This window comes from Variovorax sp. N23 (assembly GCF_025486315.1).
Classification (GTDB): Bacteria; Pseudomonadota; Gammaproteobacteria; order Burkholderiales; family Burkholderiaceae_C; genus Variovorax.
Genome location: NZ_JAOOPY010000005.1, coordinates 55319 through 107931, shown reverse-complemented (window position 1 = coordinate 107931; position 52613 = coordinate 55319). Strand labels below are relative to the sequence as shown.

Below are 52613 nucleotides of genomic sequence, written 5' to 3'. Positions count from 1 at the left end.
GCCGTCGACCTCGACACGGAGCCGCAGCCGTGAAGCGCCGCCAGCCCCGCCTCAGCCTGATCGAGCGCGCCCTGGTGGAGCGCGACTGGCACCAGACCGCTGTCACTGCGCAGATCCAGGCGCTGTACGGCGACAACTCCGAAGGCATGGTCGACGCCGCCGGCCGCGTCATGTACGTGGTGCTCGGCGCAGCACTGGAGGAGGGCGTCAGCCACGACCTGCCCGAGATCCGTGTGATCCGCGGCGCCGTGAATGCCGTGCATGACCAGGCCGGCGAGGAAGCGATCCCCGATGCGCGCCGCCAGTCCATCGTCAGCGGCCTGGAGGCGTGCGAGCGGCTGATCCCGGCGCTCGAGCGGCGCTCCCTGATCAACGCCGCCTGCGACCTGAAGCTGCGCATGAAGACCCAGCACATCCACCTCAGCGACTTCCTGGCGCTGATCCCCGCATCCCCATCCACCCAAGGAGCACCTGCAGCATGAAAACCGACACCGCACTCGACGACATCCTCAAGCCCATCGCCGGCCTGGTCCTGGTGGTTCCCGGCGTGATCCTACTGATCGCGGCATCCGCGACCTGGCGCGGCTACGTGCTCTCCATCCTGTGGGGATGGTTCATGGTCCCAGCATTCGGGCTGCCCGGCCTCACGGTGCCGCTGGCGATCGGCCTCGCGCTCGTTATCGGCTTCCTCACCGAACGTTCAGCGAAGAAAAAAGAGGATTTCGACTGGGGGATAGCGATCGCTCAATTGATCTTTTCGCCGGCCATCGCGCTGCTCATCGGCTGGATCGTCACCCGTTTCATGTGAAGGAGCCCGAGATGAACAACCTCACCAAAATCGCAGCCCTCCCCACTGGAGGCGGCTGCCAATCCGCGCTGCGGCCGGAGGACAGGGGAGCGGAGCAGAAGCGGCGCATGGAACGGCTTCAGCTGTGCGGCGGGTTCATGGAGGTGTTGGCGCTGCCCGGCGATCAGATGGAAGCCGTGAGTGTCGAGCCCGGCGAATGGGCCAGCATCGGCGCTCGTCCCATGCTGACGGTGAACTTCCACGGCATTCCAATTGAGTTCGACGCGGAGCAGTTCAGAAGAGACTGGTGCGCGGATAACGAAAACCTGGTCGTCACGGCGCGGGCCTGGCCCGAGCTGTGCCGCGCCGATCTGAAAGGCGGTGGAGCTTGAAAATCATCGACCGCTACGCCAGCGCCATCCGTGCGTCGAGCCTCAAGCACGACGAGCGCAGCAGCCACGCCCCGACGGACGTCCTCGGCGCCTTCGGCATGGCCGACAAGCGGCTCTGCGAGAGGGATGAGGAACTGTCGGTCCCGCTCACGCGCCTGTTCTTGGGCGACAAAGCGGCATCGAAGGACGTCGTTCGCACCCTGACCAAGATGGCGCGCGGCAAGGCCCCGGCGCTGCGCACGCACATCACCACCGTCCAAGCCGAGGACATGGCCCGCGCCTGCCTGGCCTGGCACCGCGACAACGTCTGCAAGCCGTGCGGCGGGCACGGCCAGATGGTGATCAAGGGCAGCACCACCATCGGCGGCGCCATCTGCAAGGCCTGCCGCGGCACCGGCCAGATCCCGTTCGAGAAGCTGTTTCGCCACGACTGGCGCGAGCTGGCGCGCTGGCTGGTGTCCGAGATGGAGCGAGAGCAGGCGAAGGCCGGGCCGGCGGCGATGAAGGCGCTCGGGGCCAGCTTCAATCTCGAAGCCACTGGATGAATACCACTGGAACAACCAGAAACGTTGTGCTACAGTGCCGCCCACCTGTACAAAGTCGCTGTGTTGGCGACCAAGAAATATCGCAGGCCCGCCCTTGATGGCGGAGCCGACGCCGCAAGCCGCCCACCGAGGCGGCTTTTTCGCATCTGCGTGGTGGGGAAGCCTGGTCGTTCCCGTCGGGCTCATAACCCGAAGATCGCTGGTTCAAATCCAGCCCTCGCAACCACTTTCGGTGACAGCCGGCCGGGTGATGTCGAAGCGCTTCAACGCGCCGGGTCAGCGCTTAAAATAAGCGAGCCCACAGCGCTCTAGGAAAGCGGTGCGGGCTCTAACCAATCCGACTGAACTGGAGTCATCATGGCTAAGAGCGATCTTACCGCCGCGCGCCTGCGCGAGCTTCTTCACTACGACCCGGAAACCGGCGTCTTCACCCGGGCGTCTGGTGGGCCAGGTATTCGTATTGGCGATGTCGCCGGCTCGCTCCATGCCGACGGCTATGTTGCGATCATGCTCAAGGGATCGCTATATCAAGCACATCGACTGGCGATGCTGTACGTGAATGGGCAGTGGCCAGATGGAGAGGTGGACCATCGGAATGGAAATCGGTCTGACAACAGAATCGATAACTTGCGGAACACAACGGCCACAGTAAATCAGCAGAATCGCCAGCGCGCCACGGTTAAAAATAAAGTTGGACTGTTGGGTGTGACTGTGAGACGCGAGAAGTTTCGAGCCTCCATCACGGTTGCAGGTAAGACGCGCTATTTGGGAGATTTCGATACTCCGGAGTTGGCGCATCAGGCCTATCTTGAAGAAAAGCGTCGGGTGCATCCCGGTTGCACCATCTGAGTTCGCCGGTCCGGCCAACACCTCACGGCAACAGCCAACAGGCCGCGACCCGGCAACTATCTCGCGCACCTGCGCGCCCCCACTCGCATGCACGGAATCGGAGCCCGGCATATCGCCTGGACCGGACGTCCGAGCGCGCCAGTAGAAGGCAACACAGCCATGACCACCGTACGAGCCAAGTTCAAGGTGCAGAGCGTCACCGAGTCCGAGGGCGGCCTGAAGACCGCCAACCTCACGCCCGTCACCAGCGGCAGCCCCGAGAACGAGAAGTTCTTCAAGTGGACGCCCGGCGGACAAATCCAGCTGGGGACCATCAACCCGGGCGCGGCGGAAGAGTTCCGGCCTGGTCGCGAGTTCTACATCGACTTCACGCCTGCCGATGAGGCCGCCCAGCGCGCGGCTACCGGCGGCGGCTAAACGCTGGCAGGGCCCGCGCCAGCGCTCCATGCGTCTGTCGTGGCTAAGTGGGCAGAAGCCCAGCCTGGCCGGCTCCTTTTTCCGATAGGCGGCTTACGGCGGAATTGCCCCTGCGCGGGGAGCCGGTAGCAGCGGGATTGGCGCCCTGCGAACGCATCAGTAGCCTTAAGCACCACCGCCGCCTCAGATCGCTTCGTGCATCGGGCCTGACTCGGGCGACATGCCGCCGGATCGCGTAACCGGCACCTTTTACCGAGCGCCTCCATCGGCATGCAGCCGTCTCTTCCTGGCTGCCGTCTGCCGATAGCTCAACGCCAGCGCTTACCCGTGCGTCAACGGTGCGCCCCCGACCGCCGCCGGCTACACCACCCTGTTTTTCTCCAGGGATGCCGGCGGCGTGCCGGGCCTCCTTCAAGGATTCCCCCGATGAGCTACTTCGCCGCCTCGCCCATTCGCGAAACGACTGTCGAGGCCCGGGTGATCCGCGCCGACGGCACCGTCGAGGAGCTGGGGACGATCGCCTACTGGCATCGGTCGTGGTTCAAGCGCGCCGCCTGGCGCATCAAGCAACTCGCGCGCGGCCGGAAGCCGGGGCGCATCAAAGGAGCGCAGCAATGAGCACGCCTGAAGACACCACCGCACGCCGCGACGCTTTCACCGAGCGATTCGAGGCCGACAGCACCTTCCTGCGCGCCATTGGCGCGGCACTGGAAGCCGAGGTCGTTCGTCGCCGCAATGCCGATCCGCGCGAGCCGGCGCTGACGGCGGAAGAGGCTGCCTCCATCGTCGCGGCGATCACCACTCAAGGAGCCTGAGATGGCCTTCGGAACAGCTACCGTAACGACCTCGAGCGGAAAAGCCATTGCCGCCAAGCGGCACATTGGCACCACGCCTGCCCAGGCGGAGCCCAACTACATCGGCATCGGCACGGGCGCAACCGGCGCCGCGCGCACCGCCGTCGCGGCCGACACTGCGCTGAGTACCGCGGTCGAGTCGCGCGTCGCCGGCACCAGCAGCAACGTGACCACCACGGTGACGAACGACACCTACCAGACGGTGGGCACGATCACGGCGAGCGCCACGCGCTCTGTGGACGAAGCGGGCACGTTCGATGCATCGACGGCCGGAAACATGGACATCAGCGCCACCTTCGCCGTGGTGAACCTGGCCTCTGGCGATTCTCTCCAGCTGACTTTCAAGAAAAGTTTTTCGTGATCTCGTAGGCCGCGTCGGCGCCTGATGGCCCTCGTACAAACTTCGAGCCCGCTACGCACGCAAGGCGCGCTGGGCACGATCTCGCTGCCAAGCGTCGCCGCCGGCAATGCGATCTTCGTCACCTGTAGCAACTTCGGCAGCGGGTTCACGTCGGTCACCGGGAGCGTCAACGGCGCGTTCACGAAGGCAGTCGGGATCATCGACAACGGCAACAATGCCGTCGAGATTTGGTACAGGCTCAACACCTCGTCGGGGTCGGAGACGATTTCGTTCGGCGTCACCAGCGCCACCGGCGACACCTACATCAGCGCGGTCGCGCAGGAGTGGAGCGGCGTCGCAACTACCAGTGCGCTCGACCGCACCGGCACCGGCACCGATTCGCTGACGGCGACCGCATCGGCGGCCAACACGCAGGCAGCCGTGCTGGTGATTCATGCGACGGTGTGTGACACCGGTAGTTCGGCCCTTGGGTGGGGCACGCCGAGTGGCTACACGCTGATCGACCGCGAGGCCGATTCCAACAACTTCACCGGCTATCAGGCCGCCTACAAGACCGTCTCGGCGACGGAAACCAGCACCGGGACCGCGACCAGCAGCGCCCTGGCCGGATCGAACTTCGACAGCATCATCGCGACGTTCAAGCTGTCCGGTGGGTCGACGACCAATCTGACGCTGACGGCGTCGCTCACGGCCACGGCGGTGAGGACACTGGCTGGCCGGGCCATCCGATCCGCGGCGACCACCGCCTCGGCGACGGTGGCCCGGCAGGTGCGGGTGGTACGGGAAGCGGCAATCAGCGCTGGAGCGACGGCTGTGCGTGCTGCGCGGCTGGTGCGCACGGCCAGCTCGAGCGCCGGCGCCACGCTGGCCACCCTGAAATCCAAGCTGCTGACGCTCACCGCATCGGTGACGGGCAGCGCAACAGTTCTGCGGTCGGTCGGAGCGCTCCGGTCGGCCACCACCACCACTGCGGCAGCATCGGCAAAGGTGATCGGCGCCATCCGCGCGGCGACGTCGACCACTGCGGCAACGGCTTCGGCCATCAAGACGAAGCTGCTCACGCTGAGCGCTGGCGTGACGACTGCGGCGGCGATGGTTCTGACGGTGGGCGCGATGAAGGCGGCCACGGCGGCAGCGAGCGCCGCGGCAGCCAAGCGTGCGCAGGCGATCAGGTCGGCAACGACGGCAGGCGCGGCAACGGTGCGGCGCGCAGTCAACGCGACAAGGTCGGCCAGCACTACGGCCACCGCAACGCTCGCAGCGCTCAAAGCGCGCTTCATGACCCTGACCGCCACGGTGACGGCATCACCCTCCCTGGTGCGCTCGGTTCAAGCTGTACGCTCAGCCGCGACGGCCGGATCGGCTGCTGTGGTGAAGCGGGTGAGCCAAGTGCGGTCGGCTGCGACGACGGCAACAGCAACGCTGGCGACGGTCAAGGCCAAGCTGCTGACGCTGTCGGCGACGGTTTCGAGTACCGCGGCGGTGACGCGCTCGGTCAGAGTGGTTCGGCTGGCCAGTTCCGCCTCGAGCGCGGCGCTGGCGAAGAGGGTCAATGCAATGCGCGCGGCCGCGCTGAGCCCGGTCGGCGCGCTGCAGAAGCTGGTGAGTGCCAAGCGCAGTGCGACCGTGACAGCGACGGGCGTGCTCAGTGCAGTCAAGGCGAAGATCCTGGTGCTAGTGGCCACGGTTTCCGGCTCGGCGCTGGTGACGAAGACGGTGTCGGCATACCGCACGGCGGCGTCGAGCACGATCGCCAGCCTGCTCCTGCAGGCCAGCGCGTCGACATTCGCGATGCTGGGCCCGCTGTGGAGGCTGAGCGAGCGTCTCGCCCTATGGCTGGTGGGCCAGCGCAGCGCGGTGATGCGCACCGACGCACGATCGACCCTCTGGGTTGTAGGAGGGCATGGGACGATGACGAACGTATGCGACAAGCGCACGACGGAAGATCTGACGTACACGATCGACTGCACGTCGTTGCTCGACGCCGGCGAGACGATCCTCTCGGTGATCGGCATCACGGCGGATGAGGGAGACCTGGTGCTCTCCTCGGCCGCCAAGAACGCGCTGCCGGTCACCACCAAGGACGGCCGCACCATCGCCGCCGGAAAGGCGCTGCAGGTGCAGATCTCCGGGGGCGTCATCCCAACTGGCCGGCCGTGGCAGATGTGCTACGTGCGCCCGCAGTTCTCCACGACCCTGGATGGCTCGGCCACCTACAACCCGAAGCGCGAGGCGACGGTCGTGCTGCGGCTGATCGACAACCCGCCGACCTGATGGTCGCCGAAATCTCGGTCCAGACGAACCTCAAGGAGTTCGAGAAGGGCCTGTCCACCTTCGCCTATCGGCAGCTTCCCTTCGCCACGTCGCTGGCCCTCAACTCCATCGCCGGCATCGTGCAGCGCGAGGAGAAGGCGGCACTGCACTCGGTCTTCGACCGCCCCACGCCCTTCACGGTCAACTCGGTGGCGGTCAAGCCCGCGCGCAAGGACAACCTCCAGGCGATGGTCTACGTCAAGGACATCGCTTCCGCCTACCTCCAGCCCTACGAGTTCGGCGGCACCAACAAGCTCAACAGTCGCGCGCTCCTGAAGCCCGTGGGCGCCACGCTGAACCAGTACGGCAACCTGTCCAAGTCCAAGCTGGCGCAACTCAAGGCCAGGGGCGACACCTTCGTCGGTTCCGTCAAAGGCAAGAACGGCGAGGAGATCAAGGGCGTATGGCAGCGCACCAAGGCATCCAAGGGCAAGCCCGCTGGGATGAAGCTGCTAATCCGCTTCGCCGATGCGCACAAGGCAACGCAGCATTGGGACTACCGCACGAGGGCCGAGCAGATCGTCCAGGGCAGCTTCAACTTCGAGATGAGTGCAGCCCTGGCCAAGGCGATGGCTACCGCGCGGTGAGGGCAGCATGCAAGAGATCACCTGCACAGGGTGCGGCCTGAGCAAGCCTCAGGCCGGCTTCTACATGGACAAGCGGCTTGGGAAGCCTCGCACGCGCTGCATCGAGTGCTGTAAGGCTACGCCACGAGGAGCGGTTTCCAAAAGGACTCCCGCGCAACGGGCTGAGTATCGGAGGCGGAAAGGGGAGACCACCGCGGAGTATCTGGGTATTCGAACGGGTCCTTCTGGGGGTCTTTTTTGCATCGAGGGCATTGCGCGCCGCGATGTTCCCGCACCTACAAGTTTCAAAATTTGGTTAACACATGACGGTTTGCTCGCTCACTGACTACGCCAAGCGCCACGGTGTCTCGAAGCCGGCGGTGACGAAGTGGAAGGCGCGCGGCTGGGTGGTTTTCATTGGGGAAGACGTCGACGTCGAGGCATCGGACGCGATGTTGGCGAAGTACCGCAAGACGCCGCCGTCAGGGCCACGGAAGGCTGTTAACCGTGGTGTTAACCGCAGTCTGGTTAACACCACGGTTAACACCGTGCAGTTAACAGTCGAAGAGGGCGACTCGCCCGAAGTTGCAGCCGCCAAGATCATCGCCTTCACCGGCGCCGAGATGACCTTCGACGAGGCGCGGCGGGTGAAGGAGAACTACCTCGCGCTACTGAACAAGCTGCAGTTCGAGGAGAAGGACGGGGCGCTGGTCGACCTGGCGCTGGCCGAGCAGGTGCTGTTCGAGGGTGCGCGTGCGGCGCGGGATGCCTGGCTGAACTTCTCGTCAAAGATCGGCCCGCAACTGGCCGCCGACCTCGGCCTTGAGGCCGACAAGGTAACCGAGGCGCTCACGGCCTATGTCCACAAACAGATCGCTGAGCTCGGAGAGCCAGAAGCCGACTTTGCCGCTCGGTAAGCAGCAGAGGCTGGCCAAGGCCTTCCGCCTGGCTTGGACTCCGCCGCCGCGAATCAGCGTCCCGGACTGGGCGGATCGATACAGGAAGCTCGCGAAGGAGGCGGGCAGCACGTCGGGGAACTGGTCGACCGCGACCGTGGAGATCGCGCGCGGACCGATGATGGCCGTGACTGAGCCGGGCGTGCACGTGCTCACCACAATGGTCAGCACGCAGCTGCTCAAGACGGCGCTGCTCGAGAACGTCTTCGGGTACTTCGCACACCTCGACCCCTGCCCGATCCTGCTTTTGCAGCCCAAGGAAGAGGCCGCGCTGCAGTTCAGCAAGGAGCGCATCTCGCCCCTGTTGCGGGTGACCCCGGTGCTGCGGCAGCTGGTAGGCACGAGCAAGACGCGGAACGCGGACGAGACGCTGCTGTTCAAGGCGTTCCCCGGCGGCTTCCTGGCGCTGGCGGGCGCTGGCAGCCCCGACAACCTGGCGCGGCGCCCGATCCGCGTGCTGCTGGCCGACGAGGTGGATAAGTACCCGATCACCCGAGAAGGTGATCCGATCGCGCTGGCCGAAGAGCGGACGGCGACCTTCGGTGTGAACTGGCTATCGGTGCGCGCCTGCTCGCCGACGGTTGAGGACGAGAGCCGGATCGCGAAAAGCTACGCTGACTCGGACCAACGCCGCGCCTCGCTGGCTTGCCCTCATTGTGGGCACCGGATGTTTCCGGACTTCTTCAAGCACGTCCACTGGGACAAGGAAGGCGACAAGCACCTGCCGAAGACCGCGCGCATTGCTTGCGAATCCTGCGGCGCAGTGTGGTCCGAAGGGGACCGGCTCAATGCGCTGAAGACGGCGCGCTGGCACCAGGCCCGGGTCTTCGAGCACTGCGGTGCCCGGCACTCCCCGCTCGACGAGTACGAGGCAGCGTGGCGCGATGGCCAGGACGCCGTCGAGAAGGTGTGGGATTGGTGGGAATCTGGCCGGCATGCGGTGTACCGCGCGAAGTGCCCCGACTGCGGAGCCTGGGCGGTCGACAACGAGCATGCTGGATTCCAGGCATCGAAGCTGTTCAGCCCGTGGCAGAAGGACAAGCCGAGCGACATCGCGACGAAATGGATCGCGGCGAAGGGCGACCCGGACAAGGAGCAAGCGTGGTGGAACACGCAGATGGGCCTGCCCCACCGGCCGCACGCCGGCAAGGAACTGCGCATGGAGGCTCTGCTCGCGCGCTGCGAGTTGTGGCCGAACGAGATCCCCACCGGTGTCGGCGTAGCAACGGCCGGCATCGACGTGCAGGACTATCGGGTCGAAATCGAGGTGGTCGGCTGGGGTCGAAACGAGGAGTCGTGGTCGATCGACTACGAGGTAATCGACGGCGAGTTCTCCGACCCGAAGACGCAGGCGGCGCTGGATCGCTATCTACGCAAGATCTGGCGCGGCGATAACGGCCGGGCCTTCGAGGTCATGGCGGCCTGCATCGACTCCGGAGGCCACCACACACAGGCGGTGTACGAGTTCTGCAAGGCCAGGATTGGCCGGCGAGTCTGGGCGATCAAGGGCGAGTCAGCCCGCAATGGGCAGCGGTCCCCAGTGTGGCCGACGAAGCGGCCGAGTTCACGCAACAAGGCGACCTATCGGCCTGTGATCCTGGGCGTCAACGCGGCGAAGGACACGATCCGTGCGCGCCTGCTGCTGGATGCGCCGGGCTCGGGAGCATTCCCCGCCGGGTACATGCATTTCCCGGCCGACCGCGACATGAACTATTTCATGCAGCTGACGGCCGAGCGTTCGATCGTGAAGAGCGTGGCCGGATCGCGCTACCGGGTATGGGAGCAGATCCCCGGCCGCGCCAATGAGGCGCTGGACTGCCGCGTGTATGCGTATGGCGCGCTGTGCGGGCTGCTGCACTTCGGCCTGAAGTTGAACAAGCGCACGGATGCGGCGCTGCTGGCGCCTGTCGCAGCAGAACCGATCGAGATACCGACGGCGAGCGATGAACAGGCCGCCGGCACTGCGCCGGCGCAGGTCGCGCGACCCGCAACGAAGAAGAGCCTGATTTCCAGGCTCGCATGAAGGATTCACCATGATCATCTCTCGCAAAGTCGGGCACGCGACGTTTCACCACGACGACGAGTTCAAGGGCGAGGTCACCATCGAGAAGGGCGACCTGCGCGTCTCCGTCTCGATGGAGTCCCTTCGCGGCCTGGTGGCAGAGAGCATCCGCCACGAGCTGGCGAACCACATCGCCAAGATGAAGCCGGCTGACCTGCTGCGCCGGATCGCCTGATGACGTGCCGCACCAGCATCTTCGACGGCATGGACGTCGGGGTTCTCCGGGCACGCCTGGTCACCTTGCAGCAGGCGTACCTCGACCTGATGGCCGGGGGAAAGATCGTCTCGGTGTCGTACACCCAGGGCGACGGCGCGCGCTCGGTGACCTACTCGCAGGCCAACATCGCCGACCTCACGCAGGCCATCCTTGCGTTGCAGACGCAGATCGATCAACTGAGCGGTCTGCGCATCAACCGGCGGGCGCCGATGCGCCCGGTGTTCTGACATGAACGACGCCGTCCGAATCGTCGACGTGAACGGGAAGCCGATGAGCTCGGGGTTTCCGTCGCGTGCGCGGGCCAGCGGAGCTCCGCCGCTCATCACGATCCCCGGTGGCACCCAGTTCGCCTATGAGGCGTCGAACATCGCCAGCCAGGAGATGGGCAACTGGCAGCCGTGGATTCGCTCGCCCGACTCCGAGATCAACCCGTTCCGCGACCGCATGGTGGCGCGCACGCGCGACCAGGTCCGCAACGACGGATGGTCGACCGGCGGCGTCACGCGCATCCTGGACAACGTCGTCGGCACGCATCTGCGGCTGTCGGCCGCGCCGGACTACCGCGCGCTCAAGGCGCGGTTCCGTGGCGCCTTCGATGCGACGTGGGCCATGGAGTTTCAGCGCGCTGCCGAGGCGCTGTGGCGCGGGTATTCCGAGAGCCTGGGCCGCTGGAACGACGTCGAGCGAGCGCTGACCACCGGCCAGCAGTTCCGCCTGGCCATGCGCCACAAGCTCATCGACGGCGAGGGGCTGGCGCTGGCCTACTGGATGCCGGAGCGCGTCGGCCGCGGTGCCGCGAACTATGCGACCTGCATCCGGCTGATCGACCCCGATCGCCTGTCGAATCCCTACCAGGGCCCCGACACCAAGAACATGCGCGGCGGCATCGAGATCGACGAAGAGACGGGCGAGCGCGTCGCCGCGCACATCCGCCGCGCGCAGCAGAACGACTGGTATCTATCCGTCGAGGCCAACCAGTGGGAGCGCGTGCCCTTCGAGGACGACGACGGCTTCACGCGCATCATCCACGACTTCGACCGCGACCGCGCCGGCCAGCACCGCGGCATCAGCGCCTTCAGCCCGATCCTGTCGCACGCCCGCATGCTGGCGCGCTACTACGGGCTCGAGCTGCAGCAGGCCTCGCTGGCCGCGGCGCTGGGCACCTACGTCAAGAGCCCATACGACCCCGCGCTGGTGCAGGAAGCGCTGGGCGCCGACGATGCCGCCGCGCAGGAACTCAACGTCTACCAGAAGATGCGCGCCGATTGGTCGGATGAACGGCCGGCCTACTTCAACGGCGTCAAGGTTCCCACGCTCGCGCCCGGCGAAGACATCGTGTCGGTGGCCAGCCCGCACCCGCACTCCGGCTTCTCGGACTTCGCGCATGAAATGCTCGGCCTCTATTCGGCGGCCACCGGCCTGTCGCGCGAGCAGATCACCCAGGACTGGTCGCGCACCAACTACAGCAGCGCGCGCGCTGCGTTGATGGAAAGCTGGAAGACGCTGATGCGCCGGCGCGGCGAGTTCACGGCGAACTTCGCGACACCGGTCTACGCGCTCTGGCTGCGCGAGGCCATGGAGAACGGCGAGCTGCCGCTGCCGGCGGGTGCACCGAGCTTCCTGGATGCCCCGACCGACTACTCGCGTTGCCGCTGGCTCGGTCCGGCCCGCGGGTGGATCGATCCCGTGAAGGAGCCGGCCGGCAGCGTCCTGCGGATGGAGGCCGGCCTGGCCACGCTCGAGAGCGAAGGTGCCGAGCAGGGCGTCGACTGGGAAGAGGTCGCAGACCAGCGGCAGATCGAACAGAAGGCCTACGAGGACCGCGGGCTGCCGCCGCCCAAGTGGGCATCCATCCAGGGCGCTGGCGACTTCTTCAAGGACGACAGCGAGTCCAAGGCACAGACACCATGAAGCCATACCCGTTTTCCGCCTCGCGCATCTTCGGCGTGCCGCTGGCCATCCATCCCACGAAGGGCAAGGTGATCGCGCAGGCGCTCGCCGGCCGGCTCAACATCACCAGCGTGACCGTCCAGGGCGCCGAGGGCGCGAAGATGATGGAGGACTGGGACGACGAAGCCTACAGCGAGCCCGCCGAGGAGCGCGGCTACGAGGTGGTGAGCGGTGTCGCCGTCGTTCCGGTGTGCGGGACGCTGGTGCACAAGAGCTCGAGCCTGCGGCCCTACTCCGGGATGCTCGGCTACAACGCGATCCGGCACAACCTGATGATGGCGCTCAACGACGACAGCGCCCGCGCCATCGTGCTGGACTGCAACTCGCCGGGCGGCGAGGTCTCCGGATGCTTCGACCTGGTCGACGCCATCTACCAGGCGCGCGGCGACAAGCCGATCACGGCGATCTGCGACGACATGGCCTACAGCGCCTGCTACGCCATCGCCAGCGCCTGCGATTCCATCGTGCTGCCGCGCACCGGCGGCGTCGGCTCGATCGGCGTCATCACCATGCACGCCGAGTACTCGAGGGCGCTCAAGGGCGCCGGCGTCGAGGTTCGGATCTTCCAGTACGGCGACCGCAAGGCCGACGGCAATCCCTACAACCCGCTGACGAAAGAAGCGGCGCAGCGATTCCAGGCCGACATCGACGAGCTCGGCGAGCTCTTCGTCGACACCGTGGCGCGCAACCGCGGCCTGGCCGCCTCCAAAGTCAAGGCCACCCAGGCCGCAACCTACATGGGCGCCGCCGGCGTCGATGCGGGCCTCGCTGACGCTGTCATGGCGCCGGACGAGGCTTTCCGAGTCCTGCTCACCGAGCTGGGCTGAACACCACCACCACGAAAAGGAGCTGACATGAGTCTGCAAAAAGCGGTGGCGAACGCCCTCTCGTTCGCGCACCTGGGCGGCATCGGCCGCGGCAAGGCATCCAAGGCCGAGGAAGAAGAAGACAAGAAGGACGCCAAGGCCGAGGGCGGCGACGACGAGCCCGAGAAGGACGATGACGACAAGAAGCCGGCCGCGTCCGAAGACGACGGCGAGTACGCCGAGGACGACAAGCCCGACGAAAAGGACGACGACAAGAAATCCGGCAAGGCGAAGGGAAAGGCCGAGAGCGAAGACGACGACGAGGATAAGGATGATGAAATGCGCGGCAGTTCGGCCAGCGCGAAGGCGCGTGTCCGTGAACAGCGTCGCTGCGCCGCCATCTTCGCGTCGCCTGCTGCTGCTCGCAATCCGGTGCTGGCCGCCAACCTGGCGTTCAAGACCCGGCTGACGCGCACGGAAGCCCTCGCGACGCTGGAAGCCACGCCGGCCCCGGCATCGGCGAGTCACCTCAGCCGCGCCGCGCGCAACCCCAACGTCGGCGTCGACGGCACCAAGCAGTCTCCCCAACAGGTCGCGGCTGCCCGCTGGGACCACAACCTCCAGGCTGCAGCCAAGTCCGGCCGCCGCTGATCCCATCCACTCCCGAAAGGACCTGAATCATGGGCAACCCCACTTACACGCCGCTGCAGGAACTCCTGCATGACGGTGGCTTCATCGTCAGCGAATCGAACGGCCACCGCTCGCGCGATTCCGGCACGCTGCTGGCCGGCACCAAGTACCTGGCCGGCACGCTGCTCGGCCTGATCCTGACCGGCGCCACGGCCGCCGCCGCCGCGCTGGGCACCAACACCGGCAATGGCACCGTCGGCGCGGTCACGGTGAACACCGTGGCAACGCAGGTCGGCACCTACGCGCTGGTCTACACCACTGCGACGGCCTTCACGGTCACCGCACCGAACGGCGCAACCGCGGCCGGTACCAACGGCGTCGCCTTCAGCGCGCTGGGCATCGGCTTCACGATGTCCACGGGCGCGACGCCGATGGTGGCCGGCGACGGCTTCACCATCACCGTGACCGGTGTCGTCGGCAAGCCGACCGCCGCGTCGGTGGCGAACGTCGGCAACACCGGCAACTCGACCAGCAGCGCGGTGACCACCACCGGCTACGCCGCGATGCCGGGCGCCTACGTGGTGACCTTCATCAAGGCCAACACCAACCTCGGCACCTTCGAGGTGACCGACCCGACGGGCAAGACCATCGGGAAGGGTGTGGCCGGAACGGCGTTCACCGGCGGCGGCCTGACCTTCACGATCGCCGACGGCGCCACCGACTTCGCGGAAGGCGACCAGTTCACGATCACCGTGGCGGCGGGCTCGGGCAAGTACCGCGCCTGGGACCCGGCAAACGTGGACGGCTCGCAGACGGTGGCCGGCATCCTGTTCGCCACCAAGGAAGCCACCAGCGCCGACAAGCCGTGCCTGGTGTTCGCCCGTGACGGCGAGGTCAACCAGTCCGAGCTGATCTTCCCGACCGGCGCCAACGCTGCGGTGATCGCCGCAGGCGTCGCTGGCCTCAAGGCCCTGGGCCTCATCGTCCGCTGATCCACATCCTCCATTCCACCGCCAAAGGCCACCTCCGGGTGGCCTTTTTCATTCCCGAAAGGAACTGCCATGGCCGGCGAAATCATCGACATCTTCAACAGCGACGCATTCAGCGCGCTGACCTTGACCCAGGGCGTCCAACGCAACCCCTACCAGCCCGGGGCCCTGGGTCGCCTCAACATCTTCGATCCGAATCCGATCCGCACCACGGCGGTCTCGGTCGAAGAGCGCACCGGCGTGCTGAAGCTCATCGGCTTCAGCCAGCGCGGTGCGGAGGGCACGCAACGCACGACCGAAAAACGCAAGATGCGCTACTTCGACGTGCCGCGCCTGATGCACGACGACACGATCCACACGTATGAAATCCAGAACATCCGCGAGTTCCCGGAAGGCCCCACCGGCCAGATCGTGACCGTGCCGATGCAGCTGGAGCGTGAAGTCGCGCGCCGCCTCGCCGGCCCGACCGGCCTGCTGGCCAACGTCGAGTACACCAAGGAATACCTGCGACTCGCCGCGGTGCAGGGCCTGGTGCTCGATCCGAAGGACGGCTCCGTGATGTACAACTGGTTCGACGAGTTCCAGATCACGCAGGCGGCCGAGACGGCTTTCAACCTGTCGGCCGGCACCGCCAACAGCCTGCGGCCGATCATCAACGGCATCAAGCGCACGATGGCCCGCAAGGCACAAGGCGCGTTCACGCAGACCACTTCTGTGATGGCGCTCTGCGGCGATGCGTTCTACGACTCCTTCACGAACCACCCGGACGTGATCCGCACGTTCGTGAACTTCGAAGACGCACGGCGCCTGCGTGACGACACCTTTGGCGATGCCTTCAATGCGGTCGAATTCGACGGCATCACCTGGGTGAACTACCGCGGTTCCGACGACAACTCGACGGTCAAGATCGCCGACGACAAGGTGAAGTTCTTCCCGGTGAATGCCCCCGGCATCTTCCAGGAAGTCCTGGCCCCGGGTGAGTCCGCCGAGTTCATCAACCAGCCCGGCGCGCCGGTGTACGTGCTGCCGATCCCCGACCGCGATCGCCGCATGTGGTGGAAGATGGAGGCCTACAGCTACCCGCTGTACCTCTGCACCCGCCCCGAAGTGCTGCTCTCCGGTCGCGCAGGCGCCTGATGATCGACTGGGATTCGCTGGTGCTGGGGCCCGTGCACGCCGTCTTCGGCGAGCCGGTCACCTACCTGCCCGCCGTCGGCGCGCCGCTCGCGGTGCACGGCATCTTCGACGAGGCCTACCGCGAGGTGGACCTCACCGGGGGCATGGCGGTCACGACGGAGAGCCCTGTGCTCGGCATCCGCACCAGCGAGTTCCCGGTCCTTCCGCGCCAGGGCGACCAGATCGTAGTGCCGAGCCGGTCCAAGACCTACAGCATCCGTGAAGTGCAGATCGACGGCCACGGGGCCGCGAAGCTGCTGCTGAACGAGGCCGCGTGATGGACCCGACGAAGCAGCCAATGTCGGCGCGCCGGCAGATCCGGCTCGCGGTCATGCGGACGCTGCGCGGGATCGCCGATGTGACGACCGTTGCGTCGCCGGGCGACTGGCCGACACCTCCCGAGAAGCTGCCGGCGCTGCTGGTGAACGCTCCAACGGAATCGAAGCGATCGCTCAACAAGGGTATGGCGGCCTTCACGACGGCCGTGTCGATCGTCATCCAAGGTCAGGTGCAGTCCAAGACGGCCGAAGGCGCACAGGACGCGATCGAAGACCTGGTCTTCTGGGTCGAGAACGCGATCCTGACCAGCTACTGGCTGACCAGGATCATCGAGCAGTTCAGCTCCGTGCAGACAGAGGTCGAGTGCAAGGCTGACGGCAGCGCGCATCTCGCTGGCTTCCGCATGACGATCGTGGCCGAGACGTTCGAGTCCTTCGATGCAACCGCTGTGCCGCCTGATGAATCGGCCTGGCCGCCCGCTGACCCGACGATCGCGCCGCTCACCAGCGTGGGCATCCACCTCGACATGGCGGACCCTTTCGACGCCACCGGCACCTACGCCTCTCCGGCGTTCCCAGACGCAGTCCTGCCAGCGCCGCGCACCAGCGGGCCGGATGGCCGCGACGAGGGTGCGCTCGACATCCAGCTTCCTCAATAGGAGTCATCCATGTACGTGAAAGCAGCACCGGGCCTCATGATCCGCGACCCGATTTTCAAAGACCTGATCCCGGCCGAAGGGCGCGACGTGCCCGCCGACAGCGACTACTGGCAGCGCCGCCTCCGCGATGGCGATGTGGTGACCGCAGACCCGCCGGCCGAGCCCGTCGCCAAGCCCACCGGCAAGGCATCCAGTTCCGACTGAGCACCCGCACCACAACCCCGAAGCCCGCCTTGAGCGGGCTTTTCCATTTCTGGAGTCGCCATGACGCTTCCCTTCCAAAATCTCCCGGCCAACGTTCGGGTTCCCCTGTTCTACGCCGAGGTCAGCAACACGATGGCCAACAGCGGGACGCTGAACCAGCGCGCGCTGATCATTGGCCAGAAGACCGCGGCCGGAACCGGCGTGGCCAACGTGCCCGTCATCTCGCAGAGCGTTGCCGATGCCGCCCAGATCGGTGGCCCCGGTTCGATGCTGCACCTGATGACGCAGATGTACCGTGCGAACGATTCGTTCGGCGAGGTCTGGTATCTGCCGCTGAGCGATGATGCCGCAGGTGTCGCCGCCACGGGCACCTTCGCCGTCACGGCGGCGCCCACCGCAAACGGCGTGCTGTCCCTGTACATCGCCGGGGTGCGCATCAGCGTCCCAGTGCTGTCGACCCAGACCACCGCCCAGATCGCAACCGCTATCGCGGCAGCCGTCACGGCGACCGCGAATCTGCCGGTCACCGCCGCAGCCTCGACGTCGACGGTCACCTTCACGGCCATCAACAAGGGCCCGGCCGGCAACGACATCGACATCCGCGTGAACTACCTGGGCACCGCCGGACAGGAATACACGCCCACCGGCATGACGTTCACGATCACGGCGATGGCCAGCGGCGCGACCGCGCCCAGCCTGACCACCGGCCTGTCGAACCTGCTGGACAAGCCTTTCGACTTCATCGTGTGCCCGTACACGGACACCGCCAGCCTCGATGCGCTCAAGGCCTTCCTGAACGACTCGACGGGCCGCTGGAGCTGGTCGTCGCAGATCTACGGCCACTTCTTCGCCGCCTACCGCGGCACGCTCGGCGCTCTGACCACCTTCGGCGTCGGCCGCAACGACCAGCACGGCTCGATCATGGGCTTCAACGACAGCCCGACCCCCAGCTGGCTCTGGGCCGCGGCCTTCGCCGGCCAGGTGGCCGTCAGCGTGCGCGCCGACCCGGCACGTCCGGTGCAGACCCTGGCGCTGCAGAGCGTGCTGGCGCCCCCCCTGGAGTCGCGTTTCGCCCTCACCGATCGCAACACGCTGCTGTACGACGGCATCTCGACCTTCACGGTGGCCGACGACGGCACGGTGGCGATCGAGAACGCGATCACGACCTACCAGAAGAACTCCTTCGGGCAGCCGGACAACAGCTACCTTGAGGTCGAGACGCTGTTCACCCTGATGTTCGTGCTGCGCTTCCTGCGCACGCGCGTCACCAGCAAGTTCCCGCGCATGAAGCTGGCTGCCGACGGCACGCGCTTCGCCGCCGGCTCGGCGATCGTCACGCCCAGCATCATCAAGATGGACCAGATCGCGGCCTACCAGGAGCTGGAGAACGCCGGCCTGGTGCAGCGCGCCGACCTGTTCGCCCAGAACCTGATCGTCCAGCAGAACGCGCAGAACCCCAACCGCGTCGACGTTTTGTGGCCAGGTACATTAATCGCACAACTGCGCATCTTTGCCCTCTTGGCTCAGTTCAGACTGCAATAGAGCAGGCACAATAGGCAAGGCCCCATCGGTGTATCAGCACTGATGAGGCCTCTAACCACCATCACCTATTTCGGAGGTAACGATGGCTGCCGAGAATTGTGCCACCAAGATGTGCACGCGCTGCTTTTCTTCAAAGTCTGCTTCACTCGCGTTCTACGGGTATCGGAAAGAGGGAAAAGATCAGCTCAAGTCGATATGCAAAGAGTGCGAGGCTGCGCGCGCTCGCGAAAGGCGAGCAAACGATCCGGAGTGCCGTGCTAAACACGTGGCTGCAGTCACGAAATACCAGAAAAAACGCGCAGCTGACGATCCGGTTTTCAAGGCCGCTCAAGCTGAGTCGTTGCGGGAACGAAAGCTACGCTCACGCGCTGACCCAATAAGGCGGGAGCGGGAACTAGCCAAAGATCGCGCATGGCGAAAAGCAAACTGGGATCGCGTCAAGAAGTACAAGCACAAGACCGGCGCCTTGCAGGCCGCGCATGTCGCTCGCCGTCATGCCGCGAAATTGCGGGCAACGCCAGCTTGGTCTGAAACCGACAAGATCAAAGCGATGTACGAAGAGGCGCGGAGATTGGAGATCGAGACCGGCATTGAATACAACGTCGATCACATCGTGCCGCTTCGAGGCCGCAATGTCTGCGGCCTTCATGTGTTGGCAAATCTGCGAATCGTCACGTCATTCGTGAACAAGACCAAAGCAAACAAGCTCATCGAAGAGCTCTGCACCGCGTAGGCCGCCTGCGCTTCACATCAAGCCACCTCCGGGTGGCTTTTTCGTTTCAGACCGCCAGCAAGGCGGTTTTTTCGTTTCAAGGAATCACCATGGCAATCAACAGCAACGCCCTCGCGGGCAAGGCATATGTGTCGGTCGACGGGCAGACCCTCATGGCGGCGGGCGCGTTCGAGTACAGCCCCTCGAAGGTCACGCGCGAGACGCTCACCGGTCAGGATGCGGTCCACGGCTACAGCGAGAAGCCCATTGCCGGCCACATCTCCGGCACCATCCGCGACAGCGGCGACCTCAGTGTGGCTGGCCTGAACACCATGACGGACGTCACCGTCGTGCTCGAGCTGGCCAATGGCAAGTTCGTGACCGGCCGCAACATGTGGACGGTGGAAAGCCAGACGTCGAAGTCGGAAGACGGCACGATCGAAGTGAAGTGGGAAGGCCCTTCCGTCACCGAGCAGTGATCGGGATCGCGTAGCCCATGAGCACCCTCGGCAACATCCAGCGCGCTGTCGGCGCGGTCAAGTCGCTGTCCAGTCTGTTCCCATCCGCACTCGGGGGCGCCGGGGCCAGTTGGCGCGACCAGCTGCGGCCGGCTTCGTTCGGCGGCGTGCCATTCGGCGTGCTGGGTGGACAGATCCGCGTCGGCCGGCGCAATGCGGTGCACGAGTACCCATTCAAGGATCAGGTGTGGGTCGAAGACCTGGGCCGCGCCGCGCGCCGGATCACCCTGACCGGCTTCCTCGTCGAGAACGGCATCTACGGCGGCGGCAACGTCATCGCGCAGCGCGAGCGCCTGATCGCCGTGTGCGAGTCGGCCGGGAAGAGCACGCTGGTGCACCCGACCCTGGGCATGCTCAACGTCAGCCTGCTCGACTCAATGATGGAGGAGCGCTGGGACCGCGGCCGCGTCTTCGAGATCTCCTTCGCCTTCATCGAAGCCGGTGAGCGGGTCTTCCCTGAACTGACGGTCGACACCGGAGCCGAGGTCAGCATTGCTGCCAGCCTGGCCGACGCCGCCGGCATCTCGGACTTCGCGAGCAGCGTGACGTCATCCCTCGCACAGGGCGCCGCCGTCGTCAACATGGCGGTCAGCACGGCTTCGGCCTGGGCATCCAAAGCGGTCGGTCTGGCGAACAACGCCACCAACCTGATGAGCATGGTCGGATTGATGCCAGGTTCGTTCGGCAGGTTCGTCGGCGGTCGATCCAATCCGATCAGCGGCCTCAGCAAGATCGTCACAACGGCCACCTCGGTGTCTCAGCTGATCGCGCAAGGATCGGTTGCGCGCTCGGCAGTCTCCACAGCATCGAGCGCGCTCTCGAAAGCCGCCTCGCTGATCGCGCTATGAGTGGCATCACCGACTTCGCCACGCAAGCGCAAGCGCTCGCTGCGGCGCTTCTGGCTTCAACTACCGATCCGGCCGACGCCGTTCGGGTCTTGGCGAACCTTGCCGATTTCACGCCTTCGGAGCCCACGCTGTCGTCTGGCGTCGGCGATGCCATGGCAACCATGCAGGCGGGCTGCGGCGCCCTGTTCCGGCGGGTCGCCGTGGTGGCGCTGTGCCGGGCCTCCGCGCAATACCAGCCCGCATCGCTCGACGATGCCGTGTCGATCCGCACGCAGGTGTGCAACCTGCTCGACGCCGAGATCCTGATCGCCGGCAACACAGGGGCCGATGCCACGTTCAATGCGCTGCGCGTGCTCCGTGCGGCAGTGGTGAAGGACCTGACGCAGCGCGGTGCCAAGCTGGCGAGTCTCAAGACCATCTCCACGCCGAGCCCGATCCCGGCGACCGTTCTGGCGCAGCGCTTCTACCGCGATGCGGGCCGGGCTGACGAACTAGTGACGGAGGCGGATGCAGTCCACCCGGCGTTCATGCCGACCTCATTCCAGGCGCTGTCGAAGTAGGGCGCTTCAGTCCTGCCCGAGACCGCGCTGCGCCTTGATCGGCTTCATTACAGGAAGCCGCGGGGCCGAGCAAGTGCCGCGCAGGTAGCGCTTCGGCGTCCATAGGTATCCGTCGGAGTCGCCCTTCACGGATGCCACCTCGACCCACCCGGCGGGTGTGGCAACGCTTTCGACCCGGCCGACAGTGAGGCTCTGATTCTTCCCGTTGCGGCTGGTGTCTCCGCCGCACCCGGCCTGCCGAAGCAGTGCGTTGTGGTGCGACTGGCCCGCGGTCTTGAAGTCAGTCCCGTAGTTCACGAACGCAGCCGCTGCGGCCTGTGGCGAGCGGCAAACGATCGCTACGGGGTCATGGAACTGGCAGGGCGTTTCCGACGCCAACGCGGCAGCCGAAATCAATAGGGCTGCGGCGAAAAACAGTGGATTTCTCATCGCTTTCTCCTTGGGGCGGCCGTCATTTGACGCCGCGCCCGTCCTCATATCAACCAGGAGCCTTTCATGGACCTCGAAAAAACCATCACTCTGCGCAAACCCGTCACGATCGGTGACATGCCCTTCACGACGATCAGCCTGCGCGAGCCCACCGCCGGCGAGCTGGAGCAGTCGCAGAGCGCGTCGACTGGCATGGGCATCGTCATCAACCTGATTTCCATCGTCGCGAAGGTTCCCCGCGGCGTCGCCGAGCGGCTGTGCCAGCGCGACTTCAAGGAGGCGGCCGATTTTTTGAACAGTTTCGACGAGGCCGACCTGACAACTGGCTCGACGTCGTCGCAGAGCTGACCAAGTTCTACGGGTGGGGGCCGCACGACGCGTGGTCCCTGCCGTGGAGCCGGCTCGACTGGTGGAACAAGCAGGCTGAACGCATGGCGTCGAGGGATTCCTGATGGCTCAAGACTTCAACATCCGGATTACGGCGGTCGACAAAGCCACCAAGGTCGTCAACAAGGTGAACGAGAGCGTCGGGAAGATGTTCCGGCCCTACGAGTCTGCCAAGAAGTCGACGGCATCGTTCTTCAACGCGCTCGGCAAGAACGACCTGGTGGCGAAACCGCTGTGGGCGCTGCAGAAGATCGGCGGCGGCCTTAGTTCGGTGGCCACGTCGTTCGGCATCGCCGAGAACTCGGTGATCGGCGGCAGCGCGCGCATGGCGGCATCGCTCGGCGCCATCGGGGGGCCGATCGGCGCGTTTGTGGGGGGCGCGGCCGTGATCGTCGGCGCGACGACAGCGGTTGCAGTGCGCATGGGCCAGCTGGGATTCGGCATCCAGCGCACCGCGAAGAACCTGAACGTCACGACGGACCACCTGCAGGAATACCGCGGCGCGGCCAAGCTGGCTGGGCTCGAGACGGAGACCATGGACTCGTCCATGGGAGCGCTGGGCACCACGCTGCAGGACGCGCTGGCCGGTCGCAACCTCCAGGCCGCCACGCTGCTGAGCCAGATGGGCATCAGCATCAAGAAGACGAAGGACGGTGCCGTCGACACCGTGCAGGCGCTGCGCGACATCTCGGACGTGGTGAGCCGCGTCAAGGACCAGAACATGGCGCGCAAGATCAGCGACATGCTCGGTGTCGGCGAACTGCTGCCCATGCTGCGCGAAGGCACGAAGCAGCTGGATGACTGGATCGCGCAGGTGCGCCGCGCTGGCGGCGTCATGAGTACCGACCTCGTCGATGCCAACAAGAAGCAGGCGGACTCGTGGAACCAGACCAAGGCCGCGATCGATGGCATGGGGACATCGCTGGGCAACCTGCTCGCGCAGTACGTGCACCTCGATGACTTCGCCTCTGGCGTGTCGAAGATCGCCTCCTCCACCAAGGAATGGGCCGACAAGAAGACGTCAACCGACAAGGGTGGCGACAAGCCAAGCGTGGTGCGCTCCAGCATGGTCGGCGGCCTGCTGAGCGGCCCCGTCGGTGCTGGTGCTGGCGCGCTGTTCGGGCTCATCTCGAAATTTGGCGCCAAGGCGACGCCGCAGGGTTCTCGCTCGTTCAGCGGGTCCATCACGAATGCGGACGGCACCACCGTCAGCGACAACTCGGCCGGCGCGGGCCGTGGGCGGGCGCAGGTGCCTGCGGCGGACGCATCCGCGCCGCGCGGCATCCGCAACAACAACCCGGGGAACCTGAACTACGCCGGCCAGGCCGGCGCGTCGAAGGAGGGCGGGCCCGGCGGCCGGTTCGCGGTATTCGCGACGCCTGAGGCTGGCATCACCGCGGCAGCCAAGAACCTGATGGCCTACCAGGACAAGTACGGCATCAACACGATCGAGAAGATCATCAAGCGCTGGGCGCCGTCCACCGAGAACGACACCAGCGCGTACATCTCGACGGTGTCGAAGCAGACCGGTATCAAGTCCGACCAGCCGCTCGATCTGCGGGACCCGAAGATCCTGGCGCCGCTGATCTCGTCGATCATCAAGCACGAGAACGGCCAGAACCCCTACGACGCCGAGACCATCGCCAAGGCTGCCGCCGCTGCGGTGCGTGAGTCGCAAGGCAACGGGAGCGGCGAGGGCGGCCAAGAGCGCCCGATTCGGCTCGAGGTGATAGGCCTGCCGCCCGGCATGTCGATCAAGGCCGTGCGGGGCCTCGGTCAAACGCCCGTCGGCATGACGATGCAGCCAGGGGGCACCTCGTGAGCGGGCCCGACGAGCTGGTCATCAGGGTCGGAGGCCAGGAGATCTCCGGCTGGGAAGAGGTGCGCGTCACCCGCGGCGTCGAGCGCGTCGTCAGCGACTTCGAGGTAGCGATGACCGAGCACTATCCAGGCGCCGACCGCGTCGTGGTGCGGCCCGGCCAGCCCTGCGAGATCATGCTCGGCGGCGACCTGGTGACGACGGGCTACGTCGATCGCTACATCCCGGAGTTCTCGGCGCGCAGTCACACGGTGCGCGTCGCCGGCCGCAGCAAGACGCAGGACATCGTCGATTGCTCGGCAGTATGGCCGGGCGGCCAGCTGATGAACGGGACCGTGCTGTCCATCGCGAAGACGCTGTGCGATCCCTTCGGTATCACGGTAAGCGCGCTGGATGATGTGGGTGCGGCGATCCCGCAGACGAACCTGAACGTCGGCGACACGCCTTTCGACGTGATCGAGCCGATGGCTCGCTTCCGCGGCCTGCTGATGTACGACGACGCGCAGGGGAACCTGGTGTTCTCCCGCGTCGGCAAGGAGCATGCGGCCAGCGGCTTCACCGAGGGCGACAACGTCGAGGCGGCCGGCATCGCGTACACAATGGATCAGCGCTTCAGCGATTACGGAGCGTTTCGCGTGAAGCTCATGGCACTGGCCGATGCGGGCAACGAGGCGAACCTGATCACGGACATCCAGGATACGCAGGTGCCGCGATACCGGCCGAAGTTCCTGGTCGCCGAGACGAACGACGGCGGCTTCGACATCGCGGTGGCGCGTGCGAAGTGGGAGATGGTCCGGCGCATCGGACGCTCGGCGGCTGTGCATGTGGTGGCCGACAGCTGGCGCGACCGCGCCGGCAAGCTGTGGACGCCGAACACGCTGGCACCGGTGAGCCTGCCGAGCCTGAAGCTCGAGTCGGTGTCCTGGCTGATCAGCGAGGTGACCTACATCCGCAACGCCGGCGGCACGCATGCGCGGCTGGTGCTGATGCACCCGGACTCGTTCATCCCGCAGCCCTTCAACTACCAGCCGTTCCCGACCGATGTCGCGAACGCGCTCGCGGACGCACGCCGATGACCGATCAAGCAACCCGCGGCCTCGAGAAGATCTGGCGCCGCCTGCAGATGGCGATCGGCCGCGGGCGAGTGACCACGGGGGACGACGGCGGAAACGTGCAGATGCTGCAGGTCCAGATGCCCGGCGAGGATGTGCGCGACAACACGCCGCGCGTCGCCGAGTACGGCTTCTCCTCGATGCCTCTGCCGGGCTGCCAGGCGATCGTGATCTTCGTGGCCGGCGAGCGCTCGAACGGCGTGGTGATCGGCACGAACGATGAATCTACCCGACCGACAGGGCTGGCGCCTGGCGAGGTGAAGGTCTACACGGACCTCGGCCAGTCGCTCTACTTCAGTCGGGCCGGCACCGTGATCGATTGCGCCGGCCTGCCGCTGACCATTCTCAATGCGCCGAGCGTCAAGCACGACGGCGTGGAGATCGGCAAGACGCATCGCCATGGCGGCGTGCAGTCGGGCGGATCGAACACAGGAACCCCGGTATGAGCGACACGACAACCGTATGGGTGCCCGCGCTCGGCCGCGGCGACTGGGTCCTTTCCGGCGCTGACCTGCAGACGGGCCGCGACCTGGTGACCGCGGTGCTCATCAGCATCTTTACCGACCGCGTGGCCGGGGACGACGACGAGATCCCCGACGGCAGCGGCGACCCGCGCGGCTGGTGGGCGGATGCCGATGAGCGCTACCCGATCGGATCGCGCCTGTGGCTGTTGTCGCGCGCCAAGCAGACGGCCGAGACCCAGGCGCGCGCGCAGGACTACCTGACCGAATGCGTGCAGTGGTTGATCGACGACGGCGTGGTCGCCAGCTTCGACATCGAGACGGCATGGATCGCCATGAGCTCACTCGGCGCCAGGGTCACGGCCAACAAGAGCGACGGAACCACCGTCGTCATGAACTTCGATGCCATCTGGCAAGGACTGAACTGATGCCCTACGCACGCCCCACACTCAGCGAGCTGCAGAGCCAGGTAGCGAACGACATCTCGTCGTCGTTGCCGGGCTCCGACGCGCTGCTGCGATTCTCGAACCTCGGCATCACGGGCAAGGCCCAGGCCAACCTCACGCACCTGCACTACGGGTATCTCGACTGGATCGCAAAGCAGGCCGTGCCGTACACAGCCGAGGGTGAGTTCCTGGAGGCATGGGCGGCCCTGAAAGACGTGTTCCGCAAGAGCGCTTCCGTGGCGTCTGGTGTCGTGTCCTTCCCGGCCACCAGCGGCACGGTGCCGAGTGGGACATCGATCATCCGCGGGGATGGCCAGGCGTTCGTCTCTACGGCGGACGCCACGGCGAGCGCTGGAACGGTCCTGGTCCCGGCGTCTGCTGTCGCCGACCCGACCGGCCAGACCGGCGCGGTTGGGAACACCGATGTCGGAACGGCGATGACGCTTGGCCAGGCCATCGCCGGCGTGCAGTCGAACGGCACGGTGACCACGGCATTCACCGGCGGCGCCGACATCGAGGACGACGACAGCCTGCGCAGCCGCATGCTGACGGCCTACCGGTCGCCGGCTCAGGGCGGCGCGGTGGGCGACTACATCCAGTGGGCGCTCGAGGTGCCTGGTGTCACGCGAGCCTGGTGCAATCCGAATGGCGCCGGCGCTGGCACCGTCGTGGTCTACACGATGTGGGATCAGGCCGAAGCGGTGCATGGAGGATTCCCGCAAGGCACCGACGGCGTGGCGACCGACGAGCCGCGAGCTGCTGCTGCCACCGGCGACCAGCTGATCGTCGCCGACCACATCTTCCCGCTTCGCCCTGCGACGGCGCTGGTCTTCTCCGTGGCACCGATCGCGTCGCCGAACAACTTCACTATCACCGGGCTCAGCGGTGCGAGCCTGGCCACGCGCGCGCTGGTCGAGGCGGCCATCACCGGCGTGTTCTACCTCTACGGCACGGCCACCGGCGGCACCGTGGCGCTGTCGCTCATCGAGTCGGCCATCGCGGCCATCTCCGGCACGCAGGGCTTCGTGATCACCACGCCCAGCGGAAACATCGCGACCACGCTCGGCCATCTGCCCACGCTGGGCACCGTTTCCTACGCGTAGCCATGAGTGCACCGCAATACAGCGCCGCAGACTATCTGGCGGCGCTTCAGTCGTTGTTGCCGCGCGGGCGCGTCTGGCCGCGTGATCCGGATGCCATCCAGACCAAGACGCTCGCCGGCTTGGCGCCGAGCTTTGAAAGGCAGAACGCGCGCGCCAACCAGCTGCTGGTCGATGCATTCCCAGCCTCGACCTTCGAACTGCTGCCTGAGTGGGAGTCGACGCTCGGCCTCCCAGATCCTTGCGCTGGCACATCGCCAACGGTGGCCGCGCGACGCGCGCAGGTGGTGGCACGCCTGAAGGCCATCGGCGGCCAGTCGGTTCCTTACTTCATCGCCTACGCGCTTGCGCTGGGCTACGTGATCACGATCACCGAGTTCGCGCCGGCGCGCGTTGGCGTGCTGCGCGCAGGCGATCCGCTCTACGGAGACGACTGGGCGCACGCCTGGCAGATCAACGCCCAACTCAACACCGTTCAGTACATGCAGGTTGGCACCGGGGTGGCCGGCGACGCGCTCGCGTACTGGAGCAATGCCGTTCTCGAGTGCCAACTGCGCGAGGTCATGCCCGCACACACGGTGCTCATCTTTTCCTACGTTTGACAAGGAGCCCTGATGTTTCCGATCGATGACCCAACTGCAGCAACAACGCTGCCAACGCCCGAGGCCGCGGGCACCCCAGGTTTCTGGACGGAGGGAAACCCAACCCTCGGCGTGCCGGCGACACGTGTTCGCGCGTCATTCCTGAACATGCTCATGCAGGAGCTGCTGAACATTCTGGTTGCGGCCGGCATCACGCCGAGCAAGACGACCTACAACCAGATCGCGCAGGCGATTCCGATTCTGACCCCCGGGCGACAGATCGGGCATCGCGTCTTCACCAGTTCGACCACTTACACGCCGACGCCGGGGACGGCCTTTGTTGAAATTGAGGTCGTTGGTGCCGGCGCTGCAGGCGGCGGGGTGCCCACGACGACGGCGGGACAGGTCGCAGTAGGTGCAGGCGGAACCTCTGGCGCGCGCGCCATCGGACGCTTTGCGGTCGCCGCCGTCACCGGGCAGACGATCACGGTCGGTGCCGCAGGCGTCGGCGCACTGAACGCGACGGGCGGCAACGGTGGCGCGTCGAGCGTCGGCTCTCTCATCGTCGCAAATGGCGGAACGGGGGGATCGGCTGGCACGGCATCCGGCAGTTCCATCGCGCTCGGCAACACGACGCAGGCGGCCGCCACTGGCGGAAACATCTTCAACGAGACAGGGCGAATCGCGCGGCTGGCCGTTGTCGTCTTCGGTTCGCTCGCCTACGGTGGGGATGGTGGCGATAGCGCGCACGGCGCTGGCGGATCCGGCTTCGCGTCGCCGCTCGGCACGCTGTCCGGGAACGGCTTGGCTGCCACCGGCTACGGCGCCGGCGGCGGTGGCGCGCTCGCAACAACCAGCAACGCAAGCACGCGCTCGGGCGGTAACGCCTCGCCTGGTGTCGTCGTCATCAAGGAGTTCGCATGATCCGCTGGGCAGTAATCAAGGACGGCATCGTCGTCAACGTGATCCTCTGGGACGGCGCTGATGCGTCGTTCGCCGACCAACTCGAAGGAGCAGCGCTCCAAGAACTCCCCGACGATTCGCCAGTGGGTCCTGGCTGGACATACGTCGAGGGCGAGTTCGTTTCGCCGCCGGCGGTAGAGCCGCCAGTCATGCCGGGTTGATGCCATGAAATACCTCGCACAAGCGGCCTGGGCGTGGCTCATCGACTGGATCGTGCCCAAGTGGCAGGCGCTGCGGCAGGGCCTGACGTGGGCCTCGCTGAAGGCCAAGGCCGTGGCGGTCTACCAGAAGGTGCACGACCGAAACACGGGGGGCCAATGAATCAAGACACGCAACCCGGCGACCTGCCGAGGGTCACTCGAATCATCGACATGAAGCTCCCGCTGACATGGCTCCTTGGGTGCGCCTTCGCCATCGCAGCGGCATTCGCAAGCATGTACTTCAAGCTGGGCCAGCTCGGGGAAGACATGACCGACCTGAAGATTTCGGTGAAGGCCGGTAACAGCCAGGCCAGCACCGTGCAGGGAGAGTTGGCCATCCTGAAATTCCGCATTGAAAACCTCGAGTCCGACAAAAGGAGCACACGATGAAACAGGCTATCGCTGACTGGCTGGACAAGTTCTTCGTGCCCGAGTGGCGCAAGGCGTGGCAAATGCTGTCGTTCTGGTGGAACGCCATCTGTGCGGCGGCTGGCCCTGTGTGGGTCACGCTCTCCGATGATCAAAAAGCGTCGATCCTGGGCGTGGTGGGCATTCACCCATCGCTCTACATCTCGGCGGCGTTCATCATCGGGATCGTGCTGCGGCTGAAGGCTCAGGGCATTGCGGCTCCGAAGGTCGATCCGTGAACGCCGATACCCTCGCGCGCTGCACCGGCGCGCGCCTCGACCGCGCCCAGCGCTACGCCGACGCCCTGAACGAGGCGATGGGCCTGTACGGAATCGACACGTCTATCCGGCAGGCGATGTTCCTGGCGAACGTCGGTCATGAATCTGGCGGCCTGCACTACTCGACCGAGCTGTGGGGGCCGACGCCGGCGCAGCGCGGCTACGAGGGCCGCAAGGATCTCGGCAACACCCAGCCGGGCGACGGCTTCCGCTTCCGCGGGCATGGCCTGATCCAGACCACCGGCCGCTACAACCACGCGGCGGTGCGCGACCGGCTGCGCGCGCGCTTCCCCGAGCGCAGCGTGCCGGACTTCGAGCTCGAGCCCGACCAACTGGGCTTCACCGACTGGGCGGCGCTATCGGCGGCGGACTATGCCGACATGCGCGGCCTCAACGCTTGGGCCGACAAGGGCGACTTCGACGGGTACTGCGACATCATCAACCGTGGGCGCAAGACGGCTGCTGACGGCGACTCAAACGGGTGGGTCGACCGTGCCCGCCTGTATGCCGCTGCGCGCCTGGCGCTGGGCCTGGGGGCACTATGAAGGCCCTCAAGTTCATCGGCTTCGTGCTGCTGGTGGCCGCCGTCACCGCTGGCATCGTCCTGTGGGTTTTCCTGCAAGGCTGCGGCGGCCACAACCTGCTGTGCTGACATGAACTCCGACCTCGCGCGCGCCGAAGACATCGCCGCAGGAATGCCGCGCGATTACCGGGCCGATGTGCATGTCGGCCCCTACGTCCGCACCGTGTGCGTGGAGTGCCGGCACGTCTTTATGGGTCGGGTCTACCGCACCGTCTGCGCACTGTGCGCGCCGAAGAAAGGAACGTCATGAGATTCAAGAGCGTCGAGAACACGGACGGCACCCACTACGGCGTGCAATTCAGCTGCCCAGGCTGTGGCATGACGCACTGCCTGCCGAACCAGAACACCCGCGCCGACATCGTCGCGCCGCGCTGGACCTTCAACTGCAACTTCGACCGTCCGACGCTGACGCCATCGATCCTGTCGCGCGGCGCCATCGCGCCCGGCGATGACGAAGGCTGGGACGACAAGGCGATCTGCCATTCGTTCGTGACCGATGGCCGCATCCAGTTCCTGGGCGACTGCACGCATGCGCTGGCCGGCCAGACGGTCGACCTGCCGGAGATCGAGCCGTGATCACCACCATCCTGGCCAACTGGAAGCTGATCGCGGTCGGCCTGCTGCTGGCCGCGCTGGCCTCGGCCCTGGGCGTGCAGGCCGTGCGCCTGGCCGGCGCGCGCGGGGCGCTGGCCGATGAGAAGGCCGCGCGCGCGCAGGAAACGAACGACCGCCTGCGCGCCGCGCTGCGCGAGTCCGAGCGCGTCGCAGCGCTGCAGCTCACCCATGCCACCACCCAACAGGAGATCGTCGATGCCTACGAAACCCGCCTCGAGACCATTCAGGACGGCCGCAATTCTGATGCTGCTGACAGTCAGCGGGTGCGCCGCCAACTCGCCGCCTTCGCCGCCCGTGATCGCGAAACAGCCCGAAGCGACCCCGCTGCCTGCGAGCGTGTCGCGGATCGATCCGCAGTCCTCGCAGACGTGGCTGCAGAAGGTCGAGACCTACTTGCAGAAGGTCGACGAGTTGTCGAAGGCCGAGACGCTGAGGTGACGCTGCTGCTGGGCCTCGTGCGCAACGACCGCGCGCTGCTGGCGCCGGTCGACTACACGCTGCCGGCCAGCGGGCGATTGCGATCACCCTGACCGCCCGACACCCCACCCATGCCCCTGGCGCTTCGGCGCTGGGGGCCTTTTTCCGTTTCTGGGCCGGCCTGGCGCTACGCCTTGGGCGGGAAGGACGGCTCCAGCCCCTTGGCCATCTCGCGGCTGGTTTCCTCAGGCGTCGAGCAAACCGCTCGAACCTCCTTCCACTCCAGCGCAGGCTCGCCCTCTGGGAATCTGTCGCGCCCTTCCTCCAGCGTCATGTAGTAGCTGGTGAGGCGGGGTTTCTTCGGCGGCTTCTGGGGGATGCGCCAGCGGTACATCTCGACTTGCTTCATGCTGGATAAGCGTACAGCAATTAAAGTGCTTGGCGCTGTGGGAAAATCAATTCAATGGGTACGAGGTGTTTTTAAACTCTCCCCTCAATAATCCCCCGAAAACCCGTAGAACCCGCGTCAAATAAGGATGTTTGTCGCCGGTTCCGGGCACCACTGCATGACAAGGGAGCAAGACATGCCACGCTATAACGCTCCATTCGAAATCCATGTGCATGGCGACGTGCCACTGCGTTCGGACGTGACCTTCGCCCAGATCCAGGAGGCGCTCAAGCCCCTGTGGAAATACGCCGGCGCCAAATCGCTGGCCGACGGCGCCACCAGCACCTACGAAGAAGAACCCGGTATCCGCTTCGAGCAGAAGGAGCACATGCTGCAGATGTGCTGGACCGTGCCCGGCGACGAGGATTTCCGTCAGGAACTCGACGAGATGTGCATGGCGCTGAACGAGCTCGCGGAGCAGGGTGCGGCCATCGAGGTCACCTTCTACGACACCGACTACGACGAGGAAGAGGGCGACCCGGAAGAGGAGTCGCGCGACGACTTCATCATGCTGTTCGTGGGCCCCAACCCCGCGGCGATCATGCAGGTCCAGCGCGATCTGCTCGTCGAAGATGTGGTGAACCTCATGGAGCGCCACTTCGACGGCGCCGAACTCGGCGGTGTGGTCGCTGAGATCGACAAGCTCTTCGGCGACCGCTTCGACGCGCTCGTGAACTCGCTCGAGATCGGCAAGCGCCCGCGCGGCAGCGGCCCGGGTGGGCCGGGCGCCGGCGGCCACGGCGGCGGTCGCCGCCCGCGTCACCTGCACTAGGCGGGCGATGTCCGCGCTGCGTCCGGGCGTGCGCAAGCGCGAGGTGTTCGGGTGGGCGATGTACGACTTCGCCAACTCGGGCTACACCACCGTCGTCATCACGGCCGTCTTCGCGGCCTATTTCGTCGGCGGCGTGGCCGGCGGTGCGCCCTGGGCCACCTTCGCCTGGACGTTCGCGCTCGGCATCTCCTACGCGCTCGTGATGGTCAGCATGCCCGCCATCGGCGCCTGGGCCGACCGCCATGGCGCCAAGAAGCGCGTGCTCATGACGGCGACAGCGGGGTGCGTGGTGGCGACCGCCGCCCTGGCGCTGACGCCGCGGTTCACCGGCGCGAACGCCGTGGTGCTGGCCATGACGATGGTCATCGTCTCGAACACCTTCTATTCCTATGGCGAGTCGCTGACCGGCGCCTTCCTGCCCGAGCTGGCCACGCCCGAGGGCATGGGCAAGATGAGCGGCTGGGGCTGGGGCTTCGGCTACGTCGGCGGCATGCTGACGCTGGGCGTGTGCCTGGGTTACGTGCTGTGGTCGCAGGCGCGTGGCCTGCCGGCGTCGCACTTCGTGCCGGTCACGATGCTGATCACTGCGGCGGTCTACGGGCTGGCGGCCTGCGTCACCTTCGCGCTCCTGCCCGAGCGTGCCCAGCCGCAGCCCGACCGCGCCCCTGAACGCGCGTCTGAGAGCGCCTGGGCGCAGCTGTGCCGGACCTTCCGCGAGGCGCGCGGCTACCGCGACTTCATGGGGGTGCTGGCGTGCACCGTCTGCTACCAGGCCGGGGTCGCGGTCGCGATCACGCTGGCGGCGATCTACGCCGAGCAGGTGATCGGCTTCCAGCCGCAGGAGACGATGGTGCTGATCTTCGTGCTCAACCTCGCAGCCGCAGTGGGCGCCTTCGCCTTCGGCTACCTGCAGGACCGCATCGGCCACCGGTTGGCGCTGGCCATCACCCTGGTCGCATGGATCGCCGTCTGCGTGATCGCCGCCTCGGTCACGACCAAGGGCGGCTTCTGGTGGGCGGCGGCGATCGCGGGCCTGTCGATGGGATCCAGCCAGTCGGCCGGACGCGCGATGACGGGTTACCTCGCGCCACCGGCGCGCAGCGCCGAGTTCTTCGGGCTGTGGTCCTTCGCGACACGCCTGGCGAGCATCGTCGGCCCGCTGAGCTACGGTGCCATCACCTGGGCCTCCGGCGGCAACCAGCGCATCGCCATCCTCGCGACCGCGGTTTTCTTCGTCGGCGGTCTGCTGCTGCTGTTGCCGATCCGCATGCAGCGTGGCCGCGAAGCCGCGTTGGCGGGATCGGGCGCATCGCGCTGAATCTGCCGGGCGGCCGTCAAGGCGTGCGCAGCATTTTCGGCACGCGGTAGCGTTCGCCGTCGTAGCGCAGCACCACCGTGCCGTAGTGCGCCGGCTGGACCTGCTCGGCGCAGCTGCCGTCTTCCTGCATCTGCCCGCGGCTCTGGACGACCGTGCGTGCGAGCACCAGGTCGGCGAAGGCGCTTTTGCGGTTCGGTCGGGTGGAGAGCATCGAGCGCAGCTGCCGGAAGCGGCCGGTGCAGTCGGGGTTCCATTCGCCGCTCTCGTTGTCGAGTTCGACCTCCTGCATCACCTCGCGCAGCTTGCCGCCCTGCACGATGTACAGGCGCAGCGTCTCGCTCGCGAAGGTGTCGCCGCGGGTCGTGCCGCGGTAGCGCACGCGCAGGCCGAAGGCGCGCGCGTCGGGCGCCAGCATGTAGCGCCCGGTATCGACCAGGATTTCCTGGATGGCGACGGCTTCCTCGTCCAGCGCCTCGGCCTGGAACAGGCGGCCGACGACCGTGTCGCGCTCGGTGTTGCCGTTGTCGGGGCGCTGCACCATCAGCACCTCGAGATCGTAGACCTTCGCCGCGTTCGGGTCGCTGGATGGACGCGGCATGGGCAGCACGACGACGATGCGGCCAGGGGCGCCCGGCCACGGCTTGCAGGCCGCCAGCCGCTCGTCGAGCGCCCGCTGGGGGTGCAGCTTGGCATGCAGGCGCTCGGCCAGGCCGCTCTCGCAGGCCGCGTGGCTCAGGCCGGCGGCCGAGAGGCCCAGGAGGAGGGCGGCGTGACGGAGAAAACGCATGTCGGCGGAATCGGCTCAGGACACGGTCGCCGTGCTGGCCGTGGAAGGCCCGAGCCATCGGGCCGCTGCGGCCTCGAGTGCGGCCACCTGGCCGCTGCTTTCCAGGCGCAGCGTGCCGTTGCCGACGTCATCGCCCGCCAGCTGGCCCGCCGCCGCCAGCAGGCGCCGCGTGTGCTGCGCGACCGGCAGGCCCGTGTCGATGAAGCGCAGCGTGGCCGGTGCATGCTTGCGCAACACGTCGATCACCAGCGGATAGTGGGTGCAGCCGAGCACCACCGTGTCGACGTCGGCAGCGCCTTCGCCGAAGGGGCCGGCTTCTTGCATGTAGCGCTGGCACAGCGCGGCAATGCCTGCGGTGTCGAAGCCTTCGATGGCCTTCACGAGGCCATCGCATGGAACCGGGCGCACATCGGCCGTGCCGGCAACGGCGGTGCGCAAGGCGGCGTACTTGGCGCTCGCCAGCGTGCCGCGTGTGGCCATCACCGCGATGTGCCCGGTACGGCTCGCCGCGACCGCCGGCTTCAGCCCGGGCTCCAGGCCCACGATGGGCAGCGCCGGGTGCGCCGCGCGCAGCAGGTGGATCGCCGCGGTGGTCGCCGTGTTGCAGGCCACCACCAGCGCCTTGACGCGGTGCTCGCGCACCAGGTGCTCCGCCACCGCGAGCGAACGCTCGATCACATAGGCATCGCCACGTTCGCCGTACGGCGCATAGGCCGTGTCCGCAAAGTACACGAAGTCTTCGTGCGGCAGTTCGGCGCGCAGCGCGGCCAGCACGCTGAGCCCGCCCATGCCGCTGTCGAACACGCCGATCGGACGATCGCCGTTCGAGGCGCCGAGGGCCGGATTGATCGCCTGCAGATTCAAGTCAGACCGCAGCGACCGCGATGGTCTTGAACTCGCCGCTGGCGATGCGCTTCTGCCACTCGGCCGGGCCGGTGATGTGCGCGCTGGTGCCGCCGGCGTCGACCGCCACCGTCACCGGCATGTCGACCACGTCGAATTCGTAGATGGCTTCCATGCCCAGGTCCGCGAAGCCGACCACCTTGGCGGTCTTGATCGCCTTGCTCACCAGGTAGGCGGCACCGCCCACCGCCATGAGGTAGGCGCTCTGGTGCTTCTTGATCGCCTCGATGGCGACCGGGCCGCGCTCGGCCTTGCCGATCATGGCGATCAGGCCGGTCTGCGCCAGCATCATCTCGGTGAAACCGTCCATGCGGGTCGCGGTGGTCGGGCCGGCCGGGCCCACGGCCTCGTCGCCGACCGGGTCGACCGGGCCGACGTAGTAGATGACGCGGTTGGTGAAGTCCACCGGCAGCTTCTCGCCCTTGGCCAGCATGTCGGCGATGCGCTTGTGCGCGGCGTCGCGGCCGGTCAGCATCTTGCCGTTGAGCAGCAGCGTGTCGCCCGGCTTCCAACTCGCCACTTCGGCGGGCGTGAGCGTGTCGAGGTCCACCTTCCGGCTCTTGTTGTAGTCGGGCTTCCAGTCGACGTCCGGCCACAGGTCGAGCGAGGGCGGCGTGAGGTAGACGGCACCGCTGCCGTCCATCGTGAAGTGCGCATGGCGCGTGGCCGCGCAGTTGGGGATCATCGCGACCGGCTTGCTCGCGGCGTGCGTCGGGTACATCTGGATCTTCACGTCGAGCACGGTGGCCAGGCCGCCCAGGCCCTGGGCGCCGATGCCCAGCGCATTGACCTTCTCGTACAGCTCGATACGCAGCGCCTCGACCTTCGTCAGCTCGGCGCCGGAGGCTTTCTTGGCCTGCAGCTCGTGCATGTCGAGGTCGTCCATCAGGCTCTCCTTGGCCATCAGCGCGGCCTTCTCGGCCGTGCCGCCGATGCCGATGCCCAGCATGCCGGGCGGGCACCAGCCCGCGCCCATGGTCGGCACCGTCTTGAGCACCCAGTCGACGATGCTGTCGCCGGGGTTGAGCATGGCCAGCTTGCTCTTGTTCTCGCTGCCGCCGCCCTTGGCCGCGACCGTCACTTCCAGCTTATCGCCGGGCACGATCTCGGTGAAGATCACCGCGGGCGTGTTGTCCTTGGTGTTCTTGCGGTCGAACTGCGGGTCGGCCACGACCGAGGCGCGCAGCGTGTTGTCGGGGTGGTTGTAGCCGCGGCGCACGCCTTCGTTGATGGCGTCGTCCAGGCTGCCGGTGAAGCCGCCCCAGCGCACGTCCATGCCGACCTTGAGGAACACGTTCACGATGCCGGTGTCCTGGCAGATCGGGCGGTGGCCGGTCGCGCTCATCTTGCTGTTGGTCAGGATCTGCGCAATGGCGTCCTTGGCCGCCGGGCTCTGCTCGCGCTCGTAGGCCTTGGCCAGGTGCGCGATGTAGTCGGCCGGGTGGTAGTAGCTGATGTACTGAAGGGCGGCGGCGATCGATTCGATCAGGTCGGCCTGCTGGATGGTGGTGGTCATGACGTTCTCGTGGGTGGGACGCTCGATCAAATGCGAGTCGTTCTCGTTCGGGCTATGCTGTCGGACTTTTCGGCGCTTCCTCGCGGCAGGCGCCCCCTCCATTTTGACAGCGGAGCTTTCTTCTCATGACGACCCCCAAGAACATCCGAGTCGAGCGCGACACCTTCGGCCCCATCGAGGTCCCGGCCGACAAGCTGTGGGGCGCGCAGACGCAGCGCTCGCTGCAGAACTTCGACATCTCCGGCGAGCAGCAGCCGCGCGAGATCATCAAGGCGCTGGCACAGGTCAAGCGCGCCTCGGCGGTGGTGAACCATGCACTGGGCCTGCAGGAGGCGGGGAAGACGAAGGCCATCGTGGCCGCGGCCGACGAGGTCATCGCGGGCAAGCACCCGGACGAGTTCCCGCTGGTCGTGTGGCAGACCGGCTCCGGCACCCAGACCAACATGAACGTCAACGAGGTGCTGGCCAACCGTGCCAGCGAGATCCTCGGCGGCGAGCGCGGGGAAGGGCGGCTGGTGCACCCGAACGACGACGTGAACCGCAGCCAGTCGAGCAACGACGTGTTCCCGACCGCTATGCATGTGGCCGCGGTCGAGGCGCTGACGCACAAGCTCCTGCCGGCCATCGCCAAGCTGCGCCGGACGCTGGAGCAGAAGTCGAGCGCCTTCATGGACATCGTGAAGATCGGCCGCACCCACCTGCAGGATGCGACCCCGCTCACGCTGGGCCAGGAGTTCTCGGGCTACGTGGCGCAACTCGCCCATGGCGAGGCGCACGTGCGCGCCGCGCTGCCGCACCTGAGCGAACTGGCGCTGGGCGGCACGGCGGTCGGCACCGGCCTGAACGCACCGAAGGGCTACGCCGAACAGGTCGCAGCTGAACTCGCCAAGCTCACGGGCCTGCCGTTCGTCACCGCGCCGAACAAGTTCGAGGCGATGGCCTCGGTCGATGCGCTGGTGCACGCGCATGGCGCGCTCAAGACGCTGGCCGCCAGCATGATGAAGATCGCCAACGACGTGCGCTGGCTGGCCAGCGGGCCGCGCAGTGGCATCGGTGAACTGAGCATTCCCGAGAACGAGCCCGGCTCGTCGATCATGCCGGGCAAGGTGAACCCGACGCAGAGCGAGGCGGTCACGATGCTGGCCGCGCAGGTCTTCGGCAACGACGTCGCCATCAACTTCGGCGGTGCTTCGGGCAACTTCGAGCTGAACGTGTTCCGCCCGATGGTGGCGCACAACTTCCTGCAGAGCGTGCGCCTGCTGGCCGACGGCATGGTGAGCTTCAACGACCACTGCGCCGTCGGCATCGAGCCGAATCGCGAGCGCATCAACGAACTCGTGCAGCGCTCGCTGATGCTGGTGACGGCCCTCAACACGCACATCGGCTACGACAAGGCCGCCTACATCGCGAAGAAGGCGCACAAGGAAGGCACGAGCCTGCGCGAAGCGGCCGTCGCCTCGGGCCACCTCACCGGCGAGCAGTTCGACCAGTGGGTGGTGCCCGAGAACATGACCGGGCGCTGAATGCGCGTGACCGAGGGCGGCGCTACCGTGGGCCGGTGGCCAGTTCCTGCGTGATCCGCAGGAAGCGGTCGACGTCGGCCACCGAGTGGCAGTGCAGCGGTGAAATGCGCACCGCGCCGTCGAGGCCGAAGGATTCGAGCATGCGCTTCGAGTAGATGCTGCTCACCACCCGCTCGTAGACGGTGACGCCGCGCTGCGCGTAGGCATGCACCGCCTGCGTGTAGTCGAGCGCGTCGAAGCCGATGCCGATGATCAGGTCGCGCTTCGTCAGGTCGTCGTGGTCGAGGAACACCTGCACGCCGTCCATCTGGCGCAGGCCCGGCACGGCCTCGCTGCCGTCGAGCAGCCGCGCCAGCAGCGCGCGCTCGTGCAGTTCGATGTGCGCGATGCCGGCGGCGAACAGCGCGCGGCGACCGCTCGCGGCCGAGAAGTGCCCGCCGATCCAGCAGACGTAGTCGACGATCTCGGTGAGCACGGCGAACTGCCAGGGTGCCGAACTGCCCAGGTCCCAGAAGGCGGGCGGCTTGCCGCCGAGCTTGTGGTGCGGCAGCACGGCCGCACGCTCGGAAACCCAGGCGATGCCCGAGCCGCGGCAGCCGAAGAACTTGTACGGTGCGATGTTGATGCCGTCGACCGGCGTCTTCTGCAGGTCGATGAGGCCGTGGGGTGCGTGCTGCACTGCGTCGACCACGATGTACAGGTCCGGCTTCACGGCGCGCGCACGCCGCACGATCTCCTCGATGTCGAGCTTGGCGCCCGAGATGTTCGACGCGTAGATCACGTTAAGCAGCACCGTGTCGGCATCGATCAGCCGAACGATCTCGTCGACATCCACGCCGCCGGTCGCCGGGTTGCTCCGGGCGACCCGCAGCTCGCGGCCGAGCCGCTGGGCGTACATCGACATCGCGTCGAAGGCGGAGGGGTGCTCCAGCGCGGTCGTGACCATGTTGGTGCCGGGCACGTTCTCGGCGATGGCGCGCACCATGTCGAACATCGCGCCAGAGGCGGTCAGCGACGCGTACACGCTGCCGCCCCGGGCGTTGAGGATCACGCGGACATCGTCGACGGCCTTCGCCTGGATCGCCTTGAGTTCCTCGGCGATGTCGTGGATGCGTTCCGCGTTGTCGGGGATGGCGTCGATCTGCGCCATGCGCTCGACCGCGGCTTTCAGGCGGAACGAACCGCCCGCGTTGTCGAAGTAGAGGCGCTCGCGCCCGCGATGGTCGTGGTCGACGTGCAGGAAGCGCTGCCGGATCTGCTGCTGCAACGCATCGGCGAAAAGAAGGCCTTGGGGATGGTGGGTGGACATGCGGGGGCGGGACGCGTCAGACGCCCTTGTTGTTCGGGTTCTGGAAGGCGTCGCGCACGGCGTCGGACATCGGGAAGTTCAGGTTCACGTTGCTCGGCGGGATCGGGCTGGTGAACCACTTGGCGTAGAGCTTGGCCATGTCGCCCGACTTCATCAGGCCGCTCACCGTCTGGTCGACCAGCGCCTTGAACTGCGGATCGTTCTTGCGCAGCATGATGCCGTAGGGTTCCTGGCGCAGTACCACGTCCTTGAGGATCGTGTAGTCGGACGGGTTCGGCGCGGTGGCGATCAGGCCGGCGAGCTGCACGTCGTCGAGCACGTAGGCGGCGGCGCGGTCGCTGGCGAGCAGCAGGAAGGCATCGGCCGTGTCCTTGCCCGAGACCTCCTGCACGTCGATGTTCTCGGCCTTGCGGTAGCTGCGCAGCAGCTGGATCGACGTGCTGCCCGTGACCGTCGCTACCGGCTTGCCGCTCAGGTCTGCGAGCGAGTGGATGCCCGAGCTCTTCTTGACCGCGACGGTGATGTTGGTGACGAAATGGCTCGGCGCGAAATCCACCTGCTGCTGCCGCGCGACCGAATTCGTGGTCGTGGCGCAGTCCAGGTCGACCGTGCCGTTCTGCATCAGCGGGATGCGGTTGGTGGAGGTCAGCGTCGTGTACTGCACGCGCAGCTGGGGCAAGCCGAGCCTGGTCTTCACGGCGTCGACGATCTTCAGGCAGATGTCGTTGGAGAAGCCGATGGGCTCGTTGGCGCTGCCCAGTTTGTAGGAGAAGGGGATGGAGCTGTCGCGGCTGCCGATCTGGATCGTGCCGCTCTCCTTGATCTTGCGCAGCGTGTCGGAATCCTGGGCGACGGCATTTGCCATGAGAACGGCGGTGCCGAGGGCGACGGCGAGAGGCAGACGGAAGTTCATGGGCATCTTTCAGTGAGCGTTGGACTGGGGAGACGACAAATTCTGAAAGTGCCTAAAGATTTAAAAAAGCGATTTTTTGTGCTGGAATCACATCACCGAAAGCGTTCTATTCAACGCCACTGGCACCGCAAGACGCACCGTGATGACCTTCAAGCAGCTCGAAGCCCTGTTCTGGATCGCTCAATTGGGCGGCTTCGGGCCGGCGGCGCACAAGCTCAACACCTCCCAGTCGGCCGTGTCCAAACGCGTGCACGAACTGGAGCGGCTGTTCGACACCGAGCTCTTCGACCGCAGCCTGCGCACCGCGCGGCTGACCGAGAAAGGCGAGGAGATGTTCGTGCTCGCCAAGAAGCTGCTGCAGCAGCGCGATGCCGCGGTCGAGCAGTTCGGCAAGCCGGAGGTCATCGAGCGCCGGGTGCGCATCGGTGTGACGGAGCTGACCGCGATGACCTGGCTGCCCCGGCTGGTCGGGCTGATCCAGCAGCACTACCCGAAGGTCACGATCGAGCCCGACGTGGACGACAGCCTGTCGTTGCGCGACAAGCTGCTCGCGGACGAACTGGACCTGATCATCGTGCCCGATGCCTTCGCCGACGCACGCATTCCGGGCAAGGCCATCGGGAAGGTCGAAAGCGCGTGGATGTGCAAGCCCGGGCTGGTGCCCTCGGGCGGGCCGGTGCGGCTGCACGAGCTGGCGCGCTACCGGATGCTGGTGCAGGGCCGTTCGTCGGGGACCGGCCGCGTGTACGACGCGTGGATGAAGGAACGGGGGGTCGAGCCCGCCAACATCATCGTGGTGAGCAACCTGGTGGCGCTGACCGGGCTCACGGTGTCGGGTCTGGGGGTGAGCTACCTGCCGCGGCAGTGCCTCGAGCCATTGGTCGCGGCCGGCATGCTGGCGGTGCTGGATGTGGCGCCGGCCCTGCCGCCGGTGCCCTACGTGGCCATGCACAAGGGCGAGCACCGCAGCGCACTGACCGCCTCGATTGTCATGCTCGCGCAGTCCTGCTGCGACTTCACGCGGATCTTCCAGGCCGAGCCGGACGAGGCGGTGCCGTAGCCGCCTCGTCAGTGTTCCTTCGACATCAGCTTGTCGGTGTACGCGATGGCCATGGCCGACAACAGGAAGGTGATGTGGATCACCGTCTGCGCGATCAGCACCCGGTCGGTGTAGTTGTCGGCGTTGATGAAGGTCTTGAGCAGGTGGATCGAGCTGATGCCGATGATGGCGGTGGCCAGCTTGACCTTCAGCACCGAGGCGTTCACATGGCTGAGCCATTCGGGCTGGTCGCGGTGCCCCTCGAGGTCCATGCGGCTCACGAAGGTCTCGTAGCCGCCGACGATCACCATGATCAGCAGGTTGGAGATCATCACCACGTCGATGAGTGCCAGCACCACCAGCATGATCACCGTCTCATTGAGCGCGGTGATCGGCGCATCGGTCTTGTAGCCGATGCTGCTGATCAGCGCCTGCAGCGCGGTCTGGCTGCCGAAGGCGGCTTCCACCAGGTGCAGCAGTTCCACCAGAAAATGCATGACGTACACGCCCTGCGCGATGATCAGGCCCAGGTAGAGCGGGAGCTGGAGCCAGCGGCTCGCGAAGATGAGCCGGGGCAGCGGCCGCATGGGCGAGCTGCGCCGGATGGCGGGCGGGTTCTGGGGATCGAAAGGGTCGGGGGAGGCCATCGGGGGACGTGAGCGAAAGAGCCCGGATTCTAGGGTCGGCCCGCGTCCGTTCGGTGAAGCCCCTGCGCCGTCGCTACCATGTTCGTCAGTCATCCGTAAGTGCCGACGCCGACATTACGCCCGCAATCCACCCCTGGCAGGAGACAACAATGAGCCAAGCATCGAACATCCAATCCGTCCTGGTCGAGAACCGGGTGTTTCCGCCGCCGGCCGCCGCCGAAAAGGGCGCGCGCATCAGCGGCATGGCGGCCTACGAGGCGCTGTGCGCCGAGGCCGAGAACACGCCCGATGCCTTCTGGACCCGTCTGGCCCGCGAGAACCTGGTGTGGACGAAGCCCTTCACCCGCACGCTCGACGAGTCGAACGCGCCGTTCTACCAATGGTTCGACGACGGCGAGCTCAACGCCTCGGCCAACTGCCTGGACAAGCACATGGGCACGCCGGTCGAGCACAAGACGGCGATCGTCTTCGAGGCCGACGACGGCGCCGTCACCACCATCAGCTACCGCGACCTGCTCACGCGCGTGAGCCAGTTCGCCAACGCGCTCAAGGCCGAAGGCATCCGCAAGGGCGACCGCGTCATCATCTACATGCCGATGACCATCGAGGGCGTGATCGCCATGCAGGCCTGTGCCCGCATCGGTGCGACGCACAGCGTGGTGTTCGGCGGCTTCTCGGCCAAGGCGCTGCAGGAACGCATCATCGACGCCGGCGCGGTCGCGGTCATCACCGCCAGCTACCAGTTGCGCGGCGGCAAGGAACTGCCGCTGAAGGCCATCGTCGACGACGGCATCGCGATGGGTGGGTGCGAATCCATCAAGAGCGTGCTGGTCTACGAGCGCACGCTGAGCGACTGGGCGCGCGTCGAGGGCCGCGACAAGAGCTTCACCGAGGTGCTCAGCGCCATCGAGGGCCAGGACGAATGCCTGCCCGAGCCGGTGGGCGCCGAGCACCCGCTCTTCATCCTCTACACCTCGGGGTCGACCGGCAAGCCCAAGGGCGTGCAGCACGCGACCGGCGGCTACCTGCTGTGGGCCAAGCTCACGATGGACTGGACCTTCGACCTCCGGCCGGAGGACGTCTTCTGGTGTACCGCCGACATCGGCTGGATCACCGGCCACACCTATGTCGCCTACGGCCCGCTGGCGGCCGGCGCCACGCAGGTGATCTTCGAGGGCATCCCGACCTTCCCGCACGCGGGCCGCTTCTGGCAGATGATCGAGAAGCACAAGGTCAGCATCTTCTACACGGCGCCGACGGCGATCCGCTCGCTCATCAAGGCGGCCGAATCCGACGAGAAGGTGCATCCGAAGAACTGGGACCTGTCGAGCCTGCGCATCCTCGGTTCGGTGGGCGAGCCGATCAATCCGGAAGCCTGGATGTGGTACCACCGGAACATCGGCCACGAGAAATGTCCGATCGTCGACACCTTCTGGCAGACCGAGACCGGTGGCCATGTCATCACGCCGCTGCCGGGCGCGACGCCGCTGGTGCCGGGCTCCTGCACGCTGCCGCTGCCGGGCATCGCGGCGGCCATCGTCGACGAGACCGGCAAGGACCTGCCCAACGGTGCCGGCGGCATGCTGGTCATCAAGCGCCCGTGGCCCTCGATGATCCGCACCATCTGGAACGACCCGGAGCGCTTCAAGAAGAGCTACTTCCCCGAAGAGATGGGCGGCACGATCTACCTCGCCGGCGACGGCGCGGTGCGCAGCGAGGACCGCGGCTACTTCCGCATCACCGGCCGCATCGACGACGTGCTGAACGTCTCGGGCCACCGGCTGGGCACGATGGAGATCGAATCGGCGCTCGTGGCCAAGACCGACCTGGTGGCCGAGGCCGCCGTGGTCGGCCGGCCCGACGACGTGACCGGCGAGGCGATCTGCGCCTTCGTCGTGCTCAAGCGGGGGCGTCCGACCAGCGACGAGGAAGCCAGGAAGCTCGCGACCGAGCTGCGCAACTGGGTCGCCAAGGAGATCGGGCCGATTGCCAAGCCCAAGGACATCCGCTTCGGCGAGAACCTGCCCAAGACGCGCAGCGGCAAGATCATGCGGCGGCTGCTGCGGTCCATCGCCAAGGGCGAGGCGATCACGCAGGACACCTCGACGCTGGAGAACCCGGCCATCCTCGAGCAGCTCGGCCAGGCCTTCTGAAGGCGGCCGTCGGTGCGCGGCGTCGGTGTCCGACAGGGGCACCGGCGCGAATGCGCTACAAACTCTCCTTCGACACAACGGTCATCGGGAGAATCACATGGGAATAAGAACAGGCATCCTGTTTTTCGTGGTGCTGGTCATCGCGGCGTTGGCGGCGCTCAACTGGGGCACGCTCGCGACGCCGACGCTCATGTCGCTGGGCTTCATGCAGATGACGGCCCCGCTGGGCATGATCATGCTGGCGCTGACGGTGCTGCTGGGCATCCTCTTCGTCGCCTACGTGGTCTACCTGCAAGGGTCGGTCCTGCTGGAGACGCGCCGCCACACCAAGGAAATGCAGGTGCAGCGCGACCTCGCCGACAAGGCCGAGGCCTCGCGCTTCACCGAGCTGCGCAACTTCCTGGAAGCCCAGGAGAACACCCACATGAGCCGCAACGCGGAACGTCACGCCGCGCTGCTGGCCCGGGTCGAGCAGTTGGAGAACACCCTGGCTGCGCACGTCGGCCAGCTCGAAGACCGGCTCGAGCGCCGTGCGCCCCTGGCCGTCGCTCCGACGGTGGAGCCCCCGCCGCGCTTCTGAGGGGCGTGCGCCGGGTGGAGGGGCGGTCTGCGACGAGGCCCCGTTGACAGGCCCTACTTGGTCGACAGCACCCAGGCCGCGAGCTTCTTCGCATCGGCTTCGCTCACCTGCGTGTTCGCCGGCATCGGGATCGGTCCCCAGACGCCGGCGCCGCCCTTCATGATCTTGGCGGCCAACTGCTCGGGGGCGGCCTTGTTGTCCTTGTAGCGCGTGGCGATGTCCTTGAACGACGGGCCGAGCACCTTGTGTTCGACGGCGTGGCAACTCATGCAGTTCTTGGAAGTGGCCAGCGCCAGGTCGGCGAGGGCGGGTGCAGTGGCGCCGATACTCAGCGCGACGATCGCAAAAGCTCTTTTCATGGCGGCGTTTCGTGGGGTCGGTGGGTTACATTCTTTCCGACGCATTGTAGGCAGGGCCATCCAGGCCCCATGTCCCTTGCGAAGAACACACCGGAGGGTTGCGCAATGTGGTTCCTGATGCTGGGCGTGCTGGGCGCGGTCCTGAAACTCCTCGAGATCGGGCCGGTGGCGCAGTGGTCGTGGTGGGTCGTGCTGATCCCCTTCGCGCTGGCCCTGGCCTGGTGGGCCTGGGCCGACTGGTCGGGCTACACCAAGCGCAAGGTCATCGAGCGCGAGAACGCGCGCAAGCAGGCGCGCATCGACCGTCAGCGCAGCAACCTCGGGTTGCTGAGCAGCAAGTCGAACCGGAACCGCCGCCGTTGATCAGTACTTGTCGAGCACCGCGCCCGAACTGGCGCTCGACGCATTGAAGGCGAACTTGGCCTGCACGCCACGCGTGTAGCGCGGTGCCGGCGCCTTCCAGCCTTCGCGGCGCCTGGCGATCTCGGCCTCGGGCACGTTCAGTTCCAGCTTCAGTTCGTGGGCGTCGATGGTGATGGAGTCGCCCTCGTTGACGAAGGCGATGGTGCCGCCGGCATAGGCTTCGGGCGCCACGTGGCCGACCACCATGCCCCAGGTGCCGCCGGAGAAGCGGCCATCGGTGATGAGGCCGACGCTTTCGCCCAGGCCCGCGCCGATCAGCGCGCCGGTCGGTGCCAGCATCTCGGGCATGCCGGGGCCGCCCTTGGGGCCGAGGTAGCGCAGCACCATCACGTCGCCGGCCACGATCTTGCCGGCCAGGATGGCGGCCAGTGCCGACTGCTCGTCGTCGAACACGCGCGCCGGGCCGGTGATGACCGGGTTCTTCAGGCCGGTGATCTTGGCGACCGCACCTTCGGGCGACAGGTTGCCCTTCAGGATGGCCAGATGGCCTTCGGCGTACATCGGCTTGTCGATCGGACGGATCACGTCCTGGTCGGCGCGCGGCACGTCGGGCACGTCCTTGAGCACCTCCTCGATGGTCTGGCCGGTGATGGTCATCGCATCGCCGTGCAGCAGGCCGGCCTTGAGCAGCACCTTCATCACCTGCGGGATGCCGCCGGCGTTGTGCAGGTCGACCGCGAGGTACTTGCCGCTGGGCTTGAGGTCGCAGATGACGGGCACCTTCTTGCGCATGCGCTCGAAGTCGTCGATGGACCACTCCACGCCGGCCGTGTGGGCGATGGCCAGGAAGTGCAGCACCGCGTTGGTCGAGCCGCCGGTGGCCATGATCACCGCCACCGCGTTCTCGATCGCCTTCTTGGTCACGATGTCGCGCGGCTTCAAGTCCTTCTTGATCGCCTCGATCAGCACCTTGGCCGATTCCTTGGCCGAGTTCTGCTTCTCGTCGTGCGGGTTCGCCATGGTCGACGAGTAGGGCAGTGACATGCCCAGGGCCTCGAAGGCGCTCGACATGGTGTTGGCCGTGTACATGCCGCCGCACGAGCCGGTGCCGGGAATGGCGCGCTTCTCGATCTGCAGCAGGTCTTCGTCGCTCAGGTTGCCGGCGGCGTTCTGGCCGACGGCTTCGAACACGCTGACGATGTTCAGGTCCTGGCCCTTGTAGCGGCCGGGGAGGATGGTGCCGCCGTAGACGTAGATGGCCGGCACGTTGGCGCGCAGCATGCCCATCATGCCGCCCGGCATGTTCTTGTCGCAGCCGCCGACCACCAGCACGCCGTCCATCCACTGGCCGCCGACGCAGGTCTCGATGCAGTCGCTGATGACTTCGCGGCTGACCAGCGAGTACTTCATGCCCTCGGTGCCCATCGCCATGCCGTCGGAGATGGTCGGTGTGCCGAACACCTGCGCATTGCCGCCGGCTTCCTCGATGCCCTCGATGGCCGCGTCGGCCAGCTTCTGCAGGCCCGAGTTGCAGGGCGTGATGGTGCTGTGGCCATTGGCCACGCCGACCATCGGCTTCTTGAAGTCGCTCTCTTCGTAGCCCATCGCGTAGTACATCGAGCGGTTTGGGGCGCGGCTCTTGCCTTCGACGATGTTGGCGCTGCGGCGGTTGATCTGGAGGGGTGTTGTGGCCATGGCGGTCTCTTCTCGTGGGGTTGTCGGGAGCGGCGCCAAGTATCCGCGCTTTGATTGATTGGTTCCAATCCATTTTTAGCGGTCGATTGATATGCTCGGCCTATGAAAGAAACGCTCATCGACCTGCGCGCCTGGCGCCAGTTCGTGGCAGTGGCCGAGGAGCTGCACTTCGGCCGCGCCGCCCAGCGCCTGCACATGACGCAGCCGCCGGTCACCCAGGCGATCGCGCAGTTGGAGAAGACGCTCGGCATCGTGCTGTTCGACCGCACCCGCCGCCGCGTGGCGCTCACCCCGGCGGGCGAGGCGCTGCTGCCCGACGTGCGCGACATGCTCGAGCGCGCGCAGGCGCTGCCGGCCCGGGCCCGGGCGGCGGCGGCGGGGGAGGTCGGGCGGGTGCGCCTGGCCTTCGTCTCGACCATCGGCTTCGAGCAACTGCCCGTCTGGGTGCGCGAGTTCCGTACCGTGTGCCCGGAGGTGGCGCTGGAACTGGTCGAGGCCACCGGCGACGTGCAGCTCCAAGGCTTCGCGCGCGGCGAGATCGATGCCGGCCTGATGCTGCATTCGCCGGGTTTCGCGCCGCCGGGCCTGGAGCGCCTGGCCGTCGCCGACGAGCCGCTGGTGCTGGCGCTCCCGGCCCGCCACCCGCTCGCGCGGGCCGAGCGCCTGGCGCTGGCCGAGGTGCTGGCCGAGCCGCTGGTGATGTTCCCGCGCCGCATCGTGCCCTCCCTGCACGACGCCATCCTCGGCCTGTACCACGCGGCGGGCCGGACGCCGGCCGTGGCGCAGGAGGCGATCCAGATGCAGACCATCGTCAACCTCGTCTGGGGCGGGCTCGGTGTGGCCTGGGTGCCGGAAAGCGTGACGCAGTTCCGGCGTGCCGGCGTGGTCTACCGCGCGGCCGATGCGTTCGCGGCGCCCGGTCGCCGGCAGAAGGCGGTGGCGCTGCCGCGCTGCGAGACCAGCCTGGTCTGGCCCGCATCGGCCGACAACGCCGCGCTGGCGCGCTTCGTCCACTTCGTGGCGGAGCGAGGGCGCGCCCCGGTGTCGCCGCGGCTGCACACGGCATAGGCACAATCGCCGCATGCTCATGTATCCCCACATCGACCCGATCGCGCTCCAGATCGGGCCCCTGGCCATCCACTGGTACGGCCTGACCTACCTCGCCGCCTTCGGGCTGTTCTTCTTCCTCGGCACCCGGCGGCTGGGCCACGAGCCGTACCGGTCGCTCGCTGCGCGGGGCGTGTGGAGCCGCAAGGACGTGGAGGACATCCTCTTCCTCGGCGTGCTCGGCGTGATCGTCGGCGGGCGGCTGGGCTACTGCATGTTCTACAAGCCGGGCTACTACCTGACGCACCCGCTGGAGATCTTCATGGTCTGGCAGGGCGGCATGAGTTTCCACGGCGGGCTGCTGGGCGTGATCGGCTCGATGGTGTGGTTCGCGAAGTCGCGCGCGCGCCCCTTCTGGCAGGTGATGGACTTCGTCGCGCCCTGCGTGCCGACCGGCCTGGCCGCCGGGCGCGTGGGCAATTTCATCAACGGCGAGCTGTGGGGCCGGTTCAGCAGCCCCGACCTGCCCTGGGGCATGGTGTTCCCGCAGAGCGGCTCGATGCTGCCGCGGCACCCGTCGCAGGTCTACCAGTTCCTGCTCGAAGGGCTGCTGCTCTTCGTCATCCTCTGGCTCTACGCCCGCAAGGAACGCCTCGAGCGCCGCGTGTCGGCCGTGTTCCTGATCGGCTACGGCGCGATGCGCTTCATCGCCGAGTACTTCCGCGAGCCCGACGACTTCCTCGGCCTGCTGGCGCTCAACATGAGCATGGGCCAGTGGCTGTGCGTGCCGATGATCGCCTTCGGGCTCTGGCTCTACGCCACGGCGCCGAAGCAGCGCGCGGCCTGAGAGGCCGAGTCTCTGATACCCGCTCGGAGAAACCCGGTCAGATGCAGCGGAACATGACGCCGGTCTGTCCAGGCGCCCGCTCCAGGATCTGTGCCGTCAGGCCTTTCTGCGTGCAATAGCCCACGGCATCGGCCGTGCTCGGCGTGCGTGTCGCGCCATTGGGGTAGGTGACGACTTCGTAAGCCGGCGTGCCGCAGCCGGCGAGAACGCAGGCGAGCGGCAGGACGCGTAGAAGAGGGAGGAAGGAGAAGGCGTGAGCTCGGTTCATCCGGCCGATTCTGGCGCAGTCGGTCCGATGGGTGGACGCCGCCGGTGAAAAGAACGGCGTCCGGCCCCGGCCCGTTCAGCCTGTCAGCCGCAGCCCCGACGCGAAGCGGCGTGCCGCGCCGCTCAGCGGATCGGTGAATTCCAGCGTCTTGGCGAGCAGTTGCAGCGGCTGGTCGAAGCGCTCGCTGCCGACCGGCAGCCACGTCGGGTAGATCGGGTCGTTGACGATGGGCATGCCCAGCGCGGCGCAGTGCACGCGCAACTGGTGCGTGCGGCCGGTCACCGGCGACAGGCGCAGCCGCGCGCGGTCGGCGCCCAGCATTTCCACCAGCTCGAAGCGCGTTTCCGAGTTCGGCTCGCCGGGCGCTTCCCACACCGGCATCTTGCCCTTGATGCTTTCGAGGCGGCTGCGGTAGACGGGGGTCAGCGTGTGCCCCGCCGGCCAGTGCACGACCGCCTCGTACGACTTCTCGACGCGGCGCTCCGCGAAGAGCGCCTGGTAGGCCCCCCGTGTCGCGGGATCGAGGCTGAAGAGCACCAGGCCGGCGGTGCTGCGGTCGATGCGGTGCACCGGCACCAGCGTGTCGATGCCCAACTGGCGTTTGAGGCGCACCAGCAGGGTTTCCTGCACGTACTGGCCGCCGGGCGTGACGGGCAGGAAGTGCGGCTTGTCGGCGACGAGCAGGTGCGCGTCCTGGAACAGCACCTGCGCTTCGTACGGGATGCGCGGTTCGTTGGTGAGCGTGCGGTAGTAGTAGAGGCGCTGATGGCCGCGGTACGGCGCGTCGGGCCGGATCGGGTGGCCGGCGTCGTCGACCACGTCGCCCGCATCCATGCGGTCGCGCCACGACGCTTCGGTCACGGCCGGGAAGCGCTCGACGAAGAAGTCGAGCATGGTCGGCCAGTGGCCGGCCGGCAATCCGACGGTGCTGGGGCCGACGCCATCGCGGGTGGGCAAGGGCGGTGGGGAGGGCGAAGGGCGCGGAGAGGGTGGAAAGGGCGGAGATGGGGAGCGGCGCACGATGCCCCGAATGTACCGGTGGCGTGCTGCCTGGGGCGCAGGGCGATCGCGCCCGGCAGCGAGCGCGAAGCGACCTCGTCAGGTCCCGATACCTCTCGGAAAGGGTTGCCCCTGGCTCTGCGCAAAGCGCTTGAGTTCGGCATACATGGCCAACATCCGCACTCGCGCTGCGGCGTCGCCTCGCTGCACCGCCACCACGGCCGCCGCGTATTGGTCCGTCAACTCATACCAACGCGCCGCATCTTGAGACGCCACCGTCGAACCATTGAACATTCCTGTCCTCCGTGGAAATCCGCGCCATCTGTCCGCAGCGCGAACTTAAGTGTTCCCTCTTAAAGCGGAATGTACAACATTCTTTCTAAGTTGTTGTGACGAATCGGTATTTCGGTATGCCGATGCGCTGATGCAGTGTCGACGGGGCCACCGAGGAAGGGTGCCGCGCCTCGACGTGACAATGCGCAGCTGTGAAAAATACCCCCTGCTTCTTGCTTCGGCGGGCCTGAACTCGGTTTCTCCAGGGTGGGCATCAAGCACCCACCCTTCGGGCCCGCCTGGCGCGAGCCTTCTTTTGCGTGCTTTCCGGCCACACACGGCGCCGGGCTCGACCACGCCGACAGCGGGTTTATCCGCTCCTTCCCGCCCTTGTCGGTCCGGGGCGCCTTGCCCATAATTATCCGTAATTACCTGAAATTACGGAGCCAGGCGCCGATGGTCTGGCCGCCGTCCAATGCCCCAAGGTCCGACCGGAGCCGTCATGCGCCTCGTCCCGAATTCGTTGCACGACCAAGTGGCCGCCACCTTGCGGGAGCAGATCTTCGCGGGGTCGCTCACGCCTGGCAGCTTCCTGGACGAAGCCGCGCTGTGCGAGCGGCTGGAAATCTCGCGAACGCCCTTGCGCGAGGCGCTCAAGGTGCTCACCGCCGAAGGGCTGCTGCGCCACGAGCCACGCCGGGGCTGCTTCGTGGCCGAGGTCACGCAGCGCGACCTCGACGAGATCTTTCCCGTCATCGCGCTGCTGGAAGGGCGCTGCGCCTGGGAAGCCGCGCGCAACGCGAGCGACGCCGACATCGAGGCGCTGGCCACGCTGCACGCGCAGCTCGAGGCGCACGCCAAGGCGCACCGCATCAACGCCTACTACGCCACCAACTTCGCCATCCACGAGGCGATCATCACGCTGGCCGACAACCGCTGGCTGGCGCAGACGATCGGCGACCTGCGCAAGATCCTGAAGCTCGCGCGCCTGCAGCAGCTGAAGGCGCCCGGCCGGCTTGAGCAGAGCCTGGCCGAGCACCTGGCCGTGTTCGCCGCGCTGAAGGCGCACGACAGCGACGGCGCCGAGGCCGCCATGCGCACCCACCTCCATCGCCAGCGCGAAGCCTTGCGCGCCGTGGCGCTCCAACAGAAATCGAGGCTCGTTTCATGAACGCTTCCACCTGGATCTCGCGCAGCGTCTCGCGCCTGCGTACCCCGGCCGCCGCCAAGGACACCGCCGCCACGGCCGCCACCGCCGCTGTCGAGACTGCACCGAGGAAGAAGGCCAAGGCGGAACTGCCGCCGCGCTCCCTGAACGAACGGCTCGACGCCACCCTGCGCCGCCACGGCGAGGCGATGGCGCCACGCGCCCTGCGTCGTGCGCTGACCGACCTGCAGGCGGTGGTCGACGCCCGCGTCAGCGAGGTCGAGGCCGGCCGCCGCGCCGGCGAGGTGATGCACTGGTACGCCGAGCTCGACGCGGCCGAGCGGCGCGACGTGTGGCTGCTGATCAGCGAGCGTTTCGCGCCCGACGGCAAGAAGCTCAGCAGCGCGCGGGCGCGCCACGAGGCCGCCGTCGGCACCGCCGACGAAGGGCAGGCCGAGGTGCATCTGCGCCGTGCGCTCGCGTCGCCGCGGGCCCGGCTGCTGCAGCGCTTCACCATCGACCCCGAGGGCATGCGTTTCCTGCTCGACCTGCGCGCCGAACTGCTGCCGCAGATGAAGGGCGAGCGCCGCTTCGTGCCGCTGGACGCCGAGCTGGAACACCTGTTCTCCACCTGGTTCGACGTGGCCTTCCTCGACCTGCGCCGCATCAGCTGGGATTCGCCCGCCTCGCTGATCGAGAAGCTGATCCAGTACGAGG

The 52613-nt window shown here is 66.8% G+C and carries 68 protein-coding genes and 1 tRNA gene (2 of these 69 running past the window's edge); 57 read left to right on the top strand and 12 right to left on the bottom strand.

The genetic code is table 11. The features are described from left to right. The 30 genes from N8A90_RS09550 to N8A90_RS09405 form a co-directional block, all read left to right on the top strand. Positions 1-33, top strand: the final stretch of a protein-coding gene (locus tag N8A90_RS09550) for a hypothetical protein (protein ID WP_262074604.1). It extends 249 nt beyond the left edge of the window; 33 of the gene's 282 nt are visible here — the last part of the coding sequence; the start codon falls outside the window, past its left edge; its stop codon occupies positions 31-33. Continuing rightward, positions 30-482, top strand: coding sequence for a hypothetical protein (locus N8A90_RS09545; RefSeq protein WP_262074602.1), 453 nt, complete (start codon positions 30-32; stop codon positions 480-482). Before N8A90_RS09550 ends, N8A90_RS09545 begins: the two co-directional genes overlap by 4 nt. After that, positions 479-808, top strand: coding sequence for a hypothetical protein (locus N8A90_RS09540; protein WP_262074601.1), 330 nt, complete (start codon positions 479-481; stop codon positions 806-808). The genes N8A90_RS09545 and N8A90_RS09540 overlap by 4 nt, the downstream gene beginning before the upstream one ends. Positions 809-819: 11 nt before the next feature. Next, positions 820-1179 (top strand): hypothetical protein, encoded by a 360-nt coding sequence (locus tag N8A90_RS09535; RefSeq protein WP_262074599.1) that lies wholly within the window; start codon positions 820-822, stop codon positions 1177-1179. After that, positions 1176-1724, top strand: a complete 549-nt coding sequence (locus tag N8A90_RS09530) for a hypothetical protein (RefSeq protein ID WP_262074597.1) — start codon at positions 1176-1178, stop codon at positions 1722-1724. The genes N8A90_RS09535 and N8A90_RS09530 overlap by 4 nt, the downstream gene beginning before the upstream one ends. A 147-nt stretch (positions 1725-1871) precedes the next feature. Further along, a tRNA-Met gene (locus tag N8A90_RS09525) sits at positions 1872-1950 on the top strand. 131 nt (positions 1951-2081) lie between these two features. Next, the gene (locus N8A90_RS09520) at positions 2082-2573 is read left to right on the top strand and encodes an HNH endonuclease signature motif containing protein (RefSeq protein WP_262074596.1); all 492 of its coding nucleotides are present in this window, start codon (positions 2082-2084) and stop codon (positions 2571-2573) included. Between the two features lie 159 nt (positions 2574-2732). Further along, entirely contained in the window at positions 2733-2990 is a 258-nt protein-coding gene (locus tag N8A90_RS09515) for a hypothetical protein (RefSeq protein ID WP_262074594.1), read from the top strand. A gap of 426 nt (positions 2991-3416) precedes the next feature. Beyond that, complete coding sequence (locus N8A90_RS09510) at positions 3417-3608, top strand: hypothetical protein (protein WP_262074593.1); 192 nt, start codon at positions 3417-3419, stop codon at positions 3606-3608. Continuing rightward, the gene (locus tag N8A90_RS09505) at positions 3605-3805 is read left to right on the top strand and encodes a hypothetical protein (RefSeq protein WP_262074592.1); all 201 of its coding nucleotides are present in this window, start codon (positions 3605-3607) and stop codon (positions 3803-3805) included. The genes N8A90_RS09510 and N8A90_RS09505 overlap by 4 nt, the downstream gene beginning before the upstream one ends. A 1-nt stretch (position 3806) precedes the next feature. Next, positions 3807-4205 (top strand): hypothetical protein, encoded by a 399-nt coding sequence (locus N8A90_RS09500; protein ID WP_262074590.1) that lies wholly within the window; start codon positions 3807-3809, stop codon positions 4203-4205. Positions 4206-4229: 24 nt separating this feature from the next. Continuing rightward, a complete protein-coding gene (locus tag N8A90_RS09495; RefSeq protein WP_262074589.1) occupies positions 4230-6479 on the top strand; it encodes a hypothetical protein in 2250 nt (749 codons plus the stop codon). Then, complete coding sequence (locus N8A90_RS09490) at positions 6479-7105, top strand: hypothetical protein (protein WP_262074588.1); 627 nt, start codon at positions 6479-6481, stop codon at positions 7103-7105. The genes N8A90_RS09495 and N8A90_RS09490 overlap by 1 nt, the downstream gene beginning before the upstream one ends. 302 nt (positions 7106-7407) lie before the next feature. Continuing rightward, complete coding sequence (locus tag N8A90_RS09485; RefSeq protein WP_262074587.1) at positions 7408-8001, top strand: hypothetical protein; 594 nt, start codon at positions 7408-7410, stop codon at positions 7999-8001. Beyond that, complete coding sequence (locus N8A90_RS09480; protein WP_262074585.1) at positions 7988-10063, top strand: phage terminase large subunit family protein; 2076 nt, start codon at positions 7988-7990, stop codon at positions 10061-10063. The genes N8A90_RS09485 and N8A90_RS09480 overlap by 14 nt, the downstream gene beginning before the upstream one ends. 10 nt (positions 10064-10073) lie before the next feature. Further along, positions 10074-10277, top strand: a complete 204-nt coding sequence (locus N8A90_RS09475; protein WP_262074584.1) for a hypothetical protein — start codon at positions 10074-10076, stop codon at positions 10275-10277. Then, positions 10277-10546: a gpW family protein gene (locus tag N8A90_RS09470; protein WP_262074583.1), complete on the top strand. Its 270-nt coding sequence runs from the start codon at positions 10277-10279 to the stop codon at positions 10544-10546. Before N8A90_RS09475 ends, N8A90_RS09470 begins: the two co-directional genes overlap by 1 nt. Position 10547: 1 nt before the next feature. Further along, positions 10548-12230 carry a phage portal protein gene (locus N8A90_RS09465; protein WP_262074582.1) on the top strand — a complete coding sequence of 561 codons (1683 nt, stop codon included), beginning with the start codon at positions 10548-10550 and terminating at the stop codon, positions 12228-12230. Continuing rightward, positions 12227-13096, top strand: a complete 870-nt coding sequence (locus N8A90_RS09460) for a S49 family peptidase (RefSeq protein ID WP_262074580.1) — start codon at positions 12227-12229, stop codon at positions 13094-13096. The genes N8A90_RS09465 and N8A90_RS09460 overlap by 4 nt, the downstream gene beginning before the upstream one ends. A gap of 45 nt (positions 13097-13141) precedes the next feature. Beyond that, positions 13142-13726 carry a hypothetical protein gene (locus N8A90_RS09455; RefSeq protein ID WP_262074578.1) on the top strand — a complete coding sequence of 195 codons (585 nt, stop codon included), beginning with the start codon at positions 13142-13144 and terminating at the stop codon, positions 13724-13726. A 29-nt stretch (positions 13727-13755) separates the two neighbouring features. Further along, entirely contained in the window at positions 13756-14697 is a 942-nt protein-coding gene (locus N8A90_RS09450; RefSeq protein ID WP_262074577.1) for a head decoration protein, read from the top strand. Positions 14698-14766: 69 nt separating this feature from the next. Continuing rightward, on the top strand, positions 14767-15831 hold the full coding sequence (locus N8A90_RS09445) for a major capsid protein (RefSeq protein WP_262074576.1): 1065 nt from the start codon (positions 14767-14769) through the stop codon (positions 15829-15831). After that, positions 15831-16148: a hypothetical protein gene (locus tag N8A90_RS09440; RefSeq protein WP_262074574.1), complete on the top strand. Its 318-nt coding sequence runs from the start codon at positions 15831-15833 to the stop codon at positions 16146-16148. Before N8A90_RS09445 ends, N8A90_RS09440 begins: the two co-directional genes overlap by 1 nt. Continuing rightward, complete coding sequence (locus tag N8A90_RS09435) at positions 16148-16807, top strand: hypothetical protein (protein ID WP_262074572.1); 660 nt, start codon at positions 16148-16150, stop codon at positions 16805-16807. The genes N8A90_RS09440 and N8A90_RS09435 overlap by 1 nt, the downstream gene beginning before the upstream one ends. Before the next feature lie 9 nt (positions 16808-16816). After that, positions 16817-17011, top strand: coding sequence for a DUF2635 domain-containing protein (locus N8A90_RS09430; RefSeq protein ID WP_262074570.1), 195 nt, complete (start codon positions 16817-16819; stop codon positions 17009-17011). A 60-nt stretch (positions 17012-17071) separates the two neighbouring features. Beyond that, positions 17072-18553: a phage tail sheath subtilisin-like domain-containing protein gene (locus tag N8A90_RS09425; RefSeq protein WP_262074568.1), complete on the top strand. Its 1482-nt coding sequence runs from the start codon at positions 17072-17074 to the stop codon at positions 18551-18553. 82 nt (positions 18554-18635) lie between these two features. Then, positions 18636-19286, top strand: a complete 651-nt coding sequence (locus N8A90_RS09420) for a hypothetical protein (protein WP_262074567.1) — start codon at positions 18636-18638, stop codon at positions 19284-19286. A gap of 89 nt (positions 19287-19375) precedes the next feature. Next, complete coding sequence (locus N8A90_RS09415; RefSeq protein WP_262074566.1) at positions 19376-19744, top strand: phage tail tube protein; 369 nt, start codon at positions 19376-19378, stop codon at positions 19742-19744. 17 nt (positions 19745-19761) lie between these two features. Further along, positions 19762-20631 (top strand): DNA circularization N-terminal domain-containing protein, encoded by an 870-nt coding sequence (locus tag N8A90_RS09410; RefSeq protein ID WP_262074565.1) that lies wholly within the window; start codon positions 19762-19764, stop codon positions 20629-20631. After that, on the top strand, positions 20628-21191 hold the full coding sequence (locus N8A90_RS09405; RefSeq protein ID WP_262074563.1) for a hypothetical protein: 564 nt from the start codon (positions 20628-20630) through the stop codon (positions 21189-21191). The genes N8A90_RS09410 and N8A90_RS09405 overlap by 4 nt, the downstream gene beginning before the upstream one ends. 6 nt (positions 21192-21197) lie before the next feature. Here N8A90_RS09405 and N8A90_RS09400 read toward each other — a convergent pair whose 3' ends face one another. Beyond that, positions 21198-21620, bottom strand: a complete 423-nt coding sequence (locus N8A90_RS09400; RefSeq protein ID WP_262074561.1) for a hypothetical protein — start codon at positions 21618-21620, stop codon at positions 21198-21200. Between the two features lie 66 nt (positions 21621-21686). Here N8A90_RS09400 and N8A90_RS09395 point away from each other — a divergent pair, with 66 nt between their 5' ends. The 16 genes from N8A90_RS09395 to N8A90_RS09320 all read left to right on the top strand — a co-directional run bounded on the left by N8A90_RS09395 (position 21687) and on the right by N8A90_RS09320 (position 31103). After that, positions 21687-21968: a phage tail assembly protein gene (locus N8A90_RS09395; protein ID WP_262074559.1), complete on the top strand. Its 282-nt coding sequence runs from the start codon at positions 21687-21689 to the stop codon at positions 21966-21968. Between the two features lie 103 nt (positions 21969-22071). After that, complete coding sequence (locus tag N8A90_RS09390) at positions 22072-23829, top strand: hypothetical protein (RefSeq protein ID WP_262074558.1); 1758 nt, start codon at positions 22072-22074, stop codon at positions 23827-23829. Continuing rightward, positions 23826-24902, top strand: coding sequence for a phage baseplate assembly protein (locus tag N8A90_RS09385; RefSeq protein ID WP_262074557.1), 1077 nt, complete (start codon positions 23826-23828; stop codon positions 24900-24902). Before N8A90_RS09390 ends, N8A90_RS09385 begins: the two co-directional genes overlap by 4 nt. Further along, positions 24899-25384: a phage baseplate assembly protein gene (locus N8A90_RS09380; protein WP_262074556.1), complete on the top strand. Its 486-nt coding sequence runs from the start codon at positions 24899-24901 to the stop codon at positions 25382-25384. Before N8A90_RS09385 ends, N8A90_RS09380 begins: the two co-directional genes overlap by 4 nt. Continuing rightward, complete coding sequence (locus tag N8A90_RS09375) at positions 25381-25827, top strand: phage GP46 family protein (protein WP_262074555.1); 447 nt, start codon at positions 25381-25383, stop codon at positions 25825-25827. The genes N8A90_RS09380 and N8A90_RS09375 overlap by 4 nt, the downstream gene beginning before the upstream one ends. Next, a complete protein-coding gene (locus tag N8A90_RS09370) occupies positions 25827-26948 on the top strand; it encodes a baseplate J/gp47 family protein (protein ID WP_262074553.1) in 1122 nt (373 codons plus the stop codon). Before N8A90_RS09375 ends, N8A90_RS09370 begins: the two co-directional genes overlap by 1 nt. 2 nt (positions 26949-26950) lie before the next feature. Continuing rightward, positions 26951-27547 carry a YmfQ family protein gene (locus N8A90_RS09365; protein WP_262074551.1) on the top strand — a complete coding sequence of 199 codons (597 nt, stop codon included), beginning with the start codon at positions 26951-26953 and terminating at the stop codon, positions 27545-27547. Positions 27548-27559: 12 nt separating this feature from the next. Beyond that, complete coding sequence (locus tag N8A90_RS09360) at positions 27560-28450, top strand: hypothetical protein (protein WP_262074549.1); 891 nt, start codon at positions 27560-27562, stop codon at positions 28448-28450. Then, on the top strand, positions 28447-28650 hold the full coding sequence (locus N8A90_RS09355) for a hypothetical protein (RefSeq protein ID WP_262074547.1): 204 nt from the start codon (positions 28447-28449) through the stop codon (positions 28648-28650). Before N8A90_RS09360 ends, N8A90_RS09355 begins: the two co-directional genes overlap by 4 nt. Before the next feature lie 4 nt (positions 28651-28654). Next, entirely contained in the window at positions 28655-28810 is a 156-nt protein-coding gene (locus N8A90_RS09350) for a hypothetical protein (RefSeq protein WP_262074545.1), read from the top strand. Between the two features lie 50 nt (positions 28811-28860). Beyond that, positions 28861-29079 (top strand): hypothetical protein, encoded by a 219-nt coding sequence (locus N8A90_RS09345; RefSeq protein WP_262074544.1) that lies wholly within the window; start codon positions 28861-28863, stop codon positions 29077-29079. Then, positions 29076-29336, top strand: a complete 261-nt coding sequence (locus N8A90_RS09340) for a hypothetical protein (protein ID WP_262074543.1) — start codon at positions 29076-29078, stop codon at positions 29334-29336. Before N8A90_RS09345 ends, N8A90_RS09340 begins: the two co-directional genes overlap by 4 nt. Next, positions 29333-29920 (top strand): glycoside hydrolase family 19 protein, encoded by a 588-nt coding sequence (locus tag N8A90_RS09335; RefSeq protein WP_262074542.1) that lies wholly within the window; start codon positions 29333-29335, stop codon positions 29918-29920. Before N8A90_RS09340 ends, N8A90_RS09335 begins: the two co-directional genes overlap by 4 nt. Before the next feature lie 108 nt (positions 29921-30028). Then, a complete protein-coding gene (locus tag N8A90_RS09330) occupies positions 30029-30208 on the top strand; it encodes a hypothetical protein (RefSeq protein ID WP_262074540.1) in 180 nt (59 codons plus the stop codon). Beyond that, positions 30205-30534 carry a DUF6527 family protein gene (locus N8A90_RS09325; RefSeq protein WP_262074539.1) on the top strand — a complete coding sequence of 110 codons (330 nt, stop codon included), beginning with the start codon at positions 30205-30207 and terminating at the stop codon, positions 30532-30534. Before N8A90_RS09330 ends, N8A90_RS09325 begins: the two co-directional genes overlap by 4 nt. Continuing rightward, entirely contained in the window at positions 30531-31103 is a 573-nt protein-coding gene (locus tag N8A90_RS09320; protein ID WP_262074537.1) for a hypothetical protein, read from the top strand. The genes N8A90_RS09325 and N8A90_RS09320 overlap by 4 nt, the downstream gene beginning before the upstream one ends. 74 nt (positions 31104-31177) lie before the next feature. On the opposite strand, the gene N8A90_RS09315 is transcribed toward N8A90_RS09320, so the two are convergent. Beyond that, positions 31178-31399: a hypothetical protein gene (locus N8A90_RS09315; RefSeq protein WP_262074536.1), complete on the bottom strand. Its 222-nt coding sequence runs from the start codon at positions 31397-31399 to the stop codon at positions 31178-31180. 175 nt (positions 31400-31574) lie between these two features. Between N8A90_RS09315 and N8A90_RS09310 the strand changes: the two genes are divergently transcribed. Both N8A90_RS09310 and N8A90_RS09305 read left to right on the top strand, forming a co-directional pair. Continuing rightward, the gene (locus N8A90_RS09310) at positions 31575-32210 is read left to right on the top strand and encodes a DUF6806 family protein (RefSeq protein ID WP_262074535.1); all 636 of its coding nucleotides are present in this window, start codon (positions 31575-31577) and stop codon (positions 32208-32210) included. A gap of 7 nt (positions 32211-32217) precedes the next feature. Continuing rightward, entirely contained in the window at positions 32218-33528 is a 1311-nt protein-coding gene (locus N8A90_RS09305) for an MFS transporter (RefSeq protein WP_262074534.1), read from the top strand. A gap of 16 nt (positions 33529-33544) precedes the next feature. Here N8A90_RS09305 and N8A90_RS09300 read toward each other — a convergent pair whose 3' ends face one another. From N8A90_RS09300 to N8A90_RS09290, 3 genes are read right to left on the bottom strand one after another with little or no spacing between them, the layout of a single operon-like run. Then, a complete protein-coding gene (locus N8A90_RS09300; RefSeq protein WP_262074533.1) occupies positions 33545-34315 on the bottom strand; it encodes a hypothetical protein in 771 nt (256 codons plus the stop codon). A gap of 15 nt (positions 34316-34330) precedes the next feature. Beyond that, entirely contained in the window at positions 34331-35179 is an 849-nt protein-coding gene (murI, locus tag N8A90_RS09295) for a glutamate racemase (RefSeq protein ID WP_262074531.1), read from the bottom strand. Between the two features lies 1 nt (position 35180). Next, on the bottom strand, positions 35181-36734 hold the full coding sequence (locus N8A90_RS09290) for a fumarate hydratase (protein WP_262074529.1): 1554 nt from the start codon (positions 36732-36734) through the stop codon (positions 35181-35183). Positions 36735-36859: 125 nt separating this feature from the next. On the opposite strand from N8A90_RS09290, the gene fumC reads away from it, so the two are divergent. After that, positions 36860-38257, top strand: coding sequence for a class II fumarate hydratase (gene fumC, locus N8A90_RS09285; protein WP_262074527.1), 1398 nt, complete (start codon positions 36860-36862; stop codon positions 38255-38257). A 22-nt stretch (positions 38258-38279) separates the two neighbouring features. Here fumC and N8A90_RS09280 read toward each other — a convergent pair whose 3' ends face one another. Beyond that, positions 38280-39566, bottom strand: a complete 1287-nt coding sequence (locus N8A90_RS09280) for an aminotransferase class V-fold PLP-dependent enzyme (RefSeq protein WP_262074526.1) — start codon at positions 39564-39566, stop codon at positions 38280-38282. Positions 39567-39582: 16 nt separating this feature from the next. Further along, the gene (locus N8A90_RS09275; protein WP_262074525.1) at positions 39583-40479 is read right to left on the bottom strand and encodes an amino acid ABC transporter substrate-binding protein; all 897 of its coding nucleotides are present in this window, start codon (positions 40477-40479) and stop codon (positions 39583-39585) included. Between the two features lie 142 nt (positions 40480-40621). Between N8A90_RS09275 and N8A90_RS09270 the strand changes: the two genes are divergently transcribed. Beyond that, the gene (locus N8A90_RS09270; RefSeq protein WP_262074524.1) at positions 40622-41539 is read left to right on the top strand and encodes a LysR family transcriptional regulator; all 918 of its coding nucleotides are present in this window, start codon (positions 40622-40624) and stop codon (positions 41537-41539) included. A gap of 8 nt (positions 41540-41547) precedes the next feature. On the opposite strand, the gene N8A90_RS09265 is transcribed toward N8A90_RS09270, so the two are convergent. Next, positions 41548-42165 (bottom strand): YqhA family protein, encoded by a 618-nt coding sequence (locus tag N8A90_RS09265; RefSeq protein WP_262074523.1) that lies wholly within the window; start codon positions 42163-42165, stop codon positions 41548-41550. Between the two features lie 149 nt (positions 42166-42314). Here N8A90_RS09265 and acs point away from each other — a divergent pair, with 149 nt between their 5' ends. Together acs and N8A90_RS09255 are read left to right on the top strand one after the other, a co-directional pair. Continuing rightward, complete coding sequence (gene acs / locus N8A90_RS09260) at positions 42315-44318, top strand: acetate--CoA ligase (protein WP_262074522.1); 2004 nt, start codon at positions 42315-42317, stop codon at positions 44316-44318. A gap of 97 nt (positions 44319-44415) precedes the next feature. Beyond that, positions 44416-44898: a LapA family protein gene (locus N8A90_RS09255; protein WP_262074521.1), complete on the top strand. Its 483-nt coding sequence runs from the start codon at positions 44416-44418 to the stop codon at positions 44896-44898. Between the two features lie 53 nt (positions 44899-44951). On the opposite strand, the gene N8A90_RS09250 is transcribed toward N8A90_RS09255, so the two are convergent. Continuing rightward, a complete protein-coding gene (locus N8A90_RS09250) occupies positions 44952-45257 on the bottom strand; it encodes a c-type cytochrome (protein ID WP_262074520.1) in 306 nt (101 codons plus the stop codon). A 105-nt stretch (positions 45258-45362) separates the two neighbouring features. Between N8A90_RS09250 and N8A90_RS09245 the strand changes: the two genes are divergently transcribed. Further along, a complete protein-coding gene (locus tag N8A90_RS09245; protein ID WP_262074840.1) occupies positions 45363-45620 on the top strand; it encodes a TIGR04438 family Trp-rich protein in 258 nt (85 codons plus the stop codon). On the opposite strand, the gene ilvD is transcribed toward N8A90_RS09245, so the two are convergent. Then, the gene (ilvD, locus tag N8A90_RS09240; protein ID WP_262074519.1) at positions 45621-47315 is read right to left on the bottom strand and encodes a dihydroxy-acid dehydratase; all 1695 of its coding nucleotides are present in this window, start codon (positions 47313-47315) and stop codon (positions 45621-45623) included. It abuts the gene before it with no gap. Positions 47316-47417: 102 nt separating this feature from the next. Here ilvD and N8A90_RS09235 point away from each other — a divergent pair, with 102 nt between their 5' ends. Together N8A90_RS09235 and lgt are read left to right on the top strand one after the other, a co-directional pair. After that, positions 47418-48383, top strand: a complete 966-nt coding sequence (locus N8A90_RS09235) for a LysR family transcriptional regulator (RefSeq protein WP_262074518.1) — start codon at positions 47418-47420, stop codon at positions 48381-48383. Positions 48384-48396: 13 nt separating this feature from the next. Continuing rightward, entirely contained in the window at positions 48397-49209 is an 813-nt protein-coding gene (gene lgt, locus N8A90_RS09230; RefSeq protein WP_262074517.1) for a prolipoprotein diacylglyceryl transferase, read from the top strand. Positions 49210-49246: 37 nt separating this feature from the next. On the opposite strand, the gene N8A90_RS09225 is transcribed toward lgt, so the two are convergent. Continuing rightward, positions 49247-49477, bottom strand: a complete 231-nt coding sequence (locus N8A90_RS09225) for a hypothetical protein (RefSeq protein WP_262074516.1) — start codon at positions 49475-49477, stop codon at positions 49247-49249. Positions 49478-49552: 75 nt separating this feature from the next. After that, complete coding sequence (locus N8A90_RS09220; RefSeq protein WP_262074515.1) at positions 49553-50434, bottom strand: pseudouridine synthase; 882 nt, start codon at positions 50432-50434, stop codon at positions 49553-49555. A gap of 817 nt (positions 50435-51251) precedes the next feature. Here N8A90_RS09220 and N8A90_RS09215 point away from each other — a divergent pair. Further along, positions 51252-51920, top strand: a complete 669-nt coding sequence (locus tag N8A90_RS09215) for a GntR family transcriptional regulator (protein ID WP_262074514.1) — start codon at positions 51252-51254, stop codon at positions 51918-51920. After that, on the top strand, positions 51917-52613 hold the 5' end (the start) of the coding sequence (locus N8A90_RS09210) for a malonyl-CoA decarboxylase (RefSeq protein WP_262074513.1). The gene runs 785 nt beyond the window's last position; the window shows 697 of its 1482 coding nt (coding positions 1-697); it begins with the start codon at positions 51917-51919; its stop codon lies beyond the right edge, outside the window. Before N8A90_RS09215 ends, N8A90_RS09210 begins: the two co-directional genes overlap by 4 nt.

What these genes read in the sequence shown, in the direction of transcription:
- N8A90_RS09540 (WP_262074601.1), top strand. Translation starts at nt 479, where the DNA reads ATGAAAACCGACACCGCACTCGACGACATCCTCAAGCCCATCGCCGGC.
- N8A90_RS09535 (WP_262074599.1), top strand. Translation starts at nt 820, where the DNA reads ATGAACAACCTCACCAAAATCGCAGCCCTCCCCACTGGAGGCGGCTGC.
- N8A90_RS09520 (WP_262074596.1), top strand. Translation starts at nt 2,082, where the DNA reads ATGGCTAAGAGCGATCTTACCGCCGCGCGCCTGCGCGAGCTTCTTCAC.
- N8A90_RS09515 (WP_262074594.1), top strand. Translation starts at nt 2,733, where the DNA reads ATGACCACCGTACGAGCCAAGTTCAAGGTGCAGAGCGTCACCGAGTCC.
- N8A90_RS09510 (WP_262074593.1), top strand. Translation starts at nt 3,417, where the DNA reads ATGAGCTACTTCGCCGCCTCGCCCATTCGCGAAACGACTGTCGAGGCC.
- N8A90_RS09505 (WP_262074592.1), top strand. Translation starts at nt 3,605, where the DNA reads ATGAGCACGCCTGAAGACACCACCGCACGCCGCGACGCTTTCACCGAG.
- N8A90_RS09500 (WP_262074590.1), top strand. Translation starts at nt 3,807, where the DNA reads ATGGCCTTCGGAACAGCTACCGTAACGACCTCGAGCGGAAAAGCCATT.
- N8A90_RS09495 (WP_262074589.1), top strand. Translation starts at nt 4,230, where the DNA reads ATGGCCCTCGTACAAACTTCGAGCCCGCTACGCACGCAAGGCGCGCTG.
- N8A90_RS09490 (WP_262074588.1), top strand. Translation starts at nt 6,479, where the DNA reads ATGGTCGCCGAAATCTCGGTCCAGACGAACCTCAAGGAGTTCGAGAAG.
- N8A90_RS09485 (WP_262074587.1), top strand. Translation starts at nt 7,408, where the DNA reads ATGACGGTTTGCTCGCTCACTGACTACGCCAAGCGCCACGGTGTCTCG.
- N8A90_RS09475 (WP_262074584.1), top strand. Translation starts at nt 10,074, where the DNA reads ATGATCATCTCTCGCAAAGTCGGGCACGCGACGTTTCACCACGACGAC.
- N8A90_RS09470 (WP_262074583.1), top strand. Translation starts at nt 10,277, where the DNA reads ATGACGTGCCGCACCAGCATCTTCGACGGCATGGACGTCGGGGTTCTC.
- N8A90_RS09465 (WP_262074582.1), top strand. Translation starts at nt 10,548, where the DNA reads ATGAACGACGCCGTCCGAATCGTCGACGTGAACGGGAAGCCGATGAGC.
- N8A90_RS09460 (WP_262074580.1), top strand. Translation starts at nt 12,227, where the DNA reads ATGAAGCCATACCCGTTTTCCGCCTCGCGCATCTTCGGCGTGCCGCTG.
- N8A90_RS09450 (WP_262074577.1), top strand. Translation starts at nt 13,756, where the DNA reads ATGGGCAACCCCACTTACACGCCGCTGCAGGAACTCCTGCATGACGGT.
- N8A90_RS09445 (WP_262074576.1), top strand. Translation starts at nt 14,767, where the DNA reads ATGGCCGGCGAAATCATCGACATCTTCAACAGCGACGCATTCAGCGCG.
- N8A90_RS09440 (WP_262074574.1), top strand. Translation starts at nt 15,831, where the DNA reads ATGATCGACTGGGATTCGCTGGTGCTGGGGCCCGTGCACGCCGTCTTC.
- N8A90_RS09435 (WP_262074572.1), top strand. Translation starts at nt 16,148, where the DNA reads ATGGACCCGACGAAGCAGCCAATGTCGGCGCGCCGGCAGATCCGGCTC.
- N8A90_RS09430 (WP_262074570.1), top strand. Translation starts at nt 16,817, where the DNA reads ATGTACGTGAAAGCAGCACCGGGCCTCATGATCCGCGACCCGATTTTC.
- N8A90_RS09425 (WP_262074568.1), top strand. Translation starts at nt 17,072, where the DNA reads ATGACGCTTCCCTTCCAAAATCTCCCGGCCAACGTTCGGGTTCCCCTG.
- N8A90_RS09420 (WP_262074567.1), top strand. Translation starts at nt 18,636, where the DNA reads ATGGCTGCCGAGAATTGTGCCACCAAGATGTGCACGCGCTGCTTTTCT.
- N8A90_RS09415 (WP_262074566.1), top strand. Translation starts at nt 19,376, where the DNA reads ATGGCAATCAACAGCAACGCCCTCGCGGGCAAGGCATATGTGTCGGTC.
- N8A90_RS09410 (WP_262074565.1), top strand. Translation starts at nt 19,762, where the DNA reads ATGAGCACCCTCGGCAACATCCAGCGCGCTGTCGGCGCGGTCAAGTCG.
- N8A90_RS09405 (WP_262074563.1), top strand. Translation starts at nt 20,628, where the DNA reads ATGAGTGGCATCACCGACTTCGCCACGCAAGCGCAAGCGCTCGCTGCG.
- N8A90_RS09400 (WP_262074561.1), bottom strand. Translation starts at nt 21,620, where the DNA reads ATGAGAAATCCACTGTTTTTCGCCGCAGCCCTATTGATTTCGGCTGCC.
- N8A90_RS09395 (WP_262074559.1), top strand. Translation starts at nt 21,687, where the DNA reads ATGGACCTCGAAAAAACCATCACTCTGCGCAAACCCGTCACGATCGGT.
- N8A90_RS09390 (WP_262074558.1), top strand. Translation starts at nt 22,072, where the DNA reads ATGGCTCAAGACTTCAACATCCGGATTACGGCGGTCGACAAAGCCACC.
- N8A90_RS09380 (WP_262074556.1), top strand. Translation starts at nt 24,899, where the DNA reads ATGACCGATCAAGCAACCCGCGGCCTCGAGAAGATCTGGCGCCGCCTG.
- N8A90_RS09375 (WP_262074555.1), top strand. Translation starts at nt 25,381, where the DNA reads ATGAGCGACACGACAACCGTATGGGTGCCCGCGCTCGGCCGCGGCGAC.
- N8A90_RS09370 (WP_262074553.1), top strand. Translation starts at nt 25,827, where the DNA reads ATGCCCTACGCACGCCCCACACTCAGCGAGCTGCAGAGCCAGGTAGCG.
- N8A90_RS09365 (WP_262074551.1), top strand. Translation starts at nt 26,951, where the DNA reads ATGAGTGCACCGCAATACAGCGCCGCAGACTATCTGGCGGCGCTTCAG.
- N8A90_RS09360 (WP_262074549.1), top strand. Translation starts at nt 27,560, where the DNA reads ATGTTTCCGATCGATGACCCAACTGCAGCAACAACGCTGCCAACGCCC.
- N8A90_RS09355 (WP_262074547.1), top strand. Translation starts at nt 28,447, where the DNA reads ATGATCCGCTGGGCAGTAATCAAGGACGGCATCGTCGTCAACGTGATC.
- N8A90_RS09350 (WP_262074545.1), top strand. Translation starts at nt 28,655, where the DNA reads ATGAAATACCTCGCACAAGCGGCCTGGGCGTGGCTCATCGACTGGATC.
- N8A90_RS09345 (WP_262074544.1), top strand. Translation starts at nt 28,861, where the DNA reads ATGAAGCTCCCGCTGACATGGCTCCTTGGGTGCGCCTTCGCCATCGCA.
- N8A90_RS09340 (WP_262074543.1), top strand. Translation starts at nt 29,076, where the DNA reads ATGAAACAGGCTATCGCTGACTGGCTGGACAAGTTCTTCGTGCCCGAG.
- N8A90_RS09330 (WP_262074540.1), top strand. Translation starts at nt 30,029, where the DNA reads ATGAACTCCGACCTCGCGCGCGCCGAAGACATCGCCGCAGGAATGCCG.
- N8A90_RS09325 (WP_262074539.1), top strand. Translation starts at nt 30,205, where the DNA reads ATGAGATTCAAGAGCGTCGAGAACACGGACGGCACCCACTACGGCGTG.
- N8A90_RS09315 (WP_262074536.1), bottom strand. Translation starts at nt 31,399, where the DNA reads ATGAAGCAAGTCGAGATGTACCGCTGGCGCATCCCCCAGAAGCCGCCG.
- N8A90_RS09310 (WP_262074535.1), top strand. Translation starts at nt 31,575, where the DNA reads ATGCCACGCTATAACGCTCCATTCGAAATCCATGTGCATGGCGACGTG.
- N8A90_RS09305 (WP_262074534.1), top strand. Translation starts at nt 32,218, where the DNA reads ATGTCCGCGCTGCGTCCGGGCGTGCGCAAGCGCGAGGTGTTCGGGTGG.
- N8A90_RS09300 (WP_262074533.1), bottom strand. Translation starts at nt 34,315, where the DNA reads ATGCGTTTTCTCCGTCACGCCGCCCTCCTCCTGGGCCTCTCGGCCGCC.
- N8A90_RS09290 (WP_262074529.1), bottom strand. Translation starts at nt 36,734, where the DNA reads ATGACCACCACCATCCAGCAGGCCGACCTGATCGAATCGATCGCCGCC.
- fumC (WP_262074527.1), top strand. Translation starts at nt 36,860, where the DNA reads ATGACGACCCCCAAGAACATCCGAGTCGAGCGCGACACCTTCGGCCCC.
- N8A90_RS09280 (WP_262074526.1), bottom strand. Translation starts at nt 39,566, where the DNA reads ATGTCCACCCACCATCCCCAAGGCCTTCTTTTCGCCGATGCGTTGCAG.
- N8A90_RS09275 (WP_262074525.1), bottom strand. Translation starts at nt 40,479, where the DNA reads ATGAACTTCCGTCTGCCTCTCGCCGTCGCCCTCGGCACCGCCGTTCTC.
- N8A90_RS09270 (WP_262074524.1), top strand. Translation starts at nt 40,622, where the DNA reads ATGACCTTCAAGCAGCTCGAAGCCCTGTTCTGGATCGCTCAATTGGGC.
- N8A90_RS09265 (WP_262074523.1), bottom strand. Translation starts at nt 42,165, where the DNA reads ATGGCCTCCCCCGACCCTTTCGATCCCCAGAACCCGCCCGCCATCCGG.
- acs (WP_262074522.1), top strand. Translation starts at nt 42,315, where the DNA reads ATGAGCCAAGCATCGAACATCCAATCCGTCCTGGTCGAGAACCGGGTG.
- N8A90_RS09255 (WP_262074521.1), top strand. Translation starts at nt 44,416, where the DNA reads ATGGGAATAAGAACAGGCATCCTGTTTTTCGTGGTGCTGGTCATCGCG.
- N8A90_RS09250 (WP_262074520.1), bottom strand. Translation starts at nt 45,257, where the DNA reads ATGAAAAGAGCTTTTGCGATCGTCGCGCTGAGTATCGGCGCCACTGCA.
- N8A90_RS09245 (WP_262074840.1), top strand. Translation starts at nt 45,363, where the DNA reads ATGTGGTTCCTGATGCTGGGCGTGCTGGGCGCGGTCCTGAAACTCCTC.
- ilvD (WP_262074519.1), bottom strand. Translation starts at nt 47,315, where the DNA reads ATGGCCACAACACCCCTCCAGATCAACCGCCGCAGCGCCAACATCGTC.
- N8A90_RS09235 (WP_262074518.1), top strand. Translation starts at nt 47,418, where the DNA reads ATGAAAGAAACGCTCATCGACCTGCGCGCCTGGCGCCAGTTCGTGGCA.
- lgt (WP_262074517.1), top strand. Translation starts at nt 48,397, where the DNA reads ATGCTCATGTATCCCCACATCGACCCGATCGCGCTCCAGATCGGGCCC.
- N8A90_RS09225 (WP_262074516.1), bottom strand. Translation starts at nt 49,477, where the DNA reads ATGAACCGAGCTCACGCCTTCTCCTTCCTCCCTCTTCTACGCGTCCTG.
- N8A90_RS09215 (WP_262074514.1), top strand. Translation starts at nt 51,252, where the DNA reads ATGCGCCTCGTCCCGAATTCGTTGCACGACCAAGTGGCCGCCACCTTG.